Below are 44,893 nucleotides of genomic sequence, written 5' to 3'. Positions count from 1 at the left end.
GGCGCTCGGCAGCGTGATCGGCTTTGAGCGGGAGCGGCTCTCGTGGGCGGCGGGCCTGCGCACGCATATGCTGGTGTGCGTCGGCTCGGCGCTGATCATGATCGTGTCGGCCTATGGTTTCGCCGAAGTGCTGACCAGCGATCACGTCGTGCTCGATCCGTCGCGGATGGCCGCGCAGGTGGTCTCGGGCATCGGCTTTCTCGGCGCGGGCTCGATCCTGCTGCGCGGCGAGATCGTGCGCGGACTGACCACGGCGGCGAGCCTCTGGTCGGTCGCGGCGATCGGCCTCGCGGTCGGCGGCGGACTCTACACGGCGTCGATTGCGGCGACCATCATCATTCTGATCATCCTCGCCGGTATCAAGCCGCTCGAGCGCCGCTTCATCACGGTCAAGCAACGGCGCCAGGTGACGATGATCGTCGAGCGCGGCACGATGACATTTCACTCGCTGCACGACGAACTCGGCGCGGCGAGCCCGCGCGTCAAGCAATTCGTGATGCAGCAAAGCGACGACACGCCCGAGTGCGACGAGGTGATGATCACGCTGCATCGCGTGTCGAATACGGAATATGAAGCGATCTGCGCGCGCCTGCGTCAACTGCATGGCGTCAGGCAGTTCCGGCAGGACGAGGTGTCGTCCTGAAAAGACGAAAATCGTCGGAGAATGGCTTCGGCGAGGGCGTGCGGCCATGCGACAATGCGGGCTCGAAAAATTCCAGTGGCATTGACGAGCGGTGCTCGGCGCCCCGCTTGACGGCGACGACCGCTCTTTTCTCTATGGCAGATTCCGTAGCAATCAGGCAGTCCCGGCCTCAGCGCGCCGCTTCGAAAAAGCGGCGCGAGGCCACCGTCTCGACCGAAACCGAAAACAAGCTGGCGCGCGCCGCGCGCTCGGCACAACGTCTCGCGCAACTGAGCGGCGCGTCCCGCGACGACAGCACGCTCGACCTGTTCCCCGACGATCCCACCCGCGCGACGCTGGAAGCGATGAATATCGACATCCGGCAGGGCACGCTGCATGGCTTCGAATTACCCGATGTCGTGCTGGCGGCGGTCGGCGCGATCGACGCGGGCGACGGCGCGTTGCCGGATGCGAAGGCTGCGCGCCGCGCACCGCGCGTCGCGAGAGCGGATGAGCCGGTGCCGGTCAATGCGCAATTGAGTGGGCTCGAAATCGAGCCGTCGACGCCGGCGGCTTTGTCCGTCGGCGAAAAAACGGTTCCGGCGGACGCGAACCCGGCGGCGCAAGCGGCTGCACATGAGAAACCGGCAGTGGCGGCGCGCGATCTGGCGATGCCGTTGACGTCCGCGATGGCGGCTGCGACCGTCGCGCGCAGCGTGACCGCGCTGCGCCAGGCGGAAGAATCGCGGACGACGGCGCCGGACCCGGCGGCCGCGTCGAAGTTGGGCGCTGGCAAGCCGTCGCAGCGCTTCGCCGCGACTTCCGCAAAAGTGGCGACGGCTTCGCAGGACGCGGTCGTGGCTGACGTCTAAGCGGCGAGCAGGGTTGCCGATGGTGCCAGTGTGGACATGAGCGCTGCGTCCGCAGAATCGACCGAATCTGCCGCATCGGCAACGCCCGCTGCTCTCGATGTGGCGGCGAAGCCGTTGATCCATACGGCGGAGGCCTCAGCCTCAGCGAATGCCGGCGCCGCCGCGTTCGCCGCGCCGTGGCGGGAAGCGCAGCGGATGGAGGCGGCAGCAGCCGCGCTACGTGCCGCGCCGGAACTCGATCGCGCGCGCGCAACCGCCTTCGCCGATACCGTCGATGCGCTCTACGGCGTGATTGCAGATCAGCGCCACGCCGCGACCGATCATTCGCGTCGCATGAAATGGATGTTGTCGATCGTGGTGGGCGCGTTGCTGGCGACCGTGGCGATCGGCATCACTCAGACGTTGCTTCTGATGCGCCTGACGCGCGAGACGACGGCACAGCAGCACCGCATCGAACAGATGATGCAGACCCAACAGGCGGCCATGGCCAGCTTGCTCGATTCGCACGTCGCAGTGCCCAACGCAGCGGCGGCCATGGCAGCTTCGGCGGCGGTTATGACGCCGCCCCCCGTGCCTCACCAAGCCGGCGCCGCGACAACGGCTCATGGCAAGCACACCGCGCGAACCCTGCATGGGCTAAGGGCCAAGGCGGTTAGCCCGGGTTGATCATGCGTCACTGCTGCGCCGGCGATAGCCCGCAGCGGCCATCACGTGCTCCGGCCAGCTTCGGTGATCACTGCCTTGCCCTTCTCATCCCGCCAGATAGACGCAGTAAGGCATCCACTCCCCGCCGCGCCGCAACTCCGCTGCGCGTTTTACACTTTCCCCGCTGTTGCGCAGCCGGACCGGGTACGCCAGCGTCCGTCAAACCGCAGGACAATCCTGCGCGGACGCTGCCGGGCCTGATCGTGTCATTGAACAGCGCGACATTGCTGCGCGTGGACGAGTCGGCGGCGGGCGCAGTCGACGCTGTCGTCGCAATCCGCGTAAAGACGCGCCGCGCGCGAAACTCGTGCGAGCCGCAAGGCCGCCTCGACCACGCACAGTAGTCGCCTCGATGGCCTCGACCGGACTTCCGAAAAAGGGACGTTGTCATGATGCAATGCACCATGACGTTCAAACGCACGCGACATCCCGCCGCACCAAAAATTTGCTGCATTGCACTAGCTTTTGCCTAGGGAAAACCCTATACTTCTTCTTAAGGGAAAACCCTAGCAAATGCAGTAACTAACCGGGAGTCGCCATGAGTTTCATTTTTGCACTGTTCCAAAAGGTCAGCGACCTCTTTGCGTCGCCCCACCTGCCGATGGATTCGGATTACTCGTACGAAGCGCGTAGCCGCGAATCGGAGCGTATGCGCCGCGCGCAAGCTACGTTGTTCGGCATCAAGCTGACCGACTAAAAGTCCAGCCACCCGTCCTGAGCGCGACCTCCGCGCCGGGACGCGCACGTCGGGTGCGCATTGCAATATTGAAGCCACTGTTCGCGAAACGCGTACCGTGGCTTTTTGTTTATCGTCGATTCGGCCCGCCTGGCTCTTGCCGAATATTTCGCCGACGAAATGAATGTAACGGAGCCTGACATCCAGCCGACGCTTTCCGCATGCTGCGTACGACGCATACCCCTGTGGACGGGGCGGGAGCGCGGACCGGCAGTGCCGTCATCCGGCCCCATCTCTGAAATGCCCGCTTACAAGTGCTCACGTCTTCACGCGGTTTGCGTCGCTAAAGTTGCTCTCAAGCGTACGGCGTCGGGTTCGATCCTTCGAACGAGCACCGGCGCTGGCTTGAAACAAAACTTTGATGGGAGCTCACTATGAAAACTTTTAACAAGACATCGCGTTCGATCATTGCAACCCTGCTGGCGGGCGGCGCGTTGCTCGCAGCCGGTAGCGCCTTCGCCCAGGACCGCGTCATCGTCGAGAATGGCTACGGCCCGGCGGTGTATGGTCAGCCGCACATGATGCCGGTGGGTGTGTCGATCAATATCGGCTGGCATGGCGACCGTTACTACGACGGCCACCGCTACTGGGATCACGACGAGTGGATGCACAATCACCCGCACGACCGCGATCCGCGCCACCACGACGACCATCGTCCGCCGCATCACGGTTAATGCATGCATGACGGCGCCGCGCATCGCGGCGTGAGGTTCTCAAAGCCGGTCCTTCCTCGCGGAAGACCGGCTTTGTCACGTTCGGCCTTGCAAACGGGTGCGCTGCGCTATGCTTGAAGGCTTTTATCGACGGCAGCAGGAGAGCGGCGTGGACAAGGCAACAATTGGCGTAGTGGGCACGGGGTTGATGGGCGTCGGCATTGCGACGCAAAGCGCGCTGCACGGGCACCGGACCATCGTTCACGACGTCGATCCGGCGCGTCTGGCCAGCGTCGCGTCGAAAGCGGAAGCGGTGCTGGACGAATTGATCCACGCCGGGCGTATCGACGCGGCGGCCAAACGCGCGGCGCTCGCGCGCATCGAAACCCATGAGCAACTCGACGCGATGGCGTCGGCGCAATTCGTGATCGAGGCGATTCCCGAGGTGCTCGAACTGAAGCATCGCCTCTATGCGGCGCTAACCGGACTGCTGGCCGACGACGCGATTCTCGCGAGCAATACCAGTGGCTTTCCGCCCGATCAACTGGTCGCGCCGTTGCGCGCGAAAGAGCGCTTTGTGATCGCGCATTTCTGGAACCCGCCGCACATGATCCCGCTGGTCGAAGTCGTGCCGGGCACGGCGACCGCGCCGGAAGTCACGCAACAGACCGCCGCGCTGATGAGCGCGATCGGCATGGAGCCGGTGGTGCTGGCGAAGGCGATTCCGGGGTTTGTCGGCAACCGCCTGCAATTTGCGGTGCTGCGCGAGGCGTTGAACATCGTGCGCTCCGGTGCCGCCACGCCGGACGTGGTCGACCGGGTCATGAAGGCGTCGCTGGGACGCCGTTGGGGGATCGTCGGACCACTCGAAGGCGCGGACATGGGCGGCCTCGACACTTTCCTCGACATCTCCGTGCATCTGATGCCGGAGCTTGCCAAAGACGAGGACGTGCTGGACCTGCTGCGTCAGCAGGTCGATGCTGGGCGCGTCGGCGTGCGCAGCGGCGCCGGCTTCCATGAGTGGGACGACGAGCGTCTGGCGCGCGTCAAGGAAGGACGCAAACGCGTGATCAGCCGCGGCTGATGCGGGCCTTACGCGGGCGCATAACGAGAGTGAATGCAAACGAGCGCAGCCGAACACACTCGCCGCGCCGCGCGTTGCAACGACATGGCTGCCGCGTTTGCACCATGCTCCCAGCACCTTGCGACAGCCTTGCCGCAGCATCGAAGAAAGCGGCAACGCGTCCTGCTCCACACCACAGGACGTCCGCAGCGACTCCCGCCACTCTGCGGTATAACTAGTCACTTCGCGTGGCCCGCCAATTCATCACTACCTCATGTCCCACTACTTCTACGACCCCGCTGCCGGCCACGGCCTGCCGCACGACCCGTTCAAGGCCATCGTCGCTCCGCGTCTGATCGGCTGGATTTCTTCGCGCGATACCGACGGCACCTTGAACCTCGCGCCCTATAGTTTCTTCGGCGCGTTCGCCACCTTCCCGCCGATCATCGGCTTTAGCAGCGAGGGCCGTAAAGACAGCGTCAACAACATCGAGGCCACCGGCGAATTCGTCTGGAATCTTGCGACCCGACCGCTCGCCGAACAGATGAACCGTTCGTCGGCGCCGGTCGCGCCGCACGTCGACGAGTTCGAACTCGCCGGCCTGACGCCCGCGCCCGGCCGCAATGTCGCCGTGCCGCACGTCGCCGAATCGCCGGCCGCGCTCGAATGCAAGCTGCTGCAAGTGGTGCGTCTGCATACGCTCGACGGCAAGCCGATGGACAACTATCTGTCGCTCGGCCAGGTGGTCGGCGTGCATATCAACGAGGCGTATCTGAAAGACGGCCTGTTCGACACTCAGGCCGCGCAGCCGATCATGCGTGCGGGCTATCGCGCCGACTATGCGCAAATCGGCGAAATGTTCCAGATGTTCCGCCCGACTGCCTGAACGACGACTCTCGCGATCGAAGTACGCCGAGCCGTGCGCGCAATGCGGCGCGGCATCTGAAGTCTCGCGCGCCGTCGCGTGCCGCCGCAGACCAGCTCCGACCGAGGCGAGTACCAGAAAACTTGGCCTGCTTGATGCTTGCCATCGACGCTCCAACGCGTCGTTTCAACTGCCGGCTCACTCTCATGGAGCGCGATCATGTCCACCGAATTCGCCACGCAATTCAGCCATGTCCGTCCGCAAGACACGTCCTACGTGGATCAGGGCTTACGCGACTTTTTTCTCTACCGCGATCTGGGCATCGCGCAGGCGACCGGCGGCAAGGTGCTCGCGCAACTCGTCAAGGCGAATCACGCACCAGAGCAAGGCACCGGCTGGCACCGTCATGAGGCCGACTTCCACATTGTGATCATGCTGAAGGGCTGGGCGCGCTTCATGTATGGCGACAAGGAAACACTGGTCGCCGCTGGCGATTGCGTGCACCAGGCACCCGGCATCGTCCACTATCTGTTCGACTACTCCGAAGACATGGAGTACATCGAAATCGTATCGCCTGCCGATTTCAAATCGATCGAAGTCGAAGGGCCGTGCGAAGTGCCGGCCGTGAAGCCGTGGAAGAGCGTTGCTGTTTGATGGGGGCGGCAGTAGCGCTGGTGGCGGCATAGCCGTCAGCGCAGCGAACACCGAGTGCATACGCCCGCACGGCGGCGTATGCACTCGGCAGACATGCCCCAGCGAGCCACGTCACTAACTGGCCGGTGGCCGTCTGCGCGGCGCAGCCGGTTTTGCTGCGGCACCCGCAACGGCGGTTGAACTGCCGCCGCCGTCGGCACTCGCGCCGCCCGCCGCCAACTGCGCGTCCACTTCGACATCGACCACCGCCGCCGCAACTGGCGCCGCGGCCGTCATCTCTGCCGCGGCCGCAGCGGGCATCGGCACGGGCCTGATCGTGCGCGCCCGCGAACTCACCAGCACCGCGCGCGGCTCGTTGTCGTAGATCACGGCCCGCACGCGCGGATAAATGTGCCGCTCCCAGCGGCGTCCGTTGAAGACGCCGTAATGCCCGACACCGGTTTGCACGTGATGCGTCTTCAGATATGGCCGCAGCTTGTCGCACATGTCCTGCGCGGCGAGCGTCTGCCCGACGGCGCAAATATCGTCTTTCTCGCCCTCGACCGTGAGCAATGCAGTCCGGCGGATCTTCGACGGGTCCACCAGCCGGCCTTCCACTTCGAGCGCATGCAGCGGCAGCGCGTGCCGCTGAAAAACCGTGTCGACGGTTTCCAGATAGAAGTCGGCCGTCAGGTCCATCGTCGCGAAGTATTCTTCGTAGAACGTGTGAATCGCATCGGCTTTCGCCGGATCGCCCTTCGCGCGCTCGTAATACATCGTCTCGAACGAATCGGCATGGCGGGCGAGGTTCATCGACATGAACGCGCTCAACTGCATGAAGCCGGGATACACGCGCCGATGCGCGCCCGCGAAACCGAACGGCACTGCGCTGATCAGGTTTTGCTCGAACCACTCGATCGGTTTGCTCTTCGCCAGCTCGTTGACCCGTGTCGGATTGATGCGCGTATCGAGCGGCCCGGCCATCAGCGTCATGCTGGCTGGCTGGCCGGGATGATCGTCGGCGGCCATCAGCGCGACTGCCGCGAGCGCGGCGACGGTCGGCTGGCACACCGCCAGCAGATGCGAGCCGGGCCCGATTTTCTCCGTGAAATCGATCACGTGCTGGACGAATTCGTTGAAGCCAAAGCGGCCCTGGCTCAGCGGCACGTCGCGCGGGTTGTGCCAATCGGTAATGTAGACGTCGTGGTCGGGCAGCATGGTGCGCACGGTGCCACGCAGTAGCGTCGCAAAGTGGCCGGACATCGGCGCGAGGATCAGCACGCGCGGCTGGGGCGCCGACAGCGCGGTGTCCTTACGGAAATGCAACAGCGAACAGAACGGCGTGTGCGTGGTGATTTCTTCGACGACGGCCACCTGCCTGCCTTCCGTCACTACGCTGTCGATACCGAACGGCGGCCGCACCGGCGTGAGTCCGGCGAGCATCAACAGCTCGCAGCCCGCGCGCAATGAGCGGCCGTGCGACGTGTCGCCGAACGCGGGCCACGCGTCGAGCGAATGATTCATCAGTGCCGCGCCGTGCCGTAGCGGCAGCATCATGTCGGTGCCGGCCTGGAATGCGGAGTATGCGAACAGGTTCATAACCTTCGCACGAATGCGGAAAAGGAAGGAGCCCGAATAGAGGCAAGTCATGTGCCATGCGTGGCTGTGGAGCCCCGGCGGCGCACGCGTTGGCATGGCATTTGCGCCAGTCGGCACAACGGGCCCGAAGTGCCGCGCTTTGGTGCGTGCGCGCACGGCGGCGTGCATGCCTGAGCTCAGGCGGCGGCCGGGCGCGTCACCTGGAGGAGAAACGTATGGCGAATACCACGCTCACTATCAGCAGCAAGAACTATTCGTCGTGGTCGTTGCGCGGCTGGCTGTTGACGAAGTTCAGCGGCTTGCCGTTCGAAGAGATCGTGATGCCGATCGACGATCCCGCCGCGCGCGCCGAATTGCTGCTATTGTCGCCGTCGATTCTGGTGCCGTGCCTCGTGCACGACGGCATCGAGATCTGGGACACGCTCGCGATCGCCGAATATTTGAACGAGGTAAAACCGCAAGCCGCGCTGTTGCCAAAGGACATTCGCGCGCGAGCGCATTGCCGCTCGATTTGCGGCGAGATGCATTCGGGTTTCGCTTCGCTGCGCTCGGCCTTGCCGATGAACCTCAAGGCACATTTTCCGGGCTTCAAGGTGTGGGCGCGCGCGCAGTCGGATATCGACCGGATCGTGACGATCTGGGGCGACTGCCTGAAGCAGTACGGCGGCCCGTTCCTGTTCGGTGAGCGCACCGCAGCGGACGCGATGTACGCGCCCGTGGTGATGCGTTTCGTGACTTACGACGTGAAGCTCGATCCGGAAATCGTCGAATATGGGCAGCGTGTCGTTGCCCTGCCCGACATGCAGCAGTGGATCGCCGAGGCGCAGAAGGAAGTCGAAGAGATCGACGAACTGGACGCCGAGTTTTAAGCCGGCGTCGTCATAGCGCGAGCACGTGACTCGCGCATCGGCTGCGTTGACGCAAGCGCAGTTGGCGCGGCGACGAACACTGCGCCGCGCTTCCGGCGGCGCTGACGCGAGGTCACTCGCGCCCGCGTTCGAGCTTGAACACACTGACCACTTGCGCAAGACGCGCGGCCTGCTCGCGCAACTCGGCGGCCGCGAGTTCCGCGTCGCCGACGATGGTCGCGTTCTGCTGGGTCGCCTCGCCGATCTGCGTGACGGCGAGGTTGACCTGCTCGATGCCGCCCGATTGCTCGCGCGACGCGACGTTGATCTCGCTCATGATCGCGCGCACCTGGCCGACCTGCTGAACGATGCCTTGCATGGTCGAGCTGGCTTCTTCGGCGATCCGGAATCCGCTTTCGACCGTCGCCGTCGAACTCGCGATCAGGCTTTCGATTTCCTTCACCGAAGCCGCGCTGCGTTGCGCGAGCGCGCGCACTTCCGAGGCCACCACCGCGAAGCCCTTGCCGTGCTCGCCCGCGCGCGCGGCTTCGACGGCGGCGTTTAGCGCGAGGATGTTGGTCTGGAACGCGATGCCTTCGATCACCGTCGTGATCTCCGCGATCTTCTGCGACGAGCGGCTGATCTCGCCCATCGTCGACACCACCCGCTCGACCGCGCGGCCGCCTTCTAGCGCGGCATCGGCGGCGTGCGTGACGAGCGTGTTGGCTTGCGTCGCGTGAGCGGCGTTCTGCTGCACGGTCGACGTGATCTGTTCCATGCTGGCCGCCGTTTCCTCGAGGCTGCTCGCCTGCGTGGCGATGCGCGCGGCAATATGGCCGCTGCCGGTGGCGATCTTCTCGGTGCCCTCCGACATATCCGCCGATGCATTGCGCACCTGCGAAACGATACGCGCGAGGCCTTCCCCGATCCCGTCGATCGACTGCATCAGGCGGCCGATTTCGTCGGCGCGCGCGGTGCCGTGCCGCGCCACGCGCACGCTCAGGTCGCCCGAGGCGAAACGTTCGGAGGCTTTCGCGGCTTCGTCGAGCGGACGGCTGACGAGACGCCGCACCGCGATCAGGAACACGATCGCGAACACGCCGACCAGCGCCAGACCAAGCAGCACGAAGCGATTGCGCGTCGCGACGACGTCGGCCAGCACTTCGTCGCGCGGCGCGACGCCGCCCACCAGCCATTGCCACTCCGGCACCGTGACGAACGACACGAATTTGTCGCGCGCGCTTTGCTCGCCGAGCGTCGCCTCGGCGGAACTGTAGTCGAGCTGGCCTTGCTGCATGTCGAGCATGCGTTGATACGGCGCGTTCGCGTCGTCCGCCTTCTGCCCGGCGGCGGCCGGATGCACGATCAGCTTGCCGCGATCGGCGCCCTTCGACGCATCGAGCACGAAGTAGTAACCGCTCGCGCCGATCTTCAGATTGCGGATGCCGTCCTCGACCGACTGAATCTCCTTGTCCACGTTCACGCCGACGAACAACGCGCCGATCACGCGGCCGCTCGCGTCGGTGATCGGCCGGTATTGCGTGATCAAACGTTTGCCGAACAGCGCGGCCAGTCCCGTATAGGAGCGGTTCGCGAGCAACGGCGCATACGCCGGTCCCTTGCGGTCGAGCAGCGTGCCGATCGCGCGCGAGCCGTCCTGTTTCTTCAGCGAGGTCGTCACGCGCACGAAGTCGTCGCCGCTGCGCGCGAACACGGTGGCGACCGCGCCGCTGCGTTCGAGAAACTGGTCGGGGATCGTGAAGTCCAGGTTCAGGACTTTGTCGCCGGCCTTGAAGGTCGGCGTCGCGATGCCCCCGATGTCGACTTTTTGCGTCTCGTCGAGCGCGAAGTCGGCGGGCAGGAAGCTCGCGAACAGCGCCATCGAACGGTCGACTTCAGAGGACAGCGCCTTGTCGAACAGCGTGATCATTGCCGCGATGGAGCGGTCTTTTTCGGCGATGCGTTCGAGCACTTCATCGCGGACCTGGCCGCCGGCGGCGCGCGTGAGCGCCCACGCGAAGGTGGCGAAAAGTAACGCTACCAGCACGCATGAGAGCACGGCGAGCCGGACGCCGACGCTGGCGCGGCGCAAAAAGAGAAAGTCCATGAGCAGTCGCTGAGTAAGGGGGACAAGCGAAAGCGCCGGTCATGGGGAGCATGCCGGCGTCGTTGTCTGGTTTACGGCTGCGGCTGCGCTTACCTTTAGGGCCGTTGAAAGTGGTTCGTAATGCATGCGGCGCCGAGGGGCGCCTTTGAAGGGCGAGAGCGTGCGCACCCGCCTGATGTGCGATGCGCTCCTGAAGCGTCGCCAGCGCTTCTAACTCGCCGCAAATGTTCCTAACGTCCCAGCCCGCCGCGCCAGGTGCGCAACAGCAACGCGTTGGTGACGACGCTGACGCTCGAAAACGCCATCGCCGCCCCGGCGAGCATTGGATTCAGCAAACCGAACGCGGCCAGCGGAATGCCGATCAGGTTGTAGACGAAGGCCCAGAAGAGGTTTTGCTGGATCTTGCGCCAGGTCCTGCGCGAGATGTCGACGGCATCGGCTACCAGCGCCGGATCACCGCGCATCAGCGTGATGCCGGCGGCATGCATCGCGACGTCGGTGCCGGTCGCCATCGCAATGCCGATGTCGGCGGCGGCGAGCGCGGGGGCGTCGTTGATGCCGTCGCCGGCCATCGCGACGATGCCCGCGCGGCGGATTTTCAGATCGCGGATCACGCGGGCTTTGTCGTCGGGCAGGACTTCGGCGTGGAATTCGTCGATGCCGAGCGCGCGGGCGACGCTCGCGGCGCTGCCGCGGTTGTCGCCGGTGACGAGCACACTGTGGATGCCCATTTGCGCCAGCCGTTCGATGGCGGCGCGTGCGGTGGGTTTGACGGTGTCGCCGAACGCGATCAGCGCGAGCGCGGCGGGCGCTTGCGCATCACGCGCCATGAGCCACGAGACGGTGTTGCCGGCGGCTTCGAGCTCGTGAGCGCGCGCAGCGAGCGCGGGCGGCAATTCGATGCCGAGTTCGTCGAGCCAGCGCGTGCTGCCGAGCGCGAACGTGCGGCCGCCGACCTCCGCTTCGACGCCACGGCCGGCGATCGCGCGTGCGGCGGTGGCTTGAGGGACGCGTGGGTGAAGAGCGGGGCGCGTTGCCGGGCTGGCCGTCGCGGTCTGCACTGTCGATGCGGCGTGCGTCGGTGTCTGCGGCCTGTCAGCGGTTTCAGCAGCATCGACCCCTTCAGTCGTTGCCCCATTCGCCGTCGCCGCCGTCGCCGCTTCATACGCCTTCACCACCGCACGCGCCAGCGGATGATCGCTGTGCCGCTGCACCGAGGCGGCTAGCGCCAGCGCTTCATCGCGGCCCATCCCGCCGATCGGCTCGAACGCCGTCATCGACGGTTGCCCGAGCGTTAGCGTGCCGGTCTTATCGAACGCGACGATGCTCACCCGATGCGCGGTCTCCAGCGCCTCGGCGTCCTTGATCAGCACACCGTGCCGCGCGGCAACGCCGGTGCCGGCCATGATCGCTGCCGGTGTCGCCAGCCCCAGCGCGCAGGGGCAGGCGATGACCAGCACGGCAACCGCGTTCAGAATCGCGGTTTCGCCGCCCGCGCCGGCGATCAGCCAGCCGATCAGCGTGAGCAGCGCGATCGCGAGGATCGCCGGTACGAAGATTTCACTGACGCGGTCGACCAGCCGCTGGATCGGCGCCTTTTCCGCCTGCGCGTTTTCGACGAGCCGGATGATCCGCGCCAGCGTCGTTTCGGCGCCGATCGCGGAGGTGGTCACGGCAATCGCGCCTTCGCCGTTGATCGAGCCGGCCGTGACGATATCGGCCGGTTGTTTCGGCACCGGCAGACTTTCGCCGGTGATCAGCGATTCGTCGATATGCGTGCGGCCTTCGAGCACCACACCGTCGACCGGCACGCGCTCGCCCGGCCGCACGATCACCACCGTGCCGACCTGCACCTGCGCGAGCGGCACCTCGCGCTCGCCGCCGCCGACGCGGATGCGCGCGCGCTCCGGGCGCAGCGCGTTGAGTGCGCGAATCGCATCAGTGGTCTGACGCTTCGCGCGCGCTTCGAGCCATTTGCCGAAGCGCACCAGCGTGATCACGACGGCCGACGCTTCGAAATACAGATGCATCATGTCGCCCGGATGCGACGCGAGTTCGTAGACGCTGATGCCGTACGCCGCCGACGTGCCGAGCGCCACCAGCAGATCCATGTTGCCCGCGCCTGCACGCACGGCGCGGTAAGCCGCGCGATAGAAGCGCGCGCCGAACACGAACTGCACGATCGAGGCGAGCCCGAACTGCAGCCACGGCGGCGGCATCGCATGCACACCGAACCATTCGCCGAACATCGGCACGATGAGTGGCAGCGTCAGCACGGCACAGGCGAGCACGGCGGCGAGTTCGCTGCGCGCCTCGCTGCGCTTGCGGTCCGCGGCGGTGGGCGTCGTGGCGGCGGGCTGGCCGGCGGGGTCGGCAAGCGCCACGGTCTCCGGCGCCGGGATCAGGGTCGCTTCGTAACCGGCCTTCCTGACGGCGGCGATCAGCGCATCCGGGTCGGCGGCCGTGCTGCTGAGTTTGACGGTGGCGGTTTCGGTCGCCAGATTCACCGACGCGTGCGTGACACCCGGCACCTTGGCGAGCGCTTTCTCGACCCGCATCGCGCACGATGCGCAGGTCATGCCGCCGATCGCCAGTTCAGTGGCGGCCTGCATTTCAACCGGGGTGGCGTCGGTGCGAGTGGACGGCGTGGCTTCATAGCCCGCTTTGCGCACGGCGTTGGCAAGTGCTTCGGCATCGACGCTCGCATCGCCTTCGACCCGTGCCCGCTCTGTGGCCAGATTCACCGACGCGCGCGTCACGCCCGGCACTTTGGCGAGCGCCTTCTCGACGCGCGTCGCGCACGAGGCGCACGTCATCCCGCCGATATCGAGTTCGGCGAACCGGACGGGAGCGGGAGAGGGTGTGGCAGCGGTGCGCTGCGGATCGGCAAGGTCGGTCATGGTCGGCAAGCTCGTGGCGGCATGGGGCCGCATCGTGAATCCAGTATTGACCTTCCCATGATGGGAATGTCAAGGACCGACGATGCGGCGGCGAGCGGCCATCGCAAGCGTTCGCTCAGAAAGCCGGCGGCGCGTCCAGCATCGCCTGGCCGACGGCCTGCTGCTGATCGCTGGCGCGCGCGAGCAGCGCGTCGGCCGCGCCGCGCCGGTCGGCGGCTTCCTTGTTCTGGCCGAGTTTCCATTTGCCGACGAGGCGCGTCAGCTCGATTTCGATCCCGACGATCGCGCCGAGCATCTGCGTGATGAAGTCGGCGGGCGCGTCGCCCATCTTCCACGGCACCGCTTCGCCGGCTTCCATCTTGCGGATGAGCCGCGCGACGAGACCGCGCACGAACGGCTCGTCGTCACGCACCACGATCCGGCCGTGCGCATGCACCACGATGTAGTTATACGTCGGCACCTGGCGATGCGCTTCATGTTTGCTCGGATACCACGTCGGCGAGATGTAAGCGGCGGGGCCCTGGAAGATCACGAGGGCGTCGGGATGGGTGGCGGCTTCTTTCCAGACCGGGTTCGCGCGGGCGACGTGGGCGCGCAGCAGATAGCGGCTTTGCGGTGCCGAAGCGTCGTCCCCCGCAGGGACGAGCTGCGCTTCGAACGGCAAATGATTCGCGTCGAGCCCGTTCGGACCGTTCGTGATCAGCGCGCCGAACGGCTGCTCGGCGATCAGGCGGTGGAGAACCTCTGGACGGTTCTCTTCGAAATGGGCGGGCATATACATTGAAGCGCTCCGGATACGAAAGGGCGAAAAGACGTAAAGGGAAAAATCGTCGGTATGTCGGCAAGCGCGACAGGTGCCGCGCGCCGGAGCGAATCTGCATAAAAGCGTCAACCGTATCCTGGATGGATCACTCCCGCGTGCGATAAGCCGCGATCTCCGCCTTTGCGCTTGCCTGGTTAGCAAGGATACGATACAACCCGATGTTGTCGGCATCGCGAATCGCGGTCTGGCTGCGCTGGGCTTTGGGAGGCCACGCATGCAGGCATCGCTGCGCACCGGCATCTCCCATAGGACCGCACGTTCCGCCACCTGAACGAATGATAAAAAATCGCCGAGAACTGTTTTCGATTCACTGGACCTGCGCATCGTTCGCAGGCCTCGCTTTTCTGGCCGGTTGCGCGTCGACCCCGTCCGCGACGCCCAAATCGACCGGCTGGATCAAGGATGAAGTCGCCGATTCGTACGTATTCGGCTATCCGCTCGTGCTGATGGGGGTGGCGCGCGACGCCGCGGTCGGCACCGATCCGGGCCAGGCGCCTCTCAATACGCTGCGGCACGCCCAGGCGCTGCCGCCGATCGGCGCGGCCAATCCGCCGCAGCCGGGCGTCGACACACTCGACTCGACCGGCTGGCTCGACGTCGGCAGCGAGCCGGTGCTCGTGTCCTTGCCCGACTCGCACGGCCGCTACGTCGATGCCCGCGTGCTCGACATGTGGACCAATGTGGTGTGGTCGACCGGCCCGCAGTTCGCGACCAGCGCCAAGGGCATCAAGGCGCAGACCATTGCGTTCGTCGGCCAGGGCTGGCAGGGCGAGCTGCCCAAGGGCGTAAAGCGCGTCGACGTGCCGACCGCCAACGCATGGGTGAGCGTGCGCATCCAGTCGAACGGCGCACGCGACCTGGCGGCGGTCCGCAAACTGCAACGTGCGATTCGCGTCGCGCCGCTGAGCGCCTATGCGGCCGATTCGCGCTCGGCTCCGGCCCCGGTCGCGCCGCCGCGCGGCAACGCCGCCGATAACGCGCCGGCCGCCGCACAAGTGGCCGCGCTCGACGCAAACGGCTTCTTCAGCCGTCTGGCGGACGCCTTGCCTGACAATCCACCGACACCGGCCGATCCCCACGCGTTGAAAATTCTCGCGGACCTCGGTGTGACGCCCGGCAATCCGGTGAAGCTGCCTGGCGCGCGCAACGCGATCGCAGCAGGTCTCGCCGACGGCCACGAGCGTGTCGGGACACCGCCTTCCAACGTGCTGGCCGGCAATGGCTGGAGCTGGTTCGGCGAAGGCGTCGGCAACTACGGCCCCGACTACGCGTTGCGCGCCTACGCTGCGAGTGCGCAACCGGGCATCGGCACCCGCGACGACGAAGTGCGCGCGGTCGTCACCCAGGACAGCGACGGCCATCCGCTGAACGGTGCGAACCGCTACGTCATTCACTTCGCGCCGAATCAGTTGCCGCCGGTGCACGGCTTCTGGTCGATCACCGCCTACACGCGCGACGGCGCATTGGGCGACAGCGCGCCGGCGCGTCTCGCGGTGGGCGATCGCAACGGCGCACGCCGCAATCGCGACGGTTCGCTCGATGTGACCGTGTCGTCCACGCGCGCGCGAAACGGCAACTGGCTACCGGCGCCGCGCACGGATATGCAACTGGTGCTGCGGCTTTACGCACCGAAACCGCAAGCCACCGACGGCAGCTGGCAACCGCCTGCCGTCGTGCGTCAGTGAAATGTTTCGGTCAACTGTGTTAATGAAATCGCGCTAACTGCGCGAGCCAACTGTGTCGACGAAACGCGCCGGTGAAATCTGCCGGCGCAATGCGTCAGCGAGATGACAGCCACGCACCCGCTGACGCATCGGACGCCGTCTGTTCATCGCCTCGCCGCGGCGGACAAACGGCGCCATCACCCAGCCGAATTTTGAAGCCGCGGCTGACATTCCTATCCCACACCACGTTCACACCTTATACTGCCGCTTGCGGGATTTTCGTTTTCGCGGCGGGCTTGCCGCCGCACTACCCAAAACCGAGCATGGCAAGCCTCAATAAAGCATCACTAGCCTCTTCCATACAGACCGTGCGCGAAGCCGCGCAGTCACGCCGTACACGGCGCGTCCTCATAGGTCTGCTGATCTTTCTCGTATTGTTCGGTCTGCTCGGCTTTTTCGCGGCACCGCCGCTGATTCGTCACGTTGCCGAGCAACAACTCAGCAAGCAGCTCGATCGTCCGGCCACGATCGGCCGCATCGCGCTCAATCCATACACGCTGCGGCTCGAAGCCGATCGCGTGCGTGTCGGCGAGCGCGGCGGCGCGGGCGATTTCGTGGATATCGAGCGGCTCATCGTCAAGCCGTCGTGGAGTTCGCTGTTTCGCGGCGCGCCGATCGTCGACGAAGTGCAGCTCGACTCGCCGCGCTTTCACATCGTTCGCTACGATGCGCAGCGCTTCAATTTCACCGATCTGATCGAGAAGTTCGCGAACCAGCCGGCCAAACCCGATAGCAAGCCAACGCGCTTTTCGGTGTCGAACATCCGCCTCGAAAACGGGCAGATCACGTTCGACGACAAGCTGCTTGGGGCGACGCACGTGATCGATCAATGGAAACTCGGCATTCCGTTCATCGCCACGCTGCCTTCAAAAACCGATATCTTCGTCGAGCCGCTGCTGCGCGCGCGCATCGACGGCAGTCCGCTCGCCATCGATGGCAAGACCAAGCCGTTCGCGGCGTCGCGTGAGTCGGAAGTGTCGCTGCGTTTCGACGGGCTCGACGTGCCGCGCCTGATGTCCTATGTGCCGACCAGGCTGCCGGTGATCGTGCAGTCCGGCAAGCTGTCCACCGATCTGAAGCTCAACTTCGTGATGTCGAACGACGCGCCTTCGCTGCGCGTGGCCGGCACCGTCGACATGAACGACGTGGACGTGCAGGATCAGGGCAAGGCGCCGTTCTTCGCGGCGCGCGCGGTGCACGTCGCCGCGGCGACGCTGGAGCCGTTGAAGAGCCTTTATCACTTCGACGAGATCCGCATCGATGCGCCGAGCGCGCGTCTCGCGCGTGACAAGGACGGTGTGCTGAGCGTCGAGCGCATGTTCGCGCCCGCGCCGGCTCCGACGCGCGCGGCGGCTTCCGCGAGTGCGTCCGGCACCGAAGCGGTGGCGCAGCAACCCGCGGCGAGCGCACCCGCAGCGGCGTCCAGCGCGAAGGCGAACACCGCGGAAAAAGCCCCGCCGCTGGACCTGTCGATCAAACGTTTCGTGCTCAACGACGGCACCGTCAACGTGCACGACGAAGCGGCCTCCCGTCCTGTCGATCTCGGTCTGCAAAAACTCGCGGTGACGCTGAACGATTTTTCGACGCTCGCCAACGCGCCTGCGCATTACACGCTGAACACCGACTTCAAGGACGGCGCCGGTTCGCTCGCCGCCGACGGCAAACTCGGACTCGCCGCGAAAACGGCCAGCGCGAAGCTCGATCTGAAGTCGCTGAAACTGCCGCAGTTGCAGCCCTATCTCGACACCGCAACCGCCGCGCAAGTGACGGACGGCGCGCTGTCCGTGACGACGAATATCGACACGAACTGGTCGAAGTCGCCAGCGGCCGTGATGGTCGCCGATACGCAACTGGACCTGCAATCGCTGAAGCTGGCCGCGCGTGGCGACAAACAGCCGGTGGTGTCGCTCGCGCAGGGCAGCGTGGTGGTCAAGCAGGTGGACCTGGCCGCGCGCACGGCGGACGTGACCAGCGTCGCCACGACCGGCCTCGCGATCGACGCGCAGCGGCTCAAAGACGGCAGCATCAACCTCGCGTCGCTTGCCGGTCCGCATGAAGCCGCGCAGCAGCGCACCGCGGTCCACGCGGCCAAACAGGCGCACGCCGAGGGTCCGGCGTGGCACTACAAGATCGGCGAGTTGACGCTGAAAGACGCGACCGCCAATTTCACCGACCACACCACGCCGCAGCCGGTGAAGCTGAGCATCACGCCGCTGCAGTTGAAAGTGCAGCAGATCAGCGACGACCTGAGTCGTCCGCTGCCGGTCGATCTGCAGGCCACGCTGAACAAGAAGGGCACCCTCGGCGTGAAGGGCGACGTCACGGCGACGCCGCTCAAGGTGGCCGTCAAGGTGAACGCGAACCGGCTCGACGCGGCGGCTTTCGAGCCGTACTTCGGCGGCAAGCTGAACGCGGTGATCGCGAGCGCGTTGCTCAATGCGAACGGCGATCTCGCGCTAACACAGGCGAAGTCGTTGAAGGCGAACTATCACGGTGACATGGCACTCGTCGACGTGCGCATGCTCGACAAGGCGACCTCGGACCCGTTCGCGGGATGGGGCTCGCTCGCGCTGTCCAACCTGAAGGCCGACTACGACGAACACGGCACAGTGGTGGACGCGGGCCGCGTGACGTTCACGAAATTCTATGGAAGCGTGCTGTTGAACGCGCAAGGCAAGCTGAATCTGAGCGACGTAGTCGCGCATGAAGACGGCGCCGCGCAATCGCTGACGCGCGACAAGAGGGGCGCCGAACCCGTGCAGCTGACGCCCGCAGCGGCATCGGCAGTGGCCGCGGCGTCCGCGCCGGTGCAGGCTTCGTCTGCAACGCCTGCCGCGCCCGCCACGGTCACGGCCGCCACGCCGCCGCAAAGCCCGGTCAAGCTGCACTTCGGTCAACTGGTGCTGCAGCAGGGCCGCGTCACGTACACGGACAACTTCATCAAGCCGAATTTCACCGCGAACCTGGTCGGCATCCAGGGCACGGTCGGCGCGTTCGGCACGCAGTCGAGCACGCCCGCGCCGGTGGACATCGCCGCGAAACTGGCGGCCAACGGACCGCTGTCGATTCGCGGCACCGTCAATCCGCTGATCGCCAAACCGGCGCTCGATCTGACCGCGAGCGCGCACGATATCGAGTTGACCAACCTCACGCCGTATTCGTCGAAATATGCCGGCTATCCGATCACCAAGGGCAAGCTGAACGTCGATCTGCACTACAAGCTCGACAACGATCAACTGAACGCGGACAACCACCTGTTCATCGACCAGCTCACGTTTGGCGATCACATCGACAACGACACGGCGACCAAACTGCCGGTGCGTCTCGCGATTTCGTTGCTGAAGAACTCGCGCGGCGAGATCGACGTGAATCTGCCGGTGTCGGGCTCGCTGTCGAATCCCGAGTTCAGCGTCGGCGGCCTGATCTGGCATGCGGTGCTCAATCTGTTGCAGAAAGCGGTGACCGCGCCGTTCTCGCTGATCGCCAATGCATTCGGCGGTGGCGGCGAGGAATTGGGCTATGTCGAGTTTGAGCCGGGCTCGTCGAAACTCACGGACGCCGACACCAAAAAGCTCGATACGATCGTGAAGGCGCTGGCCGACAAGAGCTCGGTGCGTATGGATCTGATCGGCCGGGTCGATCCGGCTGTCGATGAACCGGCGTTGCGCACCCAATACGTCGAGCGCCTCGTCAAGCAGCAGAAGATCAAGGACGTGGTGGGCAACGGCGAGAGTGTCGATCTGTCGAGCGTCACGATCGATCCCAAGGAGTACGACAAGTATCTGACGAAGGCCTACGAGGCCGCGGACTTCAAGAAGCCGCGCAACTTCGTCGGGCTGACCAAAAGCGTGCCGGACGACGACATGAAGGGCGCGCTGGCGGCCAACGCGCCGATCGACGAAGCCAGCCTGCGCCAGCTCGCGCAACAGCGGGCGCAGAGCGTGCAGCAGTATCTGGACGGCAAGATCGACAGCAACCGCGTGTTCATCGTCGCGCCGAAGCTGACCGCGGACGGCATCAACGACAAGGGCGCGACCACGCGCGTGGACTTCGGTCTGAAGTGAGCGGTGTGCGCGGCTTGCCACGCCACGCGTCGCGTGACGCGCTGCTTGTCGATCAGGCGGCGCGCGTCGGCGCTTTCAACGCGGTCTGCTCGATCACGCGCGCGAGCGTGTCGAACGCGGGGCCGATCTTGTCGTTCGCCACGCACGCATAGCCGAGCAGCAGTCCGCGCCGTGGCGGCGGATCGACGCTATAGTAGCTCGCCAGCGGCCGCACGATCACGCCGGCATCGAATGCGGCGGACGTCACCGCGCGATCGTTCGCGTGTTCCGGCAGACCGAGCACCAGGTGCAGACCCGCCTCGTCGCCCATCACGGGCAGTTCGCTGCCGAAGCGCGCGGTGATCGCGTCGATCAGAATCTGCCTGCGCTCGCCGTACAGCGCCCGCATGCGCCGCACATGCGACGTGAGATGCCCGTCCATGATGAAGTCGGTCATCACGGCCTGCTGCATCAACTGCCCTTCGCGATACAGTTCCGCGACGCCGGTGCGAAACGTATCCACCAGGTGCTCCGGCGCGATCATGTAGCCCATGCGCAAGCCCGGAAACAGCATCTTGCCGAGGCTGCCTACGTAAATCACCTGACCGGCGCCGTCGAGTCCCTGCAGCGACGCGAGCGGGCGGCTGCCGTAGCGGAACTCGCTGTCGTAGTCGTCCTCGATGATCCACACGTTGTGCTGGCGCGCGTATTCGAGCAGCGTGCGGCGGCGCGCGAGGCTCATCACCATGCCGAGCGGATATTGATGCGATGGTGTGACGAGTGCGAGCCGCGGCGGCTGTTGCAGATCCTGTTCGCGTGGATTCAGACCTTCCTCGTCGACCGGCACCGGCACCAGCGTCACCCCCGACGATTGCAGCACGCTGCGCGCGCCCCAATAGCACGGCTCCTCGACCCACGCGCGATCGCCGACGTCGGTCAACAGGCGCACCGCAAGGTCGATCGACTGATGAATGCCCGTCGTGATGATGATCTGGTCCGCCGTGCAATTCACCGAGCGCGCGACCCGCAGATAATCCGACAGCGCGCGCCGCAACGGCCGGTAGCCGCCGCCGGGCGCATAGGTGAGCAGATCGGGATTGGCTTCCTTCCACAAGCGCGCCTGCAGGCGGCTCCACGTGCGCGCGGGAAATTCCGCGACATCGGGCACGCCCGGCATGAACGCGCCCCACTGCTTGGCGGAGACGCCGGCCTTGTCGATCAGGCGTCGTCCGCGATTCGACAGGTCGCTCAAGTCGCGTTTGGGTGGCGTCGGGATTTCCCCAGGCAACGCGCCGCGTGCGCCGGCCTCCACCACCGCCGGTTTGCGGCGCGTATTCACCGCGGCCGAGTCCGGGCGCGTGTCGGCGACATAGGTGCCGCTGCCGGTGGTCGAGATCACATAGCCTTCGGCAGTCAACTGGTCGTAGACGTGCAGCACCGTATTGCGCGCGACGCCGAGGTCTTCGGCGAGCGTGCGCGAGCTGGGCAGCTTGGTGCCGGGCGGCAGCTGGCCGGTCAGGATGGCCTGCTGCATCAGCCGCAACGTCTGCCGGTAGACCGGTTCGGCGGCGCCGCGGTCGAGCCGCGCGGCGAGCCAATCCGACAAGATCACCGTGTCCAAGTGGTTCTATCCGGAATAATGAAATGGTTCCATATTGTAGAACCGTAACGGTCTATAGTGAGCCACGCAATCGATGCAATCCCGCTGCCTGCAGCAGGTGCGCGCCGGATGAAACTGCATGGGATCGGAGTAAGCGCTAAAGCGCCAACTCCCATCGACAGGAGACGAGGGCATGAAAACCGATGACGTGATCGTCAGCTTTCGAGGTGTACGCAAGACCTACGACGGCGAAACGCTGGTCGTCAAACAGCTCGATCTGGATATCTATCAGGGCGAGTTCCTGACGCTGCTCGGGCCGTCCGGCTCAGGCAAGACCACCTGTCTGATGATGCTGGCGGGCTTCGAATTTCCCACCGGCGGCGAAATCTGGCTCGACGGCACGTTGCTCAATACGGTGCCGCCCCATAAGCGCAACATCGGCATGGTGTTTCAGAACTACGCGCTGTTTCCGCATCTGACGGTCGAGCAGAACGTCGCCTATCCGTTGACCGTGCGCAAGCATTCCGCTGAAGAGCGTGCGCATCGCACCCACAACGCGCTGAAGATGGTGCGCATGGAGAGCTTCGCGAAACGCTATCCGGCGCAGCTGTCCGGCGGCCAGCAGCAGCGCATCGCGCTCGCGCGGGCGCTGGTGTTCGAACCGAAGCTCGTGCTGATGGACGAGCCGCTCGGCGCACTCGACAAACAGTTGCGTGAACACATGCAGTACGAGCTCAAATCGCTGCACGAGAAGCTCGGCGTCACCTTCGTGTACGTCACGCACGATCAGGGCGAGGCGCTCACCATGTCCGACCGCGTCGCCGTGTTCGACAAAGGCATCGTGCAGCAGCTCGATACGGTTGATCGCCTCTATGAATCGCCGTGCAACGAGTTTGTCGCGAACTTCATCGGCGACAGCAACAAACTGCGCGGCACGGTCGCGAATGTCGACGGCGAGTATTGCGAGCTTCATCTGAGCGACGGCACGCGTTTGACCGGGCGCAATATCGGCGATGCGCGCACGGGCGCCCCGGCGATCGCCTGCATCCGGCCCGAGCGCATGAAACTCGCGAACGGTTCGACGCGGCCGGGCGCCAACGCGCTCAGCGGCGAAGCGCGCGGGTTGATCTATTTCGGCGACCACGTGCGCATGCGCTGCGGCGTGCGTGAGCAGGACGAGTGCTTCGTCAAGGTGCCGCTCGGCACCGCCGCGCTCGACACCTTCTCGCCTGGTGCGCCCGTCGCACTGGAGTTTGCGCCCGAGCATCTGCGGGTGTTCGCGGCGGCGTGAACGTGTCGAACGCCCAGCGGTTCGACGCAGGCAAGGCAAAGCAGCACATAACAAGTCGCACTGTACTCAGCTTGATGCACACCACCAAAGGAGAACACACCATGAACAAGATCGGGAAATCGCGCTGCGCCATCGCTGTCGGTGCGCTCGCGCTCGCGCTGGGAGCCGCGCAGGTCAATGCTGCCGAGCTGACGGTCGTCAACTTCGGCGGCGCGAATGGCGATGCGCAGAAAGCCGCCTTCAACCAGCCGTTCGAATCGCAAACCGGCAATAAGGTCACCGCCGTCGAGTACAACGGCGAGCAGGCCAAAGTGAAGGCGATGGTCGAAGCCAAGCATGTGAACTGGGACGTGGTGGAAGTCGAATCGGGCGACATCGGCCGGGGTTGCGACGAAGGGCTGTACGAGAAGCTCGACTGGTCGAAGATCGGCAAGAAGTCGGATCTGATTCCCGAAGCGCCGCAAACTTGCGGCGTCGGCTTTTTCGTGTGGTCGACGGCGCTCGCGTATAACGCCGACAAGCTGAAAACCGCGCCGAACGGCTGGGTCGATTTCTGGGACGTGAAGAAATTCCCCGGCAAGCGCGCGATGCGCAAGGGCGCGCGCTACAACCTCGAATTCGCGCTGATGGCCGACGGCGTGCCGCCGAAGGACGTCTACAAGGTGCTCGCCACCAAGGAAGGCCAGGACCGCGCGTTCAAGAAGCTCGACGAACTGAAGCCGAACATCCAGTGGTGGGAAGCGGGCGCGCAGCCGCCGCAGTTTCTCGTCGCGGGCGACGTGGTGATGTCCACCGCGTATAACGGCCGCATCGACGCCGCGCAGAAGGAAGGCAAGAACCTCAAGGTGGTGTGGAACGGCAGCATCTACGACCTCGACTACTGGGCGATTCCGAAGGGCTCGCCGAACAAGGCGGTGGCGGAGAAGTACATCGCCTATACGCTGTCGTCGAAACCGCAGCAGGACTATGCGCAGCACATCGCGTACGGTCCCGTGAACGTGGCGGCGATCAAGGCGCTCGACCCGAAGACGCTCGCGAATCTGCCGAACTCGCCGGCCAACGGCAAGAACGCGGTATTGCAGAACCTGGCGTTCTGGACCGATCACGGTGATGAGCTGGAACAGCGCTTTTCTTCGTGGGCTTCGAAGTAAGCGGATCGAGGCAGGAGGGCGCGGCTTTGCGACAGGCGGGGCCGCGCCGTATCGATACATGAAAACGTGCGCGCGGGTTCGAAGCCGGCCGCGCACGCTCGGATGCGACGTGGGAGAACAGGTGTGACTACGATGACGATCGCCGCCGATTCGACGCCTGAATCAACCGGGCGCCTCAAGCGCGAACTGAAAGCCGCGGAATCCAGAAAGCGCGCAATGGCGCTGCTGCTGATCGCGCCGCTCGCGATTTTCCTGCTGCTCATTTTCGTCGTGCCGATCGGCGCGCTGCTCACGCGCGCCGCGCAGAACCCGGAAGTCGCCAACGCGTTGCCGCATACGCTCACCGCGCTGAGTAACTGGGACCGCAAAGCGCCGCCGCCGGATGCCGCGTTCGCCGCGCTTGCCACCGACCTCACCGCGGTCGCCGACAGCGACGGCATGGGCGCGCTCGCGCGGCGTCTGAACGTGGAGATTCCGGGCTTTCGCTCGCTGGTCGCGAAGTCCGCGCGCGCGATGCCCTTCGTCGACGACAACAGCCAGCCCCTGCATCTGACACCTCCGCAGGTACGCGCGAAATTCGTCGAACTGGACGAACGCTGGAACGACATCGCGTACTGGCAGGCCATTGCGAAAAACGCCGGCACGTTCTCGCCGTTCTACCTGCTCGCATCGCTGGACCACAAGCAGGACGCGTTCGGCCGCATTATCCCGACCGATCCCGATCAGCAGATCTATCTCAAGGTGTTCAGCCGCACGTTCGTGATCGGCGCGGCGGTGACGCTGTTCACGCTGCTGCTCGGCTATCCGCTCGCGTACTGGATTTCGACGCTGTCCGAGCGCCGCGCGAATCTGGTGATGATTCTCGTGTTGATTCCGTTCTGGACGTCGATCCTCGTGCGCGTCGCCGCATGGATCGTGATTCTGCAAAGCGAAGGGCTCGTGAACAAGGCGCTGATCGCAAGCGGCCTGCTGCACGATCCGCTCGCGCTGCTGTTCAACCGCACCGGCGTCTACATTTCGATGACGCACATTCTGCTGCCGTTCATGATCCTGCCGCTGTACAGCGTGATGAAATCGATTCCGCCCACCTACCAGCGCGCCGCGATCTCGCTCGGCAGTCATCCGTTCGCCGCGTTCTGGCGCGTGTATGTGCCGCAAACTTATCCGGGCGTCGGCGCGGGCGCGCTATTGGTGTTCATTCTCGCGATCGGCTACTACATTACGCCCGCGTTGCTCGGCGGACCTAACGACCAGATGGTCAGCTACTACGTCGCGTACTTCACCAACGTGACGATCAACTGGGGCATGGCGTGCGCACTCGGCGGCTTGCTGCTGGCCGCGACGCTCGTGCTGTACGTGATCTACGGACGCTTCACGCGTTCTTCATTGAGTCTCGGCTGAACGGAGCGCATTGCGATGAAACTTGCCAAGCCCCTGTTCGCACCGCATACGTCACTGGTCGAGCGTGTGTGGTATTTCGTGCTGCGCGCGCTCGTGGTGCTGACGCTGCTGTACCTGATCCTGCCCGTGCTGGCAATCGTGCCGCTGTCGTTTTCGTCGAGCACGTTCCTGGTGTATCCGATTCCGGGCTGGTCGCTGCGCTGGTATCAGAATCTGATCGTGTCCGACGAGTGGCGCATGGCCGCGAAAAACAGCTTCATCGTCGCACCCTCGGCAACGGTGGTCGCGACCGTGCTCGGCACGCTCGCGGCGGTCGGGCTGACCAAGGCGAACTTTCGCGGTAAAGGCCTGCTGATGGCGATTTTGATCTCGCCGATGATCGTACCGGTGGTGGTGGTCGGCGTCGGCATGTATCTGTTCTTTGCGCCGCTGGGGCTCGCGAATACCTACCTCGGTCTGATCCTCGCGCACGCGTCGCTCGGTGTGCCCTTCGTCGTCACCACCGTCGCTGCCACGCTGCAGGGGTTCAACTACAACCTGGTACGCGCCAGCTTGTCGCTGGGTGCGAATCCGCTGAAGACGTTTTTTCGCATCACGCTGCCGGTGATCGCACCGGGCGTGATTTCCGGCGCGCTGTTCGCGTTCGCGACGTCGTTCGACGAAGTGGTCGTGACGCTGTTTCTCGCGGGCGCGGATCAAACCACGCTGCCGCGGCAAATGTTCACCGGCATCCGCGAGAACATCAGCCCGACCATTGCCGCGCTCGCGACGATTCTGATCGTCTTCTCGACATCCCTGCTGCTGGCGCTCGAATGGCTGCGCGGACGCAACGCCGCGCGGGCAGTCAGGGTTTGAGCGGGGCCAGTGCCGCCGGGAGACCAACCGGTTCCCGTGCGGCATTGCGATAGGATGATTCTCTGACGCGATTCTAAGATTGCTCCCATTCCCCGCGGGTCTGCGGGTCTGCATACTTTGAGCCTTCTAAAAAGAATGCGCTCGGCGCAGACAGACCATGACATTCCCGCTAACGACGCTGGGTGGTTCGTTGGCCCTGGCCGGCTGCACTGACCATGCGGCGCGTGAACGGCTCGGCATCGCCACCACGATGCTGCGCGGCGGCAAGCTTCGTTTCAATGCCATCGCGCTCGACCCAAAAAAAGCGGGCGCCACCCGCAAACCAACTATCCGCTACACCCATCGCCGCGGCGGCGACGCCTGCGACCACCGCACGGCGTTGCTGTGCGCGCGACCCGTCGAGCAGTATCTGCGAACGCGCGGCGTGAGATTACCGCCGTGGTTCACGGTCAAGGCAGTTCGAGTCCGCGAGCCGAATGCCGGCAAACCAAGCGCAATGAACTGGAGCGATGCCTCGCGCCCAATCGCCAGGTGGAGATAGAACTGGCGGCTGCGGCTTCGTAGGCCGAGCCGTACGACGCAAATAACAAACAGGCACGCCGCGCGGTTCGATGACGAGCAACGTGCGGCGTCGAAAAAATTTCGAGGGGGAGTTCAACATGTCAACGATTCTGGTTATCGACGATCATCCGGCATTCCGGATGGTCATCAAGATGCAGCTCATGCAGTTGCTGGGTATCGAGGAAGTCATCGAGGCCGACAACGGACAGACCGCCGTCGAATTGGCCCGCCAGCACACTCCGAAACTCGCCATCCTGGATCTGGATATTCCGCGCATCAGCGGGCTCGACGTGATTCCGCGCCTGAAACTCGCCCATCCGCCGATCCGGATGCTCGTGCTGTCGGGCCACGATCCCGCCACGTTTGCGCCGCGCGCGATGCGCTGCGGTGTCCACGGTTTCGTCAGCAAGTCACAGGAGATGAAGGAGATCATGCGGGGTGTGGAGGCCGTCCTCGCGGGCTACTCCGTGTTTCCGGTGACGACCGCGAGCGGCCTGCCGCCTGCCCACGGCGCATCCGTCGATGAGGAAGAGCGCGTGAGGCTGCTGTCGGATAAGGAACTGGTCATCCTGCAGATGCTCTCGAAAGGCATGTCGAACAAGGCGATCGGCGACGCGCTGTTTATCAGCAACAAGACGGTCAGCAGCCACAAAACCCGCATCATGCAGAAGGTCGGTGCGAAATCGCTGGTGGAACTGATCGATCTGGCGCGGCGTTGCCGGATCGCTTCGACGAGATGAATTCACCGATGCCCACGTACGAAGCGCGTGCGCTGCACGCGAAAGCACTCGAATTGGCGTGCGACGATCACCGGGTCGCCCAGTATCTGCTCCAAATGATTAGCGAAACTAATCGAACGGCGCTCGTGTCGTTGCAGGAGAGTGTCGCGGCGTCGTCGTGGGACGCCGTGGCGGGTGCCGCGCATCGAATCGCCGGTTCGGCGCGTCTGCTCGATTGCAATGAACTGATTGCATTGCTCGCCGCAATCGAAGCGGCGGCGCGTGAGCGGCAGCAGCCGGTGGTCGGGACGCTCGTGCCGTTGCTGGTCGACGCGTTGACGAAGCTGAAACTGTCGATCGACGCAGCGGTGGGCGATGTCCGTTTTGCGCTGAGTTGAGCGATGCGCGCCTGTCACCGGTCCCGGCAGATAACCGGTCAGTCGCCGGTTCCGGTGCGGACCACCAGCGAGCGCCCGCGAACGTCCTCCGCCACCTCCTGTACCCGTGCACTGCTCGCGGCTGCCAGCGCCGCGCGATACCATCTGTATCGCGCGATCACCTTGGGCACATAGCTCATCGTTTCCGCGTACGGCGGTATGTGGCCGCCATACTTTTGCACCGCGCCTTCGCCAGCGTTGTAGGCCGCGAGCGCGAGCGGCAGCTCGCCGAACTGCTGCGTGAGTTCTCGTAGATAACGCGCGCCTGCACCGATGTTCTGGCGCGGATCGAACAGATTCGATGCACCGTGTCGTTGGCCCGTACCGGGCATCAACTGCATGAGGCCGGTCGCGCCCTTGGGAGACACCGCTTGCGGGTTGCCACCGGATTCCACTTCGATCATGGCCATCAGTAGCGCACTGTCGATACCCGCGACGTGCGCGGCTTCGTCGATGATCGGCGACAGCGCCATCACGCGCGCGGCGACCGATGCGGACGTTTGCCGGATCGCGCCGGTCAATCGCGAGTCGCCGGGCTCGAGTAGCACGGCGTGCGCGCTGGTGTATTCCGGACGTGAAAAGGCCTCCGTTGGCGCCGCGGCGGGAGGTGCTGCAGGGTCGCTGTCGTCTGTCATGCCGCCGATCATCATGATCACGCCCGACGTGTGGCGTGGGTGAACCGATGCGCTGTCGGCGGCGAGCGCGTAGCCCGGCACGCACCAGCTTGCCGCGACCACGCCGGCGAGCACCAGCGATTCAAGCGACCCGAGCAACCCAAGCGACCCGAGCAACCCAAGCGATCCGAGCAACCCAAGCGACTCAAGCGACCCCGGCAACCGGCATGACATCCTGTCCCTCAACGCCGCGCCCGACACCACCCGATATAACGCGGACAATTCCTTCTCCACACGATCCGCCATCAGTGACTCGCAGCATTCGACGAATGGCTACTGCTGTAGGCGATAGGAATACCCGACGGATTCGGCGAGTCATTCAAGGCAGAAGCCCTGATCGGCGACTGCATGCGCACGATCGCCTCTGAATCCAGCGACAGGGGCCAGCGGCTCGTCTCGATGCCATCCTTGAGTCGGATACGGCAAAGATCGTCGCCGTTTTTGGGGTAGCCATACGGTTCCTGGTTCAGATTGGCCGGCTCGCGCGTCAGAAGGCCGCCCGTGCCGATGCTGCCGATTATGTTGGCCGCGTAGTAGATCACCTTATTGGCGAGCGGCACATACATGTCATAGCAGTAGTGCACATGAATTTTTAGCAGGTTTGCATCCTGGATATTCACGCCCGACTTCGCATCGACCGGGATCGACGAATCGCGATACATCAACGAATCGTTGGGGACCTCCATATAGGTGGCCGCCTCGTCTGCGTAATAGCGTGGCTGCGAGTAGTCCCTGATGGCCGCCGCCGTCGGATTGAGGATCGTGATCGCGCTGAAGTCGGCGGCATCGGTTTGCGCTTTCGCCAGCGCGTCGGCGGCGCCGTCGGTGCTCGCTTTGCGCGCGTAGAGCGGCGCGAGGCCGCGCGCGAGTCCGTTGCGCATCGCCTGCATTGAGCCGTGGTTGACCGCGCCTTCGCGGGCTGCTTCGATCACGGCGACATCCAGCGTCGCCTTCGCCTGATACAGCAGCACGAACTGCAGCGTGCCGAAACAGACGAACAGCAGCACCGGCGCAATCACGATGAATTCCACCATCGATTGACCCGACTGCCGAAGCCTGCGCGCAGCATGGGCCGATCTTGCGCGGCGCGACGCTGGCGGCCCGAATCCGAAATGGCGACGGGTCACGAGACTGCCTCGAAAACGAGCGGATCGCCGACGGACAATCCATGCTGGCTCGCGCCACCTGCCGGCATTTCCAGCGTTAGGGCGGCGCGAAGGTCGAACAGAACGCGGCACCTCGGCACCTCGCGATGAATCGCGACGACGCGCCGATTCCGGTCGACAAACACCACGTCGATGGCAAAGCGCATGCCGAACGTATGCACCGATGCGCATCGTTCGAGCAGCAACGCTTCCCCAGGCGCAAGACGTTCGCGGGTGAGCAGGCCGCGCAGCCGTTCGCGGGCGGTTTCCGTGATCGACACTTCGACACCGGAGTCGCGCCCGCGAATGTGGAGACGAGCTGTCTTCACAGCAAGCCCGCCTGGACGAACTTCATCGCGATCGGGAAGCCGAGCACGATAAACGTGACCGGAAAGATGAACACCAGCAGTGGGAAGATCAGCTTCACCGGCGCTTCCATCGCCTGCTTTTCCGCGCGCTGAAAGCGCTCCGAGCGGCGCTGTTCGGACTGAAAGCGCAGCGATTTCGCGAGCCCCGAGCCCATCCGTTCGGCCTGCACGACCGCGCCCACCAGGTTGGTCACTTCCTTGATGCGCAAACGGTCGTCGAGGCGGCGTAACGCTTCAGTGCGGTTCAGGCCGGATTTGAGGTCGCGCAGCACGTGTTCGAGTTCCCATCTTAATGGCCCCGGTGGACCCTTTTCGACCGCTTTCTGAATCGCGCCGTTGACGTTCAGGCCGGCTTCGACGGCGAGCGTCAGGAAGTCGAGATAGAGTGGCAGATGCTTGCGGATTTGCGCGACGCGGCGGCGCCGCACGTCGCGGGTCCAGAGGCGCGGGTAGAAGTAGCCGAGAAGGCCCGCGCCGATCAGCGCCAGCACCGACCACATGCCGAGCAGCAGCATCAGCAGCAGCGCGACGAGCATGGCCAATGCCGCGCCGATGATCGACAGCGCGATGAACTGCCGCGCGTTCATCAGAAACGTGAGCGATGTCAGCCGCAATTGCAGATCGGTTTTCTCGACCAGCTTCGCGCTGAAGCGGTTGCCGACATGATGGACCATGAAATTGACGAGCGGCCACAGCGGCTGCAGCGACTTCGGCAGCGGATCGAGAAACAGGCGATTTTCGAGCGGCACCGCGCCGATCAGATTGATGATCGATTTGCCGCCGATGCCGACAAATACGACCGCGCCGATACTGACGACAAGAGCAATGAATAGCAGCATAGGTCACACGTCGATGTGGGTAATTTTTTTGATCCAGGTGTAGCCGAGTATCTCCATCACGCTGATCACCGCCAGTGTGGCCCAGCCGACCGGTTCGCCGAATAACGGCGCCATCGCCGTGGGTTCCATGAAACGAAGCACCAGCATCAGAAAGAGCGGCAGACAGGTCATCACGATGCCCTGCATGCGGCCTTGCGAGGTCAGCGCCCTGATCTTGCCTTCCATCTGCAGCTTCTCGCGCAACGTGCGCGCGACAGATTCAAGTGATTCGGCGAGATTGCCGCCGACTTCACGCGCGATCGTGACGGCGGCGGTCATCATCAGAAAGTCGGGGATTGGAATGCGTTTTTCGATGTTGCGCATCGCGATGTCCAGATCGATGCCGAGGCGGATTTCGCGCATCAGCAGATCGAACTCCTGCGAGATCGGCGCAGTGGTTTCGTGTACCACAGCGTCGAGCGCGCTCGGAAAGCTCGCGCCCGCGCGCAGCGCGCCGGACATCATCAGCAGCGCGTCGGGCAGTTGTTTTTCGAGCGCCTCGATGCGCTTGCGACGCATCCGCGCGAGATACCGCCTCGGCAGGACAAGCGCGATCGGCACGCAGGCTGCGGCAATCAGGAGGCTGCGAGTGAGCAGAAACACCGCCAACGGCAGGCCGAACATCAGCACCAGGCTCCATGCGGCGGCCTTCTGCCGGTTCACGAACACGAAGGCGTCCGCGAGCGATGATTCGATTTCGCCTGCCATCTGCCGCGTGCCGGCCCTGAGCGTGACCGTACCCGTGCGAGCGACCAGCAAAATCAGCGCAAGGCAACCGGCGAACGTGAGCGCGAGAATAAAGGAAAGCGTCATGCGGGTCTCTCAGTTGCCACGCGTGAAGATGTCGGTATTCACGGGAATGCGCCGGCGAATCAGCTCCTGATAGAAATCGGGGACGTACGCTGTGGGCACGAACTCGCCGCGAATCTTGCCGTCCTCGCCGAAACCTTCTTCCTTGAACACGAATACGTCCTGCAGCGTGATCACGCCCGATTCCATACCGCTCACTTCCGTCACATGCGTGACGCGGCGCGAGCCGCAGGAAAAGCGCGACTGCTGCACGATGAGGTCGACCGCCGAGGTGATCTGTTCGCGGATCGCTTGCACCGGCAGATCGAGCCCGGCCATGAGCGTCATGACTTCGAGACGGGCAATGCAGTCGCGCGGCGTGTTGGCGTGCAGGGTCGTCAGCGACCCGTCGTGGCCGGTGTTCATCGCTTGCAGCATGTCGAGCGCTTCGCCGCCCCGGCACTCGCCGACCACGATCCGGTCGGGCCGCATCCGCAAGCAGTTCTTCACCAGATCGCGGATCGGGATCGCGCCTTTGCCTTCCATGTTTGCGGGACGTGCTTCGAGCGACACGAGGTTCGGCTGTGATAGTTGCAGTTCCGCCGCGTCTTCTACGGTGACGATGCGTTCGTCGTCGGGAATGTAGTTCGACAGCACGTTCAGCAAGGTCGTCTTGCCCGAGCCGGTGCCGCCGGAGATGATGATATTGGCGCCCTGCTCGACGGCGGTATGCAGAAATTCGAGCATGTCTGGCGACACCGAGCCGAACTGGATCAGATCGTCGCCTTGCAGTTTGCGTTTCAGGAACTTACGGATCGTGATGCTCGGCCCTTTCAGCGCGAGCGGCGGGATCACGGCGTTGACGCGCGAGCCGTCGGCGAGGCGCGCGTCGACCATCGGCGAGCTTTCGTCGATGCGGCGGCCGATTGGCGCGACGATGCGCTCGATCGCGCCGAGCACTGCACGGTCGTCGGTGAAGATGACGGGCGATCGGGTCAGGCGGCCGTCCTGCTCGACGAAAATCTCGTTGTGGCAGTTGACCATGATTTCCGACACGCTCGAATCGGCGATCAGCTCTTCAAGCGGACCGAGCCCGATAATTTCATCGAACACGCTTTTCTTCAGTGTTGCGAGCGGGACGTCCGTCGTGTGGAAGCTGCGGTCGTGATTCAGGATGTCGTCGAGCGCGGCGCTGACGGTATTGCGCAGTTCGTCTTCCTCCATTCGCGCGACGTTCAGACGGCGCAGGTCGAGCGCGGCGATGACCTTCATGTGCGCCTGTTTGCGCAGTTCGATGCCGAGCGGACTGTTGATCGGCGCAATGGGTAGCGCGGCGGCCGCGCTCCGTTTCGCGTAGAGCGTGCGCGTAGGTAGACGCGTGTCGAGGAAAGGCTGGGGGCGGCCGGTTGCGTCGCCGGACGCGCCGGGCGATGGTTGTGTGACCGGGAGGGCGGGCACGGCGGAGAGTGAGCGGCCGGCGGCGGCCGGCTCTAGCGAGCCGGCCGGGGTGAGTGCCGCCACGCGAGCGGTGAGCGAGGGCGCGACGTGTGTCGATGCCGGAGCTTGTGGTGGCTGCGTCGGCTGGGCTAGTGGCGATGGTGACGCCCAGGGTGCCAAGTGTGCTGGCTGGGCGATTTGCGGGGGCGCGTGTGCAGCCTGTGACGCTACGACGGACGCTTGCGCCGCGCCCCCACCACGAACGATCCTGATTGTCGTCATGCCGACCTCGATCTGGTCCGCCTCGGTCAGCGGACCGAAACGCGTGATCGGCGAGCCGTTGACGAGCGTTGCCACGATGCCACCCTGGTCTTCGATGTAATAGGCGTTGTTTTCCCGAACGATGCGCGCCTGCAGCTTGCCTGTCAGCATCCCTCTGACGACGATGTCGCAGCTCGCATTTTTGCCGATCGTGCAGCCCTGTTCGATCTGCAATGCCCGCATCGGCGCATGGCGCGTGTGTATCTGAAGATTGAGCATGATGTTGTTTGACTGCGTCGATCAGTTGACCGGGGTGCCGGGCACGCCGAGCTGTTGTGGCGCGACCTCGTCGTTCGAAACCGGCTGTGCGGGGTCGCCTCGCGCACTCGGCGCCGCAGGCGGATGCTGCGCGGCAATCAGCCTGCGCAGGGCCTCGGCGATGCCCTCTGGCGGCGTGCTGACAGCCGCCGTCGGTGGCGTCGTCGATGGCGTCGATGGCGGTGAAGCAGGCTCCTGCGTCGCCCCGCTCGCCGACGCGGACAGGCGACGCAGATCACGTTCCGGGACCGGTGCCTGAGACGACGCATGCTCGGAAATGGCAGCCGGATCAGGAGACGGCTCCGAAACAGGCATCCGCGGCTGCTCCACCGCTGGCGTGCTGCGCAACGGCGCCGGTAATAACGCGGGCGTGGCCGTGACCGGCTGGCGCGGCGCAGCGATGCGCGTCGCCTTTTCCTCGTCCGCGACCAGGGGCTCGGGATTGCCGTATTCCTTGCGGAAGGCCTGATCCACCGTGTCGGCGCGCGCCAGCAGATTCGTGTTCGGATCGAGCGCCGGATCGGAAATGATCGGCGTCACGAAAATCACGAGATCGCTCTTCTTTGCGCGGAACGCGTCCGAGCGGAACAACTGGCCGATGATGGGCAACTGGCCGAGAAACGGCATACCGGTCGAGTTGTTCGCCACATCCGCGCTGATCAGACCGGAAATCGCGAGCGTCTCGCCGGCCCGCATCGAAATATCCGAACTGGTGTTGCGCGTCAGAAAGCCCGGCATGCCGCCGTACGTCACGGTCGGATCGATCTGGCTGATCTCGGTCGTCAGGTGCGCCGAGATAATGTTGTTCGCATCGACCACCGGCACGATGTTCAGTTTGATTCCGTAGTCCTTGTACTGAACGTTGGTTGTGCCCAGCGCGCCCGATTGCGGAATCGGCACCTGTCCGCCAGCGAGGAAACTCGCTGTGCCACCGCTCTTCGTATTCAGCTCGGGCGCGGCGAGGATGTACGCGTCGCCGTTGCTGACGGCGAAGTTGATCTGCGACGTGATGTTCGACGCGATGCCCGCGAGGAAATAATTCGTGCCCGCGGTGACGGCTCTGGCCGCCCCCGTCGCAAAGGTGGCGGCGCCGGCGATCTGCGGTCCGTTGAATGCGCTGTCCCACGCAATGCCGAGGTTCCTCTGCCCGTTGCGGGTCACTTCCATGATCTGCACCTTGAAGTGGACGGTCTTCTTCAGCGCGTCCCCTTCATCGACCTTGGTCGTGTCGATCACGTTCTTCATGTCTTGTGTGGCGGCTTTGACGATCGACACCATGTCCCGATGCACGACACCGGACAGGACGATGTTCGAACCGATCGGATCGATCTGCAGCCCCTGCACCGACTCCAGCACCGAGCGCAGTTGTTGCACCGACGCGTTCACTTCCGCTTTGGCGATGCGTACCGTGGTTTGCAGCGCGATGCCTTTCTCGTTCCAGACAACCAGCGATGTGATGCCGTCCCGTTCGCCGAGAAGCATCAGGCTGCCGTCGACCACATTCGCGGTGATCAGCCTGCCGTTGCCTATCGCGATGCGTTTTATCGCGCCGGGGAGATGGAGAATCCGCACTTCGCCGCTGAACATTTCGAGCACACGGGTACTCGCGGACGCGTCGCCCGAAGCGGTGGCCGGCGGATAGACGGCTTGCGCGAATGTAGCTGGAGCGGCTCTGCACATCACCATGCCGATGAGAACGGACGGCAGGATCCGGCGACGCAATCGCGCCGCATTGTGTTTGACTTTCATGGCGTGAAACCTGGGCTCGGTACTTGAGTTCTACTTGGACGGGCTGGGTGCCGCGGCCTTCTGCAATTGTTGTGCGATGGCGTTGGCCTGCTCGTAGAGGCTGGGTTCGCGCTGCCCCGTTTCGCTCTGCGTGGCGGCGGCCGCGGTGCCTTCGGTGCGAGTCGACTGCGCGGGGGCCGGCTGCGGCCCAGGACTGACCAGCACGCTGCTGCCATTCGAACCGCCGCCCGAAATCATTTCGACAACCTGAGCGGCCGGACCGCCGCCGGCCGTCGGCGTGCCTCGCGTGGGGTCCATGAACACGTCGCTTTCCTGCACTAATGGCGGACCGTCGCTGCCTTTGTCGTCGGCGTTGCGCAGGATCACGCGCAAGCCGCCTAATCGCTGTGCGAGCGCGATGCGCGGCACGTCGTCGACCGGCACTTGCAGCGTGACGGTCGTATAGCTCATGCCTTGCTGTCGGCTCATCGCGCTGCTGCCGGCATTCGCCGGGTCCTGCTGCGCGGCTTCGCCCGCGTCGCGCGGCCGAATGTCCTGACCGGTTGCAAGCACGAGCACGTTCGGCATTAATAGTTGCGCGACTTTCTTGTCGTCGGATGCATGGTCTTCGCGGAACACTTTGCCGAGCCAGTACAGATCGACCCGGTTGCCTGGGCGAAGCAGCAGCGCCGTCGCGTTGACCGTATCGATTTCGACTGTCAATGCACGCTGTCCCGCTGGTAGCGCGTCGGAGAAGTCACGGCCGCGCAGCGCGTCGATGTCGCCGGCACGCAGCGGCAGACCGCGTCGGACCGGTTTGACGAGATGCGCCGTGCGGTATTTGTCGAAATCGTCCGGGCGGATCATGTCGTCGTAGACCATGTCGCCCGGAATTTCGCGGGAGACGAATTCGCTGCTCGACAAAGGCGTGCCGACGGGCACGTCGTGCGCCGGCACGACGACCTGCACGCCCGAGCGCACGGTTTGCGCGGCGATGTCCGATTTGAGTTTGGTCTCGCGATCGTTCAGGTATTTGTAGAGAAGGAACGTGAGACTAGCCGCGACCAGCACGGCAAGGAACAGCAGTACCCAGGAATTTGCGAACAGCGAGCGGAGGTTTATTTTCTTGAGCATGGACAATCGACCGCGGCCGGTCAGGGAAGCGATAGGGTGAAGCTGTAAGCGCCGAACAAAGATTTCAAGCCGGAGACGAGCGCGGTAAATGGCGCGGCGGTGTCGCCAGTCGCCATCAGCAGAATGCCGATCAGCGCGGCGGTGACGACGAGATATTCCGCATACGCCTGGCCGCGCTGCCGGCTGCGCGGCGTCGCGAAGAGAGGGAAACGTCCCGGTTGTTGCATCTCAGCGGTTCCTTATTGCATTGACGACCGCGATGGTCTTGCCGTCGCGATCCGAAAAACTGACGTCTACGCTATCGCCGCCGTGGTGCATCGCGAACGCCGTGTCTTGCGCGGCGGCCACGGCGTTGGAGCGATAGTCCGATTGGCGGCCTACGCTCACCCAGCCGCGCGCCGCGAGATGGTTGCGATAACGCTGCGCATTCCAGCGCGCATCCCCTGGGACGTCGAGTTGCCACGTGCGCCCCGTCTGCCCGGCGTCGTGGCTCTCGACATCCGACACCACCTTGCCGTCTTCCGGCAGGGGCACGGCGGCATCCGGAAGGCGATGTTCCGCCTTGCCGCCGCCGAGCCGGATCACGCTCATGAGTCCGCGCGTGCGCCCGCCTGGCTGCTGCGGCGCAAGGCTCAACACGTAGAGGCACGGGCCGTCCAGTGCGCTCAGTAGCCATCCTGACGAGATCGGCAGGCTTTTAGCCGGCGCGTCTTCGCGACGCCAGAAGTCGCGGAATGCGTTCGATACGTCGTCCACCGCGCCGGCGAATTGCATCCCTGTAACCGAGGCGGGCACACCGTCGACGATCATGTCGCGGCCGATGGCCACCGTGCCCTGTGGTTGAACTGGCATCTTGTTGCAGGCGGCATCGGCCGCCGGAACGCCGGTGACGAGTACGCCTGCCAGGCAAGCGCGGCGTACGAGGCGAGGCATGTGCTTCATTGGCTCGAACGTCATGGATTCAAACGATTTGGCGGGACGACGTCTCGCCGAATGCGTCCGAATTCAAGCGTCGAAATTTCCGGGGCGTACTTCTTCAGCCCCAAATAACCGCTCGATGGCACGAGCGTGGCCTGCGCGGCCGGCACTGCCTCGCTGAACAGCTGCTCGTTGCGGGTGGCGCCGTCCGGCACCCAGGCGTTGCTCATCAATACGTTGGTGTCGGAGAACGTGAGGCCACTGAAGGCGGGCAGCTGATCGTCTTTCGGCCAGAGCCGCTTCAGCACCTCGCTGTTCTGCGCAATGGAAATGCTGACGGAGCCAGACTGCAGTGTGCTCGTCGGCAGGCTCAGGTGCGCGCTGTAGGGTGTTCCCGCGGCAGTGGGAACGGCCCACTGGGCAAGGGCTGCGCTGCTTTGGGCGCTGGCGGGATCGGCTGTCTCGCTGGTGCCGACCGCGACGTCATTCACGGATGCCAACAGAGGATGCCCGCCGTAGTCTTTCCACATGGCCGGCTGGGACGAGGCCAGTTGGGTCTGTTTGCGGTCGAGGCTCGAGATCGGCGCACCGTCGCCGGCCATCACGCGTTGCATCACTTCGGCCTTGAGTTCGGCGTCTGCTTTGGCGACGCCCAACGCGGCGCTCCCATAGGTACTGGACCAAGCTTCCGTGGTGCCCGGATCGGCGGCGAGGTTCTTCTTTCCGTCGTTGTCCGTCCACACGGTGCGTTCCCACGCGACGTAGCGGGAACTTATCAGCGTGCGGTTGCGTACGTCGTTGAACTTGCCGAGCATGACGATCGCGAGCAGCAACACGCTCATGACCATGACCATGGAAACGAGAAATTCCGCCATAGCCTGACCTGATTGCGCGGCGCCTTTTATGTAGGTTTGACCTTGTCTCATTGCGTATGAAGCTCGGGGTCAGGGCTGCGAGGCGACTGACATCTGGCTTTGCCGAGCCGCGGCGCGTTCGCTGGCGCTGACCGGCGCAAGCGTGGCTTGCCAGTACGGGCTGAACAGACTCGGGTATTCGGTCTTCTGGTCAGGGCGTGCCCATTGATCGGCGTTCAGCATGCCGCCGATGATCGAAACGCCGGAAGAGGTTTCGTCCGGCCGCACGAAATAGGCGTGGGCGCTCGACAGCGCGCGCATTGCGCCGCCAGCCGAGTCGATGCCGACGTTGATCATTCCGCCGCCTTGCAAGCCGGCGGTCCTGATCAGCGTATCGGCGTTGCGCGTCACTTCGACCGTGATGCGCGGCGCCTGGGCGGCGAGCTGTACGCCGCGCACTTCCTGATAAGGCAACAGGCCGCCGTTGGCCGGGTCGAGCGAGGGACCGGGGGTCTGGCTGAACTGTTCCGCCATCGAGCTCGGCACCCGACCGGGCACCGAAGTGCCGGTGTAGCCGAAGTTGAAGTAACCGCCATAGCCCTCCCAGTCCTCTGCCGCCACGAATGGCGGGTGGGTCATGAAGCTGGTGATGTTCCCGTTGGCACTGCCGCCGTGACCAGCAATGGATTCGATCGGCCCGATACAGCTGATTCTGAGGAGCGCGGTGCTCGCATCGATCGACTGCCAGCCGGCTTTGTCGCTGCGAAGCTGGGTGCCGCCGTCGTGCGTCACATTGATGGTGAACGAACTGTTGGCGCCGCATATTTTGTTGGCGCTGTCGTTCAGTTGCTGGAAATTTGGCGCGACGCTGCGCACCGAGTCGCGATTCTTGACGAAACCGTCGAGGGTGTGAGGGTTCGTCACTACATCGGCAAAGTCATCCTGACCGAGGGTGCCCGCGGGCGTGACGGTGGCCGTGTACGACGACCACGCCGCCAGTTGCGCCGCGTTGCGATCGCTGATGAAGTAGCCGGCGGTGACATGCGTGCCAGGCTGGTTAAGTTGCGCGATTGCGTCGGCCGTGTCGGGGACCGCGGTGAAGACGGCCGTGTGATAGTTGGCTTGCGCCACGCTCAGGGCGCGATTGAGCTGGCCGATGTCGCGGGCGACCGTGGGCAGCAGCGCGTCGAGCGCGGCACGCACCGGCCCAATGTCGGCTTTGCCGATCTGTTTCGGCGTACTCCATTGCGCGGGATGATCCGCCAGCGTGGTGACCGTGTCGTCGAGATTGGACTGCGAGTAGGTCGCGTCGAGTTCGTCGATCCATGATTTCAATGCCACCACCTGCGCGGCCGTGACCTGATTGGCGATCATCGCGCGGTTCGTGTACGCGGAGAAGTTGTAGTCGCGTGCCTGCAGCACGGCGGCGCTGTACGCAGCGGCGTCGGCCGTGTTCTGAAGTTTGATTTTGGCGCTGGTCATCTGGAACGAGTTGAACGCCACATAAAGGCCGATGCAACCGACCAGCAGAAACAGCAGTGCAGGGACCAGCGCCTGCCCGCTAGCGCTGGCGACCCTGGCCCTGCCCTCGCGGGCAGAGCGGTTCATGGTGGATATCGCTGATTCGGTGAGGTTACTAGTTGTTGTCCGCGTTATACGTGCCCATGTTCTTCGCCGTGTTCGCGTTCGTCGTCGCCGTGTTCGCATTGGTTTTCGCGGTCGAAATGTTGCCCGCCGCGTCCTGGCCGGACATTTCCGCTGCGAGGCCAGCGGTCTGGTTACGCAGCGTCTGACCGAACAGCGAATACACGCCAATGGCCGACACGGCAATCAGGGCGACGATGATGATGTATTCCGTCATGCCTTGGCCGAGTTGTTTGTTACGACGGCAAGTGTGTGAAAGTTTCATGGTTTGTATTGAAAAATGGGTGTCGTCCGGACACGTTTTCGCCGATTTTTAGCGCTATATAGGAAAATAACTAATAATCAATTCCCCAGAAAAACGCAGGCGAAGTGTCGGAGCGAAGTATAAGAATTTATTTATCTCTAAATCGAAGAAAGTTCTGAATCTCGTTGACGCAAATTCGCATGACGTGCGGTCTAAAAAATCAGATGAACATTTGAACATTGCATCAACGTCGGAGCGTGCACAGGCTAACGATCGGCGTCATTCGTGTGGCGCATCGCCATCGCGGCGCATCTCCCGGTAGGGCGCGAGGAGCTCGAACGCCCCGCCAGATAAGGCAGTTACTGCGTCGTTGCCATTTTGGCGGCGGCTGTGGTGCTCGTCGGTGGCATCTTGCTTGGTTTCAATCGTTCGTCCGTGCGCTTCTGTTGTAAAAGCGCCACGACGGGGCGCGAGAAACGAGATTCTGGCGCATTCATTTAAAGCGCTCGGATTCAAGCTGGACATGCTCAATGCTAAGCGTTGAGATTTTTCACGTAATTATATACGGATAATTCCTACAGAGTTTGCGCGTTTCCTGATTTTTAGGGATGGAACCGCCAGTTAAATTTGCGACGCGTGAAAAACTTTAGTCGAGCCTTAAAAGCGCCGGCCAGTTTTTTTACGGGAGGCGTGTGCGCACGATTTCTCAAATCGAACTGCAAGCGGGGCTTGCCCTTTATTCAAGGAATGTATGAATAAGTCGTATATCAGCGTCTGGAATGACGTTTCCGGAACGTGGGTCGCTGCGCCCGAGACTGCCAGAACACATTGCGGAACGGGAGCCGCCTCCGCGCGGACTATCTCGTCCCGAGCGGAGGCGGTCAACCGGCTGGCCGTGCCGCTCAAGGCTGCGTTCATGCCGATCGCGATGGCCATCAGCGCGGCCATGCTGCCGGGTACGGCGGCAGCCCAGGCGTCGACAGGCAATGGCGGTCTGGAATTGTGCCCGGGCGGCGTAGGCGGGGTGGGGTCCTCCTGGGGGCCGTTGTCGAGCGCTGTCGGTGTCATGGATTGTTCGTCGACTGGTGAGAATACTGCTGGCATGTCCTTCTCGTTGAACAACTCGGCAGCCGACAACGGTGCGTGGGGCTTCAACAGCAATAACATCACCGCCCGCGTCACCGGCTATGACGATGGCCGCCTCGAGCTCAAGGGCACGGGGGGCATCAGCATGCTCAATAACGTCAGCATGACGGGCAACAAGATCACTGATCTGGCAGCGGGTGCCGTCTCGTCGGATAGCACGGACGCAGTGAACGGCCAGCAGTTTTATCAAGCTACGCGCTATTTCAAGGCGAATTCCGCTTCGAGCGATTCGTCGACTGATGCGCAGGCCACGGGCCTCAACTCGGTGGCGTCCGGGCCATCGGCAAGGGCGCTCCAGACCGATTCCAGCGCGTACGGCGCGAACGCTATTGCGTTGGCGTCCAGCTCGGTTGCCCTGGGCGCAGGCTCGCAGGCTACCCGCGCCGACACGGTATCGGTCGGCTATCTGTCGCCGGACGGCGTGACGAGCTACACGAGACAGATCACCAACGTGACTGCAGGCTCCGCGGCTACCGATGCTGTCAACGTCGCCCAGCTGGATGCGGCTATCCGCGGCGTCAACGGCGGCACTGGCATTCCCGTCGACAATCCGGTGACCTACGACACTTCCGCAGCCAGCCTGATTACACTGAAGGGCGCGAACGGCACGAAGATCACGAACCTGACGGATGGCGACATCTCCAACGCCAGAAGCATGGATGCCGTGAACGGTTCGCAGCTGTTCCAGACCAACCAGAATGTGGCCGAGGTCGCGAGCAACGTCGCTAACGTGACGAACATTGTCAACAACATGGTGGCGAATGGCCCCGAGAGCTCGCCGCTCATGGTGGCATACGACTCGTCCGCTCGCGATACGGTGACGCTCGGCGGCGTGGGCAACACGGCGCAGGTCAAGCTCACCCACCTTGCGGCGGGCGACATCTCGTCCGCGTCTAGCACCGACGCGGTCAACGGCGGGCAGTTGTACCAGACCAACCAGAACCTCGCGACTCTGGCGGCCAACGTGGGCGAGTTGGGGCCCAGTCTTTTCGACAATGGCATCAAGTATTTCCACACTAATTCGACGCTGGCCGATTCCTCGGCAGTCGGAACGGATTCGGTCGCGATCGGCGGCGCCGCCGTCGCGTCGGCTGCCAACTCGGTCGCGCTAGGCTCCAACTCGACGGCGGATCGCGCTAATGCGGTGTCGGTGGGTGCGAACGGTGCGGAGCGTCAGATCATCAACGTGGCGGCAGGTTCGGTGGATAGCGATGCGGTCAACGTGGCGCAGATGAAGGCGGCTATCGCCTCTCTGGGCAGCGGGCCGGGCACGCCCGACGCGGTCGTCTACGACTCGGCGGCGCACGACACGCTCACGCTCGGCGGTGCGACGACGGCCCCACCGGTTCTCGTGACGAACCTGGCCGCTGGCCAGGTTTCGTCGGGCAGCGCTGACGCAGTCAACGGCGATCAGTTGTACAAGAGTGCCAGCGGACTTGCTTCCGCTCTGGGTTCCGGTACGTCGGTCAATCCGGACGGTTCGATCACCGCACCGGGCTACCTGATCAGCGGCACCACGTACAACAATATCGGCGACGCGCTGTCCGCACTCAACACAGCTGCGGGTGATCTGGTGGGCGCCGCCAAGTATGTCAAAGTCGTATCGACGGCGCCCGCTGCACTGGCAAGCGGTGCCGAATCGGTGGCGATTGGCGGCGGCGCTGTGGCGACCAAGGCCCAGACGCTGGCGATCGGCACGGGTGCGACGGCAATGTTCGACAACTCGACGGCTATCGGCGTGAATGCTGTCACCGACGCATCCTATACGGTATCCGTCGGCAGCAGGGGCGCGGAAATGCGCATTACGCACGTCGCCAACGGCATCAATCCGACCGACGCCGTTACGATGGCGCAATTGGACGCCTTGCAATCTCAGATTGCGGGTACGACCACGAGCGGCGTGAAGTCGATGATGCAGAACTCGGCTGCCGTGTTGAGCTACATCGCGGTGAGTTCGTACACGACACAAGGTTCAGCCACGTCCGCGTCGGATGTGATGAACGCCATGGCGATCGGTCCGGTCGCAGCGGCGACTGGAGTCGACGCATTGGCCGTCGGCGCCGGCGCTGCCGCGGGTAGTGACTCGAGCACGGCAATCGGCTCGGGCGCGGGAGCGCTGTCGGTGAACTCGACCGCAATCGGTGCGAGTGCAACCGTTGGCGGGCTGTCGGACAACTCTGTGTCCATCGGTTACAACACGCGTGCCAGTTCGATCAACGCGTTGGCACTCGGCAGTTATGCCAGCGCCACGAGTCCCGGCTCGGTCTCTATCGGTTATAACTCGTTCGTCAGTCAGGCGGCCACGGGCGGTTTGGCGCTAGGCGTCAATGCGACGGTTAGTGCTGCGAACAGCGTGGCGATCGGTTCGGGTGCGATCGCGAATCGCGCCAACGTGGTCTCGGTGGGTAACGCCAGCAAGCAAAGCCAGATCGTCAACATGGCGGCGGGTACCAGCAGCACCGATGCGGTGAACGTGAGCCAGCTGTCGGGGGTGGCTGCTGCGATCGGCGGCGGTGCAACGGTGAACCCAGATGGCACGATCAGGAAGCCGAGTTTCACTATCGGTGGCCAGACCTATGCCGACGTCGGCTCGGCCCTCGCGGCTACGGCCGGCAACTCGGTGCAATACGATACGCCGGCGCACGACAAACTGACGCTGGGCGGTACGGACGCTTCAGCGCCGGCAGTGACGGTGTCGAACGTGGCCAACGGCGTGGGCGACAGCGACGCCGTCAACGTGGGCCAGCTCAAGCAACTTGGCATGAACATCGACGGCAGCGGCAATCTGACGAATAGTTTCGTCGCGTACGACGATAAGACGCTTGGCTCGATCACGCTCAAGGGTACGGATGGCACGACAATCGCGAATGTGAAAGCGGGCGAGCTCTCGGACAAGAGCCTGGAAGCGGTAAATGGCAGCCAGCTGTACGAAACGAACGCGAACGTAGCTAATGTGGCCGGCAATCTCGCAAACGTCGCGGGTAACGTGACGAACTTGGGCAACGTCATCAACAACATCGTTGTTGATGGTGGCGGCATCAAGTATTTCCACGCGAATTCCACGCTTGCGGACTCCTCGGCAACCGGGATCGACGCGATCGCGATCGGTGGCGCAGCCAGCGCAACGGCAGCCAACTCGGTAGCGCT

At 64.1% G+C, this 44,893-nt stretch carries 36 protein-coding genes and 1 pseudogene; 18 read left to right on the top strand and 19 right to left on the bottom strand.

The window, feature by feature from the left end:
- The 7 genes and pseudogenes from CIC12_RS27350 to CIC12_RS27320 all read left to right on the top strand — a co-directional run.
- A partial coding sequence (locus CIC12_RS27350; RefSeq protein WP_168668799.1) for an MgtC/SapB family protein occupies positions 1–643 on the top strand: 643 nt, incomplete at its 5' end.
- Positions 644–777: 134 nt separating this feature from the next.
- Positions 778–2,160 (top strand): annotated as a pseudogene (locus CIC12_RS27345) (hypothetical protein).
- Between the two features lie 577 nt (positions 2,161–2,737).
- Entirely contained in the window at positions 2,738–2,896 is a 159-nt protein-coding gene (locus tag CIC12_RS27340; protein WP_168668797.1) for a hypothetical protein, read from the top strand.
- 413 nt (positions 2,897–3,309) lie between these two features.
- A complete protein-coding gene (locus tag CIC12_RS27335) occupies positions 3,310–3,609 on the top strand; it encodes a hypothetical protein (protein WP_168668795.1) in 300 nt (99 codons plus the stop codon).
- Positions 3,610–3,718: 109 nt separating this feature from the next.
- Positions 3,719–4,672, top strand: coding sequence for a 3-hydroxyacyl-CoA dehydrogenase family protein (locus CIC12_RS27330; protein ID WP_174772219.1), 954 nt, complete (start codon positions 3,719–3,721; stop codon positions 4,670–4,672).
- 253 nt (positions 4,673–4,925) lie between these two features.
- Positions 4,926–5,537 carry a flavin reductase family protein gene (locus CIC12_RS27325; RefSeq protein ID WP_121320117.1) on the top strand — a complete coding sequence of 204 codons (612 nt, stop codon included), beginning with the start codon at positions 4,926–4,928 and terminating at the stop codon, positions 5,535–5,537.
- 198 nt (positions 5,538–5,735) lie between these two features.
- Positions 5,736–6,170 (top strand): cupin domain-containing protein, encoded by a 435-nt coding sequence (locus tag CIC12_RS27320; protein WP_168668791.1) that lies wholly within the window; start codon positions 5,736–5,738, stop codon positions 6,168–6,170.
- Positions 6,171–6,284: 114 nt separating this feature from the next.
- Here CIC12_RS27320 and CIC12_RS27315 read toward each other — a convergent pair whose 3' ends face one another.
- On the bottom strand, positions 6,285–7,748 hold the full coding sequence (locus CIC12_RS27315; RefSeq protein ID WP_168668789.1) for a polyhydroxyalkanoate depolymerase: 1,464 nt from the start codon (positions 7,746–7,748) through the stop codon (positions 6,285–6,287).
- A 215-nt stretch (positions 7,749–7,963) separates the two neighbouring features.
- On the opposite strand from CIC12_RS27315, the gene CIC12_RS27310 reads away from it, so the two are divergent.
- On the top strand, positions 7,964–8,617 hold the full coding sequence (locus tag CIC12_RS27310; protein WP_168668787.1) for a glutathione S-transferase family protein: 654 nt from the start codon (positions 7,964–7,966) through the stop codon (positions 8,615–8,617).
- A 112-nt stretch (positions 8,618–8,729) separates the two neighbouring features.
- On the opposite strand, the gene CIC12_RS27305 is transcribed toward CIC12_RS27310, so the two are convergent.
- The 3 genes from CIC12_RS27305 to CIC12_RS27295 form a co-directional block, all read right to left on the bottom strand.
- Entirely contained in the window at positions 8,730–10,703 is a 1,974-nt protein-coding gene (locus tag CIC12_RS27305; RefSeq protein WP_168668785.1) for a methyl-accepting chemotaxis protein, read from the bottom strand.
- Positions 10,704–10,933: 230 nt separating this feature from the next.
- Complete coding sequence (locus tag CIC12_RS27300; RefSeq protein WP_168668783.1) at positions 10,934–13,603, bottom strand: heavy metal translocating P-type ATPase; 2,670 nt, start codon at positions 13,601–13,603, stop codon at positions 10,934–10,936.
- A gap of 115 nt (positions 13,604–13,718) precedes the next feature.
- On the bottom strand, positions 13,719–14,384 hold the full coding sequence (locus tag CIC12_RS27295) for an FMN-binding negative transcriptional regulator (RefSeq protein ID WP_168668781.1): 666 nt from the start codon (positions 14,382–14,384) through the stop codon (positions 13,719–13,721).
- 317 nt (positions 14,385–14,701) lie between these two features.
- On the opposite strand from CIC12_RS27295, the gene CIC12_RS27290 reads away from it, so the two are divergent.
- Together CIC12_RS27290 and CIC12_RS27285 are read left to right on the top strand one after the other, a co-directional pair.
- A complete protein-coding gene (locus tag CIC12_RS27290) occupies positions 14,702–16,111 on the top strand; it encodes a DUF1254 domain-containing protein (RefSeq protein ID WP_168668779.1) in 1,410 nt (469 codons plus the stop codon).
- 302 nt (positions 16,112–16,413) lie between these two features.
- The gene (locus CIC12_RS27285; RefSeq protein WP_168668777.1) at positions 16,414–20,214 is read left to right on the top strand and encodes a DUF748 domain-containing protein; all 3,801 of its coding nucleotides are present in this window, start codon (positions 16,414–16,416) and stop codon (positions 20,212–20,214) included.
- A 52-nt stretch (positions 20,215–20,266) separates the two neighbouring features.
- On the opposite strand, the gene pdxR is transcribed toward CIC12_RS27285, so the two are convergent.
- Positions 20,267–21,814: a MocR-like pyridoxine biosynthesis transcription factor PdxR gene (gene pdxR / locus CIC12_RS27280; protein WP_168668775.1), complete on the bottom strand. Its 1,548-nt coding sequence runs from the start codon at positions 21,812–21,814 to the stop codon at positions 20,267–20,269.
- A gap of 172 nt (positions 21,815–21,986) precedes the next feature.
- Here pdxR and CIC12_RS27275 point away from each other — a divergent pair, with 172 nt between their 5' ends.
- From CIC12_RS27275 to CIC12_RS27245, 7 genes are all read left to right on the top strand, one after another.
- On the top strand, positions 21,987–23,084 hold the full coding sequence (locus tag CIC12_RS27275) for an ABC transporter ATP-binding protein (protein WP_168668773.1): 1,098 nt from the start codon (positions 21,987–21,989) through the stop codon (positions 23,082–23,084).
- A 101-nt stretch (positions 23,085–23,185) separates the two neighbouring features.
- The gene (locus tag CIC12_RS27270) at positions 23,186–24,235 is read left to right on the top strand and encodes an ABC transporter substrate-binding protein (RefSeq protein WP_168668771.1); all 1,050 of its coding nucleotides are present in this window, start codon (positions 23,186–23,188) and stop codon (positions 24,233–24,235) included.
- A 132-nt stretch (positions 24,236–24,367) separates the two neighbouring features.
- Positions 24,368–25,636: an ABC transporter permease gene (locus CIC12_RS27265; RefSeq protein ID WP_174772221.1), complete on the top strand. Its 1,269-nt coding sequence runs from the start codon at positions 24,368–24,370 to the stop codon at positions 25,634–25,636.
- 15 nt (positions 25,637–25,651) lie between these two features.
- Positions 25,652–26,491: an ABC transporter permease gene (locus CIC12_RS27260; RefSeq protein WP_168668767.1), complete on the top strand. Its 840-nt coding sequence runs from the start codon at positions 25,652–25,654 to the stop codon at positions 26,489–26,491.
- A 157-nt stretch (positions 26,492–26,648) separates the two neighbouring features.
- Positions 26,649–27,032, top strand: a complete 384-nt coding sequence (locus tag CIC12_RS27255; RefSeq protein WP_238812912.1) for a hypothetical protein — start codon at positions 26,649–26,651, stop codon at positions 27,030–27,032.
- Positions 27,033–27,150: 118 nt separating this feature from the next.
- Positions 27,151–27,792 carry a response regulator gene (locus CIC12_RS27250; RefSeq protein WP_168668763.1) on the top strand — a complete coding sequence of 214 codons (642 nt, stop codon included), beginning with the start codon at positions 27,151–27,153 and terminating at the stop codon, positions 27,790–27,792.
- Positions 27,789–28,169, top strand: a complete 381-nt coding sequence (locus CIC12_RS27245; protein ID WP_168668761.1) for an Hpt domain-containing protein — start codon at positions 27,789–27,791, stop codon at positions 28,167–28,169. Before CIC12_RS27250 ends, CIC12_RS27245 begins: the two co-directional genes overlap by 4 nt.
- A 38-nt stretch (positions 28,170–28,207) precedes the next feature.
- On the opposite strand, the gene CIC12_RS27240 is transcribed toward CIC12_RS27245, so the two are convergent.
- The 14 genes from CIC12_RS27240 to CIC12_RS27175 all read right to left on the bottom strand — a co-directional run bounded on the left by CIC12_RS27240 (position 28,208) and on the right by CIC12_RS27175 (position 41,125).
- Positions 28,208–29,128 carry a lytic transglycosylase domain-containing protein gene (locus tag CIC12_RS27240; protein ID WP_446728045.1) on the bottom strand — a complete coding sequence of 307 codons (921 nt, stop codon included), beginning with the start codon at positions 29,126–29,128 and terminating at the stop codon, positions 28,208–28,210.
- Positions 29,128–29,916 carry a TadE/TadG family type IV pilus assembly protein gene (locus tag CIC12_RS27235; RefSeq protein ID WP_168668759.1) on the bottom strand — a complete coding sequence of 263 codons (789 nt, stop codon included), beginning with the start codon at positions 29,914–29,916 and terminating at the stop codon, positions 29,128–29,130. The genes CIC12_RS27240 and CIC12_RS27235 overlap by 1 nt, the downstream gene beginning before the upstream one ends.
- Positions 29,917–30,005: 89 nt before the next feature.
- On the bottom strand, positions 30,006–30,356 hold the full coding sequence (locus CIC12_RS27230; RefSeq protein WP_168668757.1) for a DUF192 domain-containing protein: 351 nt from the start codon (positions 30,354–30,356) through the stop codon (positions 30,006–30,008).
- Positions 30,353–31,234 (bottom strand): type II secretion system F family protein, encoded by an 882-nt coding sequence (locus CIC12_RS27225; protein WP_168668755.1) that lies wholly within the window; start codon positions 31,232–31,234, stop codon positions 30,353–30,355. Before CIC12_RS27225 ends, CIC12_RS27230 begins: the two co-directional genes overlap by 4 nt.
- 3 nt (positions 31,235–31,237) lie before the next feature.
- Positions 31,238–32,086 (bottom strand): type II secretion system F family protein, encoded by an 849-nt coding sequence (locus CIC12_RS27220; protein WP_168668753.1) that lies wholly within the window; start codon positions 32,084–32,086, stop codon positions 31,238–31,240.
- Positions 32,087–32,095: 9 nt separating this feature from the next.
- Positions 32,096–34,039: an ATPase, T2SS/T4P/T4SS family gene (locus CIC12_RS27215; protein ID WP_168668751.1), complete on the bottom strand. Its 1,944-nt coding sequence runs from the start codon at positions 34,037–34,039 to the stop codon at positions 32,096–32,098.
- 21 nt (positions 34,040–34,060) lie between these two features.
- Positions 34,061–35,827, bottom strand: coding sequence for a type II and III secretion system protein family protein (locus CIC12_RS27210; protein WP_168668749.1), 1,767 nt, complete (start codon positions 35,825–35,827; stop codon positions 34,061–34,063).
- Between the two features lie 30 nt (positions 35,828–35,857).
- The gene (cpaB, locus tag CIC12_RS27205; protein WP_168668747.1) at positions 35,858–36,940 is read right to left on the bottom strand and encodes a Flp pilus assembly protein CpaB; all 1,083 of its coding nucleotides are present in this window, start codon (positions 36,938–36,940) and stop codon (positions 35,858–35,860) included.
- 20 nt (positions 36,941–36,960) lie between these two features.
- Positions 36,961–37,167, bottom strand: coding sequence for a hypothetical protein (locus CIC12_RS27200; protein WP_168668745.1), 207 nt, complete (start codon positions 37,165–37,167; stop codon positions 36,961–36,963).
- A 1-nt stretch (position 37,168) separates the two neighbouring features.
- On the bottom strand, positions 37,169–37,792 hold the full coding sequence (locus tag CIC12_RS27195) for a hypothetical protein (RefSeq protein WP_238812911.1): 624 nt from the start codon (positions 37,790–37,792) through the stop codon (positions 37,169–37,171).
- A gap of 101 nt (positions 37,793–37,893) precedes the next feature.
- Complete coding sequence (locus tag CIC12_RS27190) at positions 37,894–38,733, bottom strand: hypothetical protein (protein WP_238812910.1); 840 nt, start codon at positions 38,731–38,733, stop codon at positions 37,894–37,896.
- Between the two features lie 69 nt (positions 38,734–38,802).
- The gene (locus CIC12_RS27185; protein ID WP_168668740.1) at positions 38,803–40,320 is read right to left on the bottom strand and encodes a pilus assembly protein TadG-related protein; all 1,518 of its coding nucleotides are present in this window, start codon (positions 40,318–40,320) and stop codon (positions 38,803–38,805) included.
- A gap of 28 nt (positions 40,321–40,348) precedes the next feature.
- A complete protein-coding gene (locus CIC12_RS27180; protein WP_446728044.1) occupies positions 40,349–40,573 on the bottom strand; it encodes a pilus assembly protein in 225 nt (74 codons plus the stop codon).
- A 306-nt stretch (positions 40,574–40,879) separates the two neighbouring features.
- Positions 40,880–41,125, bottom strand: a complete 246-nt coding sequence (locus CIC12_RS27175; protein ID WP_168668736.1) for a hypothetical protein — start codon at positions 41,123–41,125, stop codon at positions 40,880–40,882.
- A gap of 226 nt (positions 41,126–41,351) precedes the next feature.
- On the opposite strand from CIC12_RS27175, the gene CIC12_RS27170 reads away from it, so the two are divergent.
- Positions 41,352–44,893: ESPR-type extended signal peptide-containing protein (locus tag CIC12_RS27170; protein ID WP_274597579.1), on the top strand; the 3,542-nt coding region annotated here is incomplete at its 3' end.

This window comes from Paraburkholderia sp. SG-MS1, from assembly GCF_012275575.1.
In the GTDB taxonomy this organism is placed as follows: domain Bacteria; phylum Pseudomonadota; class Gammaproteobacteria; order Burkholderiales; family Burkholderiaceae; genus Paraburkholderia.
Note: the sequence above shows the minus strand (reverse complement) of the source record. Positions and strands in the feature narration are given on the sequence as shown.

Bases quoted from the DNA above. Each gene is read 5' to 3' on its own strand.
- CIC12_RS27305 (WP_168668785.1), bottom strand. From the start codon at position 10,703: ATGGACTTTCTCTTTTTGCGCCGCGCCAGCGTCGGCGTCCGGCTCGCC.
- CIC12_RS27255 (WP_238812912.1), top strand. From the start codon at position 26,649: ATGACATTCCCGCTAACGACGCTGGGTGGTTCGTTGGCCCTGGCCGGC.
- CIC12_RS27340 (WP_168668797.1), top strand. From the start codon at position 2,738: ATGAGTTTCATTTTTGCACTGTTCCAAAAGGTCAGCGACCTCTTTGCG.
- CIC12_RS27260 (WP_168668767.1), top strand. From the start codon at position 25,652: ATGAAACTTGCCAAGCCCCTGTTCGCACCGCATACGTCACTGGTCGAG.
- CIC12_RS27175 (WP_168668736.1), bottom strand. From the start codon at position 41,125: ATGTCCAGCTTGAATCCGAGCGCTTTAAATGAATGCGCCAGAATCTCG.
- CIC12_RS27270 (WP_168668771.1), top strand. From the start codon at position 23,186: ATGAACAAGATCGGGAAATCGCGCTGCGCCATCGCTGTCGGTGCGCTC.
- CIC12_RS27330 (WP_174772219.1), top strand. From the start codon at position 3,719: ATGCTTGAAGGCTTTTATCGACGGCAGCAGGAGAGCGGCGTGGACAAG.
- CIC12_RS27295 (WP_168668781.1), bottom strand. From the start codon at position 14,384: ATGTATATGCCCGCCCATTTCGAAGAGAACCGTCCAGAGGTTCTCCAC.
- CIC12_RS27290 (WP_168668779.1), top strand. From the start codon at position 14,702: ATGATAAAAAATCGCCGAGAACTGTTTTCGATTCACTGGACCTGCGCA.
- CIC12_RS27245 (WP_168668761.1), top strand. From the start codon at position 27,789: ATGAATTCACCGATGCCCACGTACGAAGCGCGTGCGCTGCACGCGAAA.
- CIC12_RS27225 (WP_168668755.1), bottom strand. From the start codon at position 31,234: ATGCTGCTATTCATTGCTCTTGTCGTCAGTATCGGCGCGGTCGTATTT.
- CIC12_RS27200 (WP_168668745.1), bottom strand. From the start codon at position 37,167: ATGCAACAACCGGGACGTTTCCCTCTCTTCGCGACGCCGCGCAGCCGG.
- CIC12_RS27180 (WP_446728044.1), bottom strand. From the start codon at position 40,573: ATGACGGAATACATCATCATCGTCGCCCTGATTGCCGTGTCGGCCATT.
- CIC12_RS27310 (WP_168668787.1), top strand. From the start codon at position 7,964: ATGGCGAATACCACGCTCACTATCAGCAGCAAGAACTATTCGTCGTGG.
- CIC12_RS27235 (WP_168668759.1), bottom strand. From the start codon at position 29,916: ATGGTGGAATTCATCGTGATTGCGCCGGTGCTGCTGTTCGTCTGTTTC.
- CIC12_RS27275 (WP_168668773.1), top strand. From the start codon at position 21,987: ATGAAAACCGATGACGTGATCGTCAGCTTTCGAGGTGTACGCAAGACC.
- CIC12_RS27190 (WP_238812910.1), bottom strand. From the start codon at position 38,733: ATGGCGGAATTTCTCGTTTCCATGGTCATGGTCATGAGCGTGTTGCTG.
- CIC12_RS27195 (WP_238812911.1), bottom strand. From the start codon at position 37,792: ATGCCAGTTCAACCACAGGGCACGGTGGCCATCGGCCGCGACATGATC.
- CIC12_RS27250 (WP_168668763.1), top strand. From the start codon at position 27,151: ATGTCAACGATTCTGGTTATCGACGATCATCCGGCATTCCGGATGGTC.
- CIC12_RS27285 (WP_168668777.1), top strand. From the start codon at position 16,414: ATGGCAAGCCTCAATAAAGCATCACTAGCCTCTTCCATACAGACCGTG.
- CIC12_RS27220 (WP_168668753.1), bottom strand. From the start codon at position 32,086: ATGACGCTTTCCTTTATTCTCGCGCTCACGTTCGCCGGTTGCCTTGCG.
- CIC12_RS27185 (WP_168668740.1), bottom strand. From the start codon at position 40,320: ATGAACCGCTCTGCCCGCGAGGGCAGGGCCAGGGTCGCCAGCGCTAGC.
- CIC12_RS27325 (WP_121320117.1), top strand. From the start codon at position 4,926: ATGTCCCACTACTTCTACGACCCCGCTGCCGGCCACGGCCTGCCGCAC.
- CIC12_RS27315 (WP_168668789.1), bottom strand. From the start codon at position 7,748: ATGAACCTGTTCGCATACTCCGCATTCCAGGCCGGCACCGACATGATG.
- CIC12_RS27210 (WP_168668749.1), bottom strand. From the start codon at position 35,827: ATGAAAGTCAAACACAATGCGGCGCGATTGCGTCGCCGGATCCTGCCG.
- CIC12_RS27240 (WP_446728045.1), bottom strand. From the start codon at position 29,128: ATGGCGGATCGTGTGGAGAAGGAATTGTCCGCGTTATATCGGGTGGTG.
- CIC12_RS27215 (WP_168668751.1), bottom strand. From the start codon at position 34,039: ATGCTCAATCTTCAGATACACACGCGCCATGCGCCGATGCGGGCATTG.
- CIC12_RS27300 (WP_168668783.1), bottom strand. From the start codon at position 13,603: ATGACCGACCTTGCCGATCCGCAGCGCACCGCTGCCACACCCTCTCCC.
- CIC12_RS27335 (WP_168668795.1), top strand. From the start codon at position 3,310: ATGAAAACTTTTAACAAGACATCGCGTTCGATCATTGCAACCCTGCTG.
- CIC12_RS27320 (WP_168668791.1), top strand. From the start codon at position 5,736: ATGTCCACCGAATTCGCCACGCAATTCAGCCATGTCCGTCCGCAAGAC.
- CIC12_RS27265 (WP_174772221.1), top strand. From the start codon at position 24,368: ATGACGATCGCCGCCGATTCGACGCCTGAATCAACCGGGCGCCTCAAG.
- cpaB (WP_168668747.1), bottom strand. From the start codon at position 36,940: ATGCTCAAGAAAATAAACCTCCGCTCGCTGTTCGCAAATTCCTGGGTA.